At 44.3% G+C, this 45,654-nt stretch carries 45 protein-coding genes, 3 pseudogenes and 1 riboswitch; of the genes and pseudogenes, 38 read left to right on the forward strand and 10 right to left on the reverse strand.

Annotated elements, in window-relative coordinates; all coding sequences use genetic code 11:
- Nucleotides 1–188 (reverse strand): annotated as a pseudogene (locus ACTRXG_RS13850) (ectoine hydroxylase); the annotation flags it as partial.
- Between the two features lie 439 nt (nt 189–627).
- Between ACTRXG_RS13850 and ACTRXG_RS13855 the strand changes: the two are divergent.
- The 18 genes from ACTRXG_RS13855 to ACTRXG_RS13940 all read left to right on the forward strand — a co-directional run bounded on the left by ACTRXG_RS13855 (nt 628) and on the right by ACTRXG_RS13940 (nt 17,238).
- Complete coding sequence (locus ACTRXG_RS13855; RefSeq protein ID WP_474285515.1) at nt 628–987, forward strand: arsenate reductase family protein; 360 nt, start codon at nt 628–630, stop codon at nt 985–987.
- Nucleotides 988–1,017: 30 nt separating this feature from the next.
- Nucleotides 1,018–1,401, forward strand: coding sequence for a glycine cleavage system protein GcvH (gene gcvH / locus ACTRXG_RS13860; protein WP_079475537.1), 384 nt, complete (start codon nt 1,018–1,020; stop codon nt 1,399–1,401).
- A 156-nt stretch (nt 1,402–1,557) separates the two neighbouring features.
- A riboswitch (SAM riboswitch) is annotated at nt 1,558–1,663 on the forward strand.
- A 157-nt stretch (nt 1,664–1,820) separates the two neighbouring features.
- The gene (locus ACTRXG_RS13865; RefSeq protein ID WP_474285517.1) at nt 1,821–2,840 is read left to right on the forward strand and encodes a methionine ABC transporter ATP-binding protein; all 1,020 of its coding nucleotides are present in this window, start codon (nt 1,821–1,823) and stop codon (nt 2,838–2,840) included.
- 7 nt (nt 2,841–2,847) lie between these two features.
- Nucleotides 2,848–3,501, forward strand: a complete 654-nt coding sequence (locus tag ACTRXG_RS13870) for a methionine ABC transporter permease (protein WP_474285546.1) — start codon at nt 2,848–2,850, stop codon at nt 3,499–3,501.
- A 26-nt stretch (nt 3,502–3,527) separates the two neighbouring features.
- Nucleotides 3,528–4,364 carry a MetQ/NlpA family ABC transporter substrate-binding protein gene (locus tag ACTRXG_RS13875; protein ID WP_474285519.1) on the forward strand — a complete coding sequence of 279 codons (837 nt, stop codon included), beginning with the start codon at nt 3,528–3,530 and terminating at the stop codon, nt 4,362–4,364.
- A 401-nt stretch (nt 4,365–4,765) separates the two neighbouring features.
- Nucleotides 4,766–5,554 (forward strand): Fe-S cluster assembly ATPase SufC, encoded by a 789-nt coding sequence (sufC, locus tag ACTRXG_RS13880; RefSeq protein WP_091616359.1) that lies wholly within the window; start codon nt 4,766–4,768, stop codon nt 5,552–5,554.
- A 25-nt stretch (nt 5,555–5,579) separates the two neighbouring features.
- Complete coding sequence (gene sufD, locus ACTRXG_RS13885; protein WP_474285520.1) at nt 5,580–6,890, forward strand: Fe-S cluster assembly protein SufD; 1,311 nt, start codon at nt 5,580–5,582, stop codon at nt 6,888–6,890.
- Nucleotides 6,890–8,113, forward strand: a complete 1,224-nt coding sequence (locus tag ACTRXG_RS13890) for a cysteine desulfurase (RefSeq protein WP_474285522.1) — start codon at nt 6,890–6,892, stop codon at nt 8,111–8,113. The genes sufD and ACTRXG_RS13890 overlap by 1 nt, the downstream gene beginning before the upstream one ends.
- Complete coding sequence (gene sufU, locus ACTRXG_RS13895; RefSeq protein ID WP_091616365.1) at nt 8,100–8,546, forward strand: Fe-S cluster assembly sulfur transfer protein SufU; 447 nt, start codon at nt 8,100–8,102, stop codon at nt 8,544–8,546. Before ACTRXG_RS13890 ends, sufU begins: the two co-directional genes overlap by 14 nt.
- A 69-nt stretch (nt 8,547–8,615) precedes the next feature.
- Nucleotides 8,616–10,016 carry a Fe-S cluster assembly protein SufB gene (gene sufB / locus ACTRXG_RS13900; protein ID WP_022793934.1) on the forward strand — a complete coding sequence of 467 codons (1,401 nt, stop codon included), beginning with the start codon at nt 8,616–8,618 and terminating at the stop codon, nt 10,014–10,016.
- Between the two features lie 123 nt (nt 10,017–10,139).
- Nucleotides 10,140–11,009, forward strand: a complete 870-nt coding sequence (locus tag ACTRXG_RS13905) for a DUF72 domain-containing protein (RefSeq protein WP_474285547.1) — start codon at nt 10,140–10,142, stop codon at nt 11,007–11,009.
- 75 nt (nt 11,010–11,084) lie between these two features.
- On the forward strand, nt 11,085–12,488 hold the full coding sequence (locus tag ACTRXG_RS13910) for a bifunctional metallophosphatase/5'-nucleotidase (protein WP_474285523.1): 1,404 nt from the start codon (nt 11,085–11,087) through the stop codon (nt 12,486–12,488).
- Nucleotides 12,489–12,585: 97 nt separating this feature from the next.
- Nucleotides 12,586–13,380 (forward strand): thymidylate synthase, encoded by a 795-nt coding sequence (locus ACTRXG_RS13915; protein ID WP_474285525.1) that lies wholly within the window; start codon nt 12,586–12,588, stop codon nt 13,378–13,380.
- A complete protein-coding gene (locus tag ACTRXG_RS13920; protein WP_474285527.1) occupies nt 13,377–13,865 on the forward strand; it encodes a dihydrofolate reductase in 489 nt (162 codons plus the stop codon). Before ACTRXG_RS13915 ends, ACTRXG_RS13920 begins: the two co-directional genes overlap by 4 nt.
- Before the next feature lie 223 nt (nt 13,866–14,088).
- Complete coding sequence (locus ACTRXG_RS13925; protein ID WP_474263788.1) at nt 14,089–15,600, forward strand: sodium-dependent transporter; 1,512 nt, start codon at nt 14,089–14,091, stop codon at nt 15,598–15,600.
- A 1-nt stretch (nt 15,601) separates the two neighbouring features.
- Entirely contained in the window at nt 15,602–15,706 is a 105-nt protein-coding gene (locus ACTRXG_RS13930) for a methionine/alanine import family NSS transporter small subunit (protein WP_022793941.1), read from the forward strand.
- 195 nt (nt 15,707–15,901) lie between these two features.
- On the forward strand, nt 15,902–16,825 hold the full coding sequence (gene lipA / locus ACTRXG_RS13935) for a lipoyl synthase (RefSeq protein ID WP_298785395.1): 924 nt from the start codon (nt 15,902–15,904) through the stop codon (nt 16,823–16,825).
- Nucleotides 16,826–16,866: 41 nt separating this feature from the next.
- A complete protein-coding gene (locus ACTRXG_RS13940) occupies nt 16,867–17,238 on the forward strand; it encodes a YutD family protein (protein WP_474285528.1) in 372 nt (123 codons plus the stop codon).
- A gap of 28 nt (nt 17,239–17,266) precedes the next feature.
- On the opposite strand, the gene glpX is transcribed toward ACTRXG_RS13940, so the two are convergent.
- Nucleotides 17,267–18,238 carry a class II fructose-bisphosphatase gene (gene glpX / locus ACTRXG_RS13945; protein WP_474282781.1) on the reverse strand — a complete coding sequence of 324 codons (972 nt, stop codon included), beginning with the start codon at nt 18,236–18,238 and terminating at the stop codon, nt 17,267–17,269.
- A gap of 156 nt (nt 18,239–18,394) precedes the next feature.
- Here glpX and ACTRXG_RS13950 point away from each other — a divergent pair, with 156 nt between their 5' ends.
- The 5 genes from ACTRXG_RS13950 to thrB all read left to right on the forward strand — a co-directional run bounded on the left by ACTRXG_RS13950 (nt 18,395) and on the right by thrB (nt 23,073).
- Entirely contained in the window at nt 18,395–18,853 is a 459-nt protein-coding gene (locus ACTRXG_RS13950; protein WP_474285530.1) for a DUF86 domain-containing protein, read from the forward strand.
- Nucleotides 18,854–18,868: 15 nt separating this feature from the next.
- Nucleotides 18,869–19,639, forward strand: coding sequence for a TIGR01457 family HAD-type hydrolase (locus ACTRXG_RS13955; protein ID WP_474263778.1), 771 nt, complete (start codon nt 18,869–18,871; stop codon nt 19,637–19,639).
- Between the two features lie 142 nt (nt 19,640–19,781).
- The gene (locus ACTRXG_RS13960; RefSeq protein WP_474285531.1) at nt 19,782–21,083 is read left to right on the forward strand and encodes a homoserine dehydrogenase; all 1,302 of its coding nucleotides are present in this window, start codon (nt 19,782–19,784) and stop codon (nt 21,081–21,083) included.
- Entirely contained in the window at nt 21,084–22,151 is a 1,068-nt protein-coding gene (gene thrC / locus ACTRXG_RS13965; RefSeq protein ID WP_474263774.1) for a threonine synthase, read from the forward strand.
- Entirely contained in the window at nt 22,144–23,073 is a 930-nt protein-coding gene (thrB, locus tag ACTRXG_RS13970; protein WP_474282775.1) for a homoserine kinase, read from the forward strand. Before thrC ends, thrB begins: the two co-directional genes overlap by 8 nt.
- Nucleotides 23,074–23,142: 69 nt before the next feature.
- Here thrB and ACTRXG_RS13975 read toward each other — a convergent pair whose 3' ends face one another.
- Nucleotides 23,143–23,385 carry a NifU family protein gene (locus tag ACTRXG_RS13975; RefSeq protein ID WP_022793950.1) on the reverse strand — a complete coding sequence of 81 codons (243 nt, stop codon included), beginning with the start codon at nt 23,383–23,385 and terminating at the stop codon, nt 23,143–23,145.
- A 183-nt stretch (nt 23,386–23,568) separates the two neighbouring features.
- Here ACTRXG_RS13975 and ACTRXG_RS13980 point away from each other — a divergent pair, with 183 nt between their 5' ends.
- On the forward strand, nt 23,569–23,895 hold the full coding sequence (locus ACTRXG_RS13980) for a DUF1462 family protein (RefSeq protein ID WP_322526327.1): 327 nt from the start codon (nt 23,569–23,571) through the stop codon (nt 23,893–23,895).
- 63 nt (nt 23,896–23,958) lie between these two features.
- Here ACTRXG_RS13980 and ACTRXG_RS13985 read toward each other — a convergent pair whose 3' ends face one another.
- The 3 genes and pseudogenes from ACTRXG_RS13985 to ACTRXG_RS13995 form a co-directional block, all read right to left on the reverse strand.
- Entirely contained in the window at nt 23,959–25,428 is a 1,470-nt protein-coding gene (locus ACTRXG_RS13985; RefSeq protein WP_474285533.1) for an alkaline phosphatase, read from the reverse strand.
- Between the two features lie 246 nt (nt 25,429–25,674).
- A complete protein-coding gene (locus ACTRXG_RS13990; protein WP_474263812.1) occupies nt 25,675–26,754 on the reverse strand; it encodes an NAD(P)/FAD-dependent oxidoreductase in 1,080 nt (359 codons plus the stop codon).
- A gap of 402 nt (nt 26,755–27,156) precedes the next feature.
- Nucleotides 27,157–27,324 (reverse strand): annotated as a pseudogene (locus tag ACTRXG_RS13995) (TetR/AcrR family transcriptional regulator); the annotation flags it as partial.
- 251 nt (nt 27,325–27,575) lie between these two features.
- On the opposite strand from ACTRXG_RS13995, the gene ACTRXG_RS14000 reads away from it, so the two are divergent.
- The 3 genes from ACTRXG_RS14000 (at nt 27,576) to dapF (ending at nt 28,985) form a co-directional block, all read left to right on the forward strand.
- A complete protein-coding gene (locus ACTRXG_RS14000; protein ID WP_022794141.1) occupies nt 27,576–27,812 on the forward strand; it encodes a YuzB family protein in 237 nt (78 codons plus the stop codon).
- A 64-nt stretch (nt 27,813–27,876) separates the two neighbouring features.
- Entirely contained in the window at nt 27,877–28,131 is a 255-nt protein-coding gene (locus ACTRXG_RS14005; RefSeq protein ID WP_474285534.1) for a hypothetical protein, read from the forward strand.
- A complete protein-coding gene (gene dapF, locus ACTRXG_RS14010) occupies nt 28,128–28,985 on the forward strand; it encodes a diaminopimelate epimerase (protein ID WP_474263766.1) in 858 nt (285 codons plus the stop codon). The genes ACTRXG_RS14005 and dapF overlap by 4 nt, the downstream gene beginning before the upstream one ends.
- 36 nt (nt 28,986–29,021) lie before the next feature.
- On the opposite strand, the gene mqnE is transcribed toward dapF, so the two are convergent.
- Both mqnE and ACTRXG_RS14020 read right to left on the reverse strand, forming a co-directional pair.
- Entirely contained in the window at nt 29,022–30,119 is a 1,098-nt protein-coding gene (gene mqnE, locus ACTRXG_RS14015; protein WP_474263764.1) for an aminofutalosine synthase MqnE, read from the reverse strand.
- A gap of 217 nt (nt 30,120–30,336) precedes the next feature.
- Nucleotides 30,337–31,962 carry an aryl-sulfate sulfotransferase gene (locus ACTRXG_RS14020; protein ID WP_474285535.1) on the reverse strand — a complete coding sequence of 542 codons (1,626 nt, stop codon included), beginning with the start codon at nt 31,960–31,962 and terminating at the stop codon, nt 30,337–30,339.
- A gap of 182 nt (nt 31,963–32,144) precedes the next feature.
- Here ACTRXG_RS14020 and ACTRXG_RS14025 point away from each other — a divergent pair, with 182 nt between their 5' ends.
- The 4 genes from ACTRXG_RS14025 (at nt 32,145) to ACTRXG_RS14040 (ending at nt 37,048) form a co-directional block, all read left to right on the forward strand.
- Nucleotides 32,145–32,498: a HesB/IscA family protein gene (locus ACTRXG_RS14025; protein WP_022794136.1), complete on the forward strand. Its 354-nt coding sequence runs from the start codon at nt 32,145–32,147 to the stop codon at nt 32,496–32,498.
- 168 nt (nt 32,499–32,666) lie between these two features.
- The gene (locus tag ACTRXG_RS14030) at nt 32,667–33,695 is read left to right on the forward strand and encodes a tyrosine-type recombinase/integrase (protein ID WP_474285537.1); all 1,029 of its coding nucleotides are present in this window, start codon (nt 32,667–32,669) and stop codon (nt 33,693–33,695) included.
- 508 nt (nt 33,696–34,203) lie between these two features.
- Nucleotides 34,204–35,445 carry a DEAD/DEAH box helicase family protein gene (locus ACTRXG_RS14035; protein WP_474285538.1) on the forward strand — a complete coding sequence of 414 codons (1,242 nt, stop codon included), beginning with the start codon at nt 34,204–34,206 and terminating at the stop codon, nt 35,443–35,445.
- A gap of 565 nt (nt 35,446–36,010) precedes the next feature.
- On the forward strand, nt 36,011–37,048 hold the full coding sequence (locus ACTRXG_RS14040) for a hypothetical protein (protein ID WP_474285539.1): 1,038 nt from the start codon (nt 36,011–36,013) through the stop codon (nt 37,046–37,048).
- A 208-nt stretch (nt 37,049–37,256) separates the two neighbouring features.
- Here ACTRXG_RS14040 and ACTRXG_RS14045 read toward each other — a convergent pair whose 3' ends face one another.
- Entirely contained in the window at nt 37,257–37,724 is a 468-nt protein-coding gene (locus ACTRXG_RS14045) for an SHOCT domain-containing protein (protein WP_474285541.1), read from the reverse strand.
- 363 nt (nt 37,725–38,087) lie between these two features.
- On the opposite strand from ACTRXG_RS14045, the gene ACTRXG_RS14050 reads away from it, so the two are divergent.
- The 6 genes and pseudogenes from ACTRXG_RS14050 to ACTRXG_RS14075 all read left to right on the forward strand — a co-directional run bounded on the left by ACTRXG_RS14050 (nt 38,088) and on the right by ACTRXG_RS14075 (nt 42,912).
- On the forward strand, nt 38,088–38,666 hold the full coding sequence (locus tag ACTRXG_RS14050; protein WP_474285542.1) for a tyrosine-type recombinase/integrase: 579 nt from the start codon (nt 38,088–38,090) through the stop codon (nt 38,664–38,666).
- 163 nt (nt 38,667–38,829) lie between these two features.
- Nucleotides 38,830–40,287 (forward strand): DUF5677 domain-containing protein, encoded by a 1,458-nt coding sequence (locus ACTRXG_RS14055; protein ID WP_474285543.1) that lies wholly within the window; start codon nt 38,830–38,832, stop codon nt 40,285–40,287.
- A 42-nt stretch (nt 40,288–40,329) separates the two neighbouring features.
- Complete coding sequence (locus ACTRXG_RS14060) at nt 40,330–41,211, forward strand: hypothetical protein (protein WP_474285544.1); 882 nt, start codon at nt 40,330–40,332, stop codon at nt 41,209–41,211.
- A gap of 145 nt (nt 41,212–41,356) precedes the next feature.
- Entirely contained in the window at nt 41,357–42,049 is a 693-nt protein-coding gene (locus ACTRXG_RS14065; protein ID WP_474285545.1) for a hypothetical protein, read from the forward strand.
- A gap of 165 nt (nt 42,050–42,214) precedes the next feature.
- Nucleotides 42,215–42,334: pseudogene (locus tag ACTRXG_RS14070) on the forward strand (iron-sulfur cluster assembly accessory protein); the annotation flags it as partial.
- Between the two features lie 107 nt (nt 42,335–42,441).
- Nucleotides 42,442–42,912 carry a hypothetical protein gene (locus tag ACTRXG_RS14075; RefSeq protein WP_474263762.1) on the forward strand — a complete coding sequence of 157 codons (471 nt, stop codon included), beginning with the start codon at nt 42,442–42,444 and terminating at the stop codon, nt 42,910–42,912.
- 35 nt (nt 42,913–42,947) lie between these two features.
- Here ACTRXG_RS14075 and ACTRXG_RS14080 read toward each other — a convergent pair whose 3' ends face one another.
- Nucleotides 42,948–43,937, reverse strand: coding sequence for an NAD(P)/FAD-dependent oxidoreductase (locus ACTRXG_RS14080; RefSeq protein WP_474263760.1), 990 nt, complete (start codon nt 43,935–43,937; stop codon nt 42,948–42,950).
- Between the two features lie 387 nt (nt 43,938–44,324).
- Here ACTRXG_RS14080 and ACTRXG_RS14085 point away from each other — a divergent pair, with 387 nt between their 5' ends.
- Nucleotides 44,325–45,527 carry an NAD(P)/FAD-dependent oxidoreductase gene (locus ACTRXG_RS14085; protein ID WP_474263758.1) on the forward strand — a complete coding sequence of 401 codons (1,203 nt, stop codon included), beginning with the start codon at nt 44,325–44,327 and terminating at the stop codon, nt 45,525–45,527.
- Nucleotides 45,528–45,654: the final 127 nt, after the last annotated feature.

Here is a 45,654-nt window from a genome sequence, read left to right on the forward strand (position 1 = left end):
TTCATCATTTCAACTTCCTCATCGGTAAACAGCTTCTGGAGCATGAGGTAGCCGTTCTCGTCGTAAAAGTCCAGTTCCTTCTGCTGCAATGGGCCATCATAGCCGGCGCTTCCGTGAACTACCGGATCCTTCCGGTCCATGATTTCCTTATGATCGCCTTGTCTGGATGGATATTTATCGACTGCCATTGTTGCAAATACCTCCTTTATATTTTAACCAAGGATTTAAATCCTCAGTCAGTCAGACACATTCCCGGCTTAAAAAGGAATAAACATTAGAAACGGAAAATTTTAAATAATTAAATAAGCAGGAAAAGTTCTAACCCGGATATGATACGTATTGGAGGCATATTAAAAAAATTTACTTTTTTTAAGCGGTAACATAATCCTTGGGTCACTTAGTATATATTCGTATACTTCCTGATTTGCCGGGAGTTTCCGAATGGGGATTATCCTTCTGAACAGCATCGGTGAAAATATGAACAGCTTCCTTTGCTTTTAAATTCATCTCTTCATTTAATTAGGCGTTAAAGGCTTCTTCCGGCATTGAAAAGCAAAATGAAACTTTCCAACGAGGAGGGTTTCCGCTACAATAAGAGGGAAGAAAGCGTGTGGAGGAGGCCTGGCATTGGCACTTACTTTTTACGGGTATCCCCCGTGCAGTACATGCCGCAAAGCAAAAAAGTGGCTGGAAGCAGAGAATATTTCTTTTGACGAGTATCATATTGTGGAACATCCGCCCTCGAAAAAAGAATTAAAGGCATGGAAGGACCGGGAAAGACTTGAGTGGAAGCAGTTCTTTAACACAAGTGGGAAGAAGTACCGGGAAATGGACCTGAAAACCCGGCTGCCGGAAGCATCTGAAGAAGAGATTCTGGAATGGCTCGCTTCTGACGGAATGCTTTTAAAAAGGCCTATTGTGACAGACGGCGAGAGTGTTACCCTTGGGTTTAAGGAACCAGTTTTTGAGGAAAAGTGGAAAGCGTAATAGTATTCATTTGAAGGAGGATGATTGTGTATGAGTGTACCAGATGAACTTTTATATTCAGAAGAACATGAATGGGTGAAAAAAGAAGATGGCCGTCTTCGCGTCGGTGTGACAGATTTTGCCCAGTCCGAGCTTGGCGATATTGTATTCGTGGAACTTCCGGAAGTAGGAGATGAACTCGAGGCCGGAGAGCCATTTGGAAGTGTAGAATCTGTTAAAACGGTCTCAGAGCTTTACGCCCCGGTTACAGGAAAGGTCGTAGAAATTAATGAAGACCTGGATGATTCTCCTGAGTTTGTCAACGAATCTCCGTATGAAAAAGCCTGGATGATTGTGGTAGAACCCTCCAATGAAAGTGAATTGGATGACCTGATGTCACCAGCTCAGTATTCGGACATGGTAAGTGACGATTAATACTGATTTACATAGGAGCTGGCCTCTTGGGAGGCAGCTCCTTTTTATAAGCAGCTGTTTTCGAGCCTTGCAGGGACAGGAACTAAAAGGTTGACGCTTACAGGCAAAGGTGCTATTATCAGTAGCATCGTCAAATATGAACGGATAATCATCGTTCACTTATCAAGAGAGGTGGAGGGGCTGGCCCTGTGAAACCCGGCAACCAGTCTGCATAAGCAGACATGGTGCCAATTCCTGCAGGCAAACGTCTGCAAGATGAGTGGAAAGGATTCTTTAAAACCTTTCTGCTCGTGTGCAGAAGGGTTTTTTCTTTATGGTCCGGTATGGAAAAGAATCATTGCCGGAATCATGACGATTTAAAACATACTAATTACATCGTTTTAATAAAGATAAAGAAAAGCGATGAAGGAGAGAGCGGTATGATCGAATTAAAAGGTTTATCCAAAGCCTTTCAGACAAAAACACAAACCGTCACCGCCGTAGATAACGTCAGCCTTTCTATTGATGAAGGAGAAATTTTCGGCATTATCGGCTACAGCGGCGCAGGCAAAAGTACGCTTGTGAGGCTGTTAAATAAGCTCGAAACCGCCACCAACGGTGAAGTAACCATTGAAGGGGAAAGCATCACTTCCCTGAAGGGGCAGTCTCTGCGCAGCGCCCGCCAGGAAATTGGCATGGTGTTTCAGCATTTTAATCTGCTGTGGTCCCGGACGGTAGCAGAAAACATTGCGTTTCCGCTCGAAATTGCAAAACAGTCAAAACAGGAACGGGCGAGACGGGTGCAGGAGCTGGTGAACCTTGTCGGCCTCGAAGGCCGGGAGGACTCGTACCCTTCCCAGCTGAGCGGGGGGCAGAAGCAGCGGGTCGGAATTGCAAGAGCCCTTGCAAATAATCCGAAGGTGCTGCTGTGCGATGAAGCGACCTCGGCGCTGGATCCGAAAACAACAGATTCTATTCTTGCTCTGCTCACAGACATTAATAAAAAGCTGGGGCTTACCATTGTCCTGATCACGCACGAAATGCACGTGATCCGTAAAATTTGTCACCGGGTGGCAGTAATGGAAAACGGCAAAGTCGTGGAAGAAGGGCCTGTACTTCAGGTATTCCGGAACCCGAAGGAATATATGACTAAAGAATTTGTTCGTCAGATTACGGAGCCGGAGGAAGACGCGTCGGAAATCGTATTCAATGAAGAAGAAACCGGCACAGTTGTGCAGCTGAAATTTTTGGAAAACAAGGCAGAGCAGCCGTTCATTTCCAAAGTCATTCGCCAGTTTGATGTGGACGTAAATATTATTCAGGGGAAAATTTCCCAGACGCAGCGCGGCAGCTACGGTTCCCTGTTTATCCGCATCAAAGGCAGTAGTGAAGAAATAGACAAAGCGCTGAACTACCTCCGCGAGGAAGAAATAGAAGCAGAGGTGATGGAGCGTGCTTAACACATGGATGGAAGAAATTAATTGGGAAAACATGTGGGTTGCTACGTGGGAAACCATCTATATGAGTCTGATTGCGGTAGCAGCCACATTTTTACTTGGGACAATACTCGGAGTTCTGCTGTATTTAACAGATAAAGGGAACATGTGGGAAAACAAGCCGGTGCACACAGTGACAGCAGCGATCGTTAATATTTTCCGCTCTATTCCATTTATTATCCTGATCATTCTGCTTATTCCGTTTACAACCTTCCTGCTTGGTACGATGCTGGGCCCGAGTGCAGCACTGCCGGCACTGATTATCGGCGCAGCTCCGTTTTACGCACGCCTGGTGGAAATTGGACTTAGAGAAGTGGACAAGGGCGTTATTGAAGCCTCTCAGGCAATGGGAGCGAGCCAGTGGCAGATCATTCAAAAAGTGCTTCTGCCGGAAGCGCTGCCGTCCTTAATCTCCGGCATCACCGTAACTGGTATTACGCTGGTCAGCTATACTGCCATGGCCGGTGTTGTAGGCGGCGGAGGCCTCGGGAACCTTGCCTATCAGGAAGGGTTTCAGCGCAGCAATAATGAAGTGGTATTTGTTGCTACAGTGCTGATTCTTGTTATTGTCTTCATTCTGCAGTGGTTCGGCGATATTTGGACGAGACAGATAGATAAACGATAATTATTATATTAATGGGGGAATTTTTCATGAAAAAAACACTACTTGGCGTTTCACTACTTTCTACGGCAGTACTGGCAGCCTGCGGCTCAGATTCAGAGTCAGGCGGCGGTTCCGAAGAAGAAACACAGACACTTACGGTAGGTGCTACAAGCGTCCCGCACGCAGAAATTTTGGAGTTTGCCGAAGACCAGCTGTCGGAAGAAAATGTGGAGCTTGAAATCGAAACATTCAATGACTATATTGTTCCAAACGAAGCGCTTGCTTCGGAAGAAATTGATGCAAACTATTTTCAGCATATCCCTTATCTTGAAGATCAGATGGAAGAAAATGAAGAGTTTGACTTCGTCAATATGGGCGGCATTCATATCGAGCCAATCGGTGTTTATTCCCAGGAGTATGACAGCCTTGATGCCCTTCCGGACGGAGCAGAAATAATTATGAGTAACTCGGTTGCAGACCACGGCCGGATTCTGCAGATGCTTGAGCAGGAAGGCGTCCTCACGCTTGAAGAAGGCGCCGGCGTTGAAGCCACAGTGGATGATATTGCCGAAAATCCGAAAGACCTGCAGTTCCAGGCGGACATTGACGCGGCTACGCTTCCTCAGGTGTACAATAACGGCGAAGGGGATGCAGTATTCATCAATTCCAACTATGCAATTGATGCAGAGCTGACCCCTCAGGAGGATGCCATTGCGCTTGAAAGTCCGGAAGATAATCCGTATGTGAATGTGATAGCAGCCCGGGCAGAGGATGAAGACAATGAAACAATTCAGACGCTTGTAGAAGTGCTGCAGTCGGATGAAACCCAGGAATTTATTGAAGAAGAATATGACGGAGCCGTCATTCCGGCAGAGCAGGAATAGCGGTCAGGCCGGACTCGTTTAATGAGTCCGGTTTTTTGCATTGGGTGAAAAATAGAAGAGAATCTTCATTGAAAAAGTTTTTCCTTTTTTACTTCTCGGTGACGTTTGGTATACTGTAAGAGTGAATGAAGAAAAGCATTGAATAGGGAGGGTCGTTCCTGCAAATGGTTTGTATAGGTGCCCTCCTTTTTGTATGAACGCTTTTATTGAGAATGAAGAGGATGTATTCTCATTTATTTCCCGTTGGTTTTTTTGCCATATAGTAGCAAAAAAATGAAATATATCGGGAGAGAAAGCGAGTTTGCTTGAAGTCAGTTTACATTTGTTATAAAATAATAATTATAATAAATAGAGAAAAAACAGCGGTTTCCGCTTGATTCCAAAATATGGAGGTATGCAAAATGGCAACGCCGAACTTGAAAATTGAGAATTTGCACGTGGAAATTGAAGGTACTGAAATCATCAAAGGTTTCGATCTGGAAATGAACGGCGGAGAAATTCACGCAATCATGGGACCAAACGGAACGGGTAAATCCACCCTTGCTTCTGCAGTAATGGGTCACCCGAAGTATGAAATCACCAAAGGGACTATCACTCTTGACGGAGAAGACGTCCTCGACATGGAAGTTGACGAGCGTGCAAGAGCAGGCCTGTTCCTCGCCATGCAGTATCCTAGTGAAGTGAGCGGTGTAACAAACTCTGACTTCATGCGTTCGGCCATTAACGCTAAGCGCGGAGAAGGAAACGAAATCCAGCTGATGAAATTTATCCGCCAGATGGACGAAAAAATGAACATGCTTGAAATTGACGAATCGTTCTCCCAGCGTTACTTAAACGAAGGGTTCTCCGGCGGTGAGAAAAAGCGTAACGAAATTCTTCAGCTTCTCATGATGGAACCAAAAATCGCCATCCTGGACGAAATCGACTCCGGGCTTGATATCGATGCTCTCAAAGTCGTTTCCAAAGGCGTAAATGACATGAAAAGCCCGGATTTTGGCGCCTTAATCATCACTCACTATCAGCGTCTCTTGAACTACATTACTCCGGATAAAGTACACGTTATGATGCAGGGACGCATCGTAAAATCCGGCGGCGCCGAATTAGCTCAGCGTCTCGAAAGCGAAGGCTATGAGTGGATTAAGGAAGAACTCGGCATTGAAAACGAACGCGTTGGGGAACCACAGGAATAATTTTAACAGCAGGGGAGGCGAAATAATGTCTATAGATACTACTTGGAAATATGACGAGAAATACGTTGAAGATTTCTCGGCTAAACAGAATGAACCAAAATGGCTGAAGGACCAGCGGCTAAGCGCCAGCCGTTTAGCAGAAAAGCTGGAAATGCCTAAGCCGGAAAAAACGAACATTAAAACGTGGAACTTTACCGAGTTTGAACATGAAGGCACTCCGAAGGAAACTTTTTCTTCGTCTGACGAACTGCACGAACAGGTGCAGGGCCTTATCGATAAAACCGCTGCGCAGCAGAATCTGCTCGTGCAAAGAGACGGCCAGACCGTTCTTTATGAAGCAAGCAGCACGCTTGAAGAACAGGGCGTTATTTTCACGGATATTGCAACGGCGGCTATTGAGCACGGAGATCTGCTTGAGCGTTATTTCATGGGCAACGCCGTACAGGTGGATGAGCACCGCTTTACAGCGCTGAACGTAGCGCTTATGAACGGAGGTACATTCATCTACGTGCCGAAAAACGTAAAGGTGGAGGCCCCGCTTCAAACAATCTACTGGCTCGAACAGGCAGATATGGGACTGTTCAACCACGTGGTTATTGTAGCCGAAGCGAACAGTGAAGTGACGTACCTTGAAAACTACGTTTCCTATGATACAGAGACGCCTTCCGTTGTTAATGCAATTGCAGAGGTTTATGCAGAAGAAGGCGCGAACGTTTCCTTTGGCGGCGTGGACCACTTAGAGAAAGCGACTACGGTTTATACCAACCGCCGCGGCTACGCCCTCAAAGATGCAAGCATCGACTGGGCACTCGGCCAGATGAACGAAGGTAACACAGTATCGGACAATACGACTGCACTTGTAGGCGATGGTTCGACTTCTGACAAAAAATCTGTAGCTATCGGACGCGGAGAGCAGAGCCAGAACTTCTGGGCCCATATTATCCAGTTTGGTAAAAACACAGACGGCCAGATTTTGACGCACGGCGTTATGAAAGACAAAGCTTCTGCTATCTTCAACGGTGTTAACAAAATTGAACACGGAGCGACAAAAGCCAACGGAGAACAGACCGAGCGTGTGCTTATGCTCAGCGAACGTGCCCGTGGCGACGCGAACCCGATTCTCCTTATTGATGAGGACGACGTTACGGCCGGTCACGCAGCTTCTGTAGGCCGTGTTGATCCGGTTCAGCTTTACTATATGATGAGCCGCGGTATTCCGCAGACAGAAGCAGAGCGCCTGATTATTCACGGCTTCCTTGCTCCAGTAGTAGACGCATTGCCAATTCAAGCCGTGAAAGATCGCCTGACGGAGGTTATCGAAAGGAAAGTGTACTAATGGATGTAAAAGCCGTTCGTGAACAGTTTCCTATACTGCAGCAGGAAGTAAACGGAAGTCCGCTTGTCTATCTTGACTCGGCGGCTACTTCCCAAAAGCCGCTGCAGGTAATTGAAGCGGTCAGTGATTACTACCGCCATTATAATTCAAACGTTCACCGGGGCGTGCATACGCTTGGAAGCATGGCGACGGATGAGTACGAAGGGGCGCGGGAAAAAGTCCGCTCCTTCATCAATGCCCCTTCCTCGCAGCAGATCATTTTTAACCGCGGTACGACCGTCGGCATCAACACGGTAGCTTCGAGCTACGGAGATGCTCATCTGCATGAAGGCGATGAAATCGTCCTTACAGAAAAAGAACATCATTCCAATATTATTCCGTGGCAGCAGGCAGCAAAACGTAACGGAGCCCGTCTCCGGTACGTAGAGCTAGAAGCAGACGGAACGGTGACGGCAGAAAATGTACGCAGGGCCGTTTCCGAAAAAACAAAAATTGTGGCGGTCAGTCATGTGTCAAACGTACTTGGCACGGTGGACCCTATTAAAGATATCGCTGCTATCGCCCATGAACACGGAGCGGTCATCGTCGTGGACGGGGCGCAGAGCGTACCGCATATGGCAGTGGACGTGCAGGATCTGGATGTGGACTTTTACGCCTTTTCCGGCCACAAAATGGGCGGTCCAACCGGTATAGGGGTACTCTATGGCAGAAAATCTCTCCTGGAAAATATGGAGCCGGTGGAATTCGGCGGTGAAATGATTGACTTTGTAGGGCTGTATGATTCAACATGGAAGGAAACCCCGTGGAAGTTTGAAGGGGGCACACCGATCATTGCTGGTGCTATTGGTTTAGGAGCAGCAATTGATTTCCTGAAACAGATAGGCCTGGATAACATTGCTGCTCATGAGAAAGAGCTCGGCCAATACGCGCTGAAGCAGTTATCGGCGGTGGATGGACTGGATATATACGGACCGAAGGAACGGACTGGCATTGTGACATTCAATGTGCAGGATGTGCATCCGCATGATGTTGCCACCGTGCTCGATGCGGAAGGCATTGCGGTACGCGCCGGCCATCACTGTGCCCAGCCGTTAATGAAATGGCTTGATGTAGCTTCTACCGCCCGTGCCAGTTTTTATCTTTATAACTCCACAGAAGATATTGATGCTTTGGCAGAGGGGTTAATAAGAGTAAAGGAGTATTTCGGTGATGTCTTCGCATAATTTAGATACACTTTACCGCCAGGTCATCATGGATCACTATAAAAATCCAAGAAACAAAGGTGACCTGGAGGAAGAAACACTTCATGTCAACATGAACAATCCAACTTGCGGCGACCGCATTCAGCTTCAGCTGAAAGTGGAAGAGGAAAAAATCGCCGATGCAAGGTTTGTCGGGGAAGGCTGCTCGATCAGCTTGTCCTCCGCTTCGATGATGACAGAGGCTGTCAAAGGCCATACTGTCGAAGAAGCACTGGATATGGCGCAGATGTTTTCGCAGTTAATGCAGGGCGAAGAAATCGATGATACGAAATACGACCTTGGCGATATCGAAGCTCTGCAGGGCGTAACGAAGTTTCCTGCCCGTATTAAATGCGCAACACTTGCGTGGAAAGCCATGGAAAAAGGGTTAGTGGAAGAAGAAAACCGTTCATAATACAGCAACGCGCTTGAAACGAAGCGGGAATGACAATATTTATTCCCGACTCTAAGGAGGTATTTTCATATGGCAAAACAAATGCCGGAAATTGGTGAAGACTATCAGTATGGTTTTCATGACAAAGACGTTTCCATTTTCCGTTCTGGTAAAGGCCTCACAGACGAAATTGTAAAAGAAATTTCTAAAATTAAAGAAGAGCCGCAGTGGATGCTCGACTTCCGTCTGAAATCCCTTGAGATCTTCTATAAAAAACCAATGCCGCAATGGGGCGGCGATCTCTCCGGACTGGACTTTGACGCTATTACGTATTACGTAAAACCGTCTGAGCGTTCTGAAAAATCATGGGACGAAGTGCCGGAAGAAATCAAAAACACGTTCGACAAGCTTGGTATTCCGGAAGCGGAGCAAAAGTATCTGGCAGGGGTATCTGCACAGTACGAATCCGAAGTTGTATATCACAACATGGAAAAAGAGCTTGAAGACCAGGGTATCGTGTTTAAAGACACAGATACAGCAGTGAAAGAGAACGAAGAATTGTTCCGTGAGCACTTCGGAAAAGTCATTCCGCCGTCAGATAACAAATTCTCGGCGCTGAACTCCGCAGTATGGTCCGGCGGATCCTTCATCTATGTACCAAAAGGTGCAAAAGTAGAAACGCCGCTTCAGGCTTATTTCCGGATTAATTCGGAAAACATGGGACAGTTTGAGCGTACGCTGATCATTGCAGACGAAGGCAGCTCCGTGCATTATGTGGAAGGGTGTACTGCACCAGTTTACTCCACGGATTCCCTGCACAGTGCCGTTGTTGAAATCATCGTGAAAAAAGATGCGTACTGCCGTTATACAACAATTCAAAACTGGGCTCCAAATGTGTACAACCTCGTAACAAAACGGGCTGTTGCAGACGCAGGCGCTACAATGGAATGGGTTGACGGTAACATCGGTTCTAAACTAACGATGAAATATCCATCGATTATTATGCGCGGTGAAGGTGCGAAAGGTACTGTTCTTTCCATCGCTATCGCCGGCCGCGGCCAGCATCAGGACGCAGGCGCAAAAGTAATGCACCTGGCTCCAAACTGTTCCTCCACGATCGTTTCGAAATCCATTTCGAAGCAGGGCGGAAAAGTAACGTACCGCGGTATTGCGAACTTTGGACGCAAGTCTGACGGTTCTAAGTCGAAAATCGAATGTGATACGTTGATTATGGATAACGAATCCACTTCGGATACAATTCCGTACAACGAAATTTATAACAACAACATTGCTCTTGAGCACGAAGCAACGGTTTCGAAAGTATCAGAAGAGCAGCTCTTCTATCTGATGAGCCGTGGCGTTGGTGAGCAGGAAGCAACTGAAATGATCGTTATGGGCTTCATTGAGCCGTTCACAAAAGAACTGCCAATGGAATATGCCGTAGAAATGAACCGTTTGATCAGCTTTGAAATGGAAGGCTCGATCGGTTAATTTCAGCGATCAGCATGAAAAATGGGAAACTGTCCTTTGAAGAGCTGTTACTGCTCTAATAAGGGCAGTTTTTTTGTTTTATTTTAAAGAAGAACGTGAAAAGAAAAGGGAGGTGAATAAATGATGATATACGTTGGCTTAACCGGCTGGGGGGACCATGACTCCCTTTATCCAAAAGGATTAAAGCAGACTGACAAACTGAAGGAATACAGCAAATATTTTCCGACGGTAGAAGTGGATTCTTCCTTCTACGCTATTCAGCCGAAGAAAAATATTGATAAATGGCTACGTGAAACGCCGGATTCGTTTCAATTTATTATGAAGGCCTATCAGGAAATGACCGGGCACCAGCGGGGCCCGAGTAAATATGAATCAAAACAGGAAATGTTCGAGCAGTATGCCCTGTCGGTACGTCCGATGAAGGAAGCAGGCAAGCTGGCGATGGTGCTGTGCCAGTTTCCACCCTGGTTTGAATGCAACCGGGAAAATGTGGACTACCTCCGTTACTTGAGAGACCAGCTGCATGAATTCCCCTGCGCCCTTGAGTTCCGCCATGAATCCTGGTTCCATCCGACCTTCCGGGAAAAAACGCTCGAATTCATGAAAAATGAAGACTGGATCCATTCCGTGGTAGATGAGCCACAGATCGAAGGCGGATCGGTGCCGATTGTCGAGGAGGCCACCACGTCTTCCAAAACCTTAATTCGTCTGCACGGCCGTGACAAGAACGCGTGGCTGAAGCCGGCACGGGGACAGGAGTGGCGCAAGGTGCGCTACCGTTATAACTATTCCGAGGCAGAGCTTCAGGAATGGCGGGAACGGGCAGAAAGGCTGCAGAAAGAAAGCAGCGACGTTTATATGATTTTTAATAATAATTCCGAGCGCCATGCAGCCCCGAACGCGCGCCGGCTGCTCGAGCTTTCCGGTATAGAATACGAAGGGCTTACTCCAAAACAAACTTCGCTCTTTAATGACGAGCCCCGTGATTCGTAGTAAGATAAAAGAAGATGAAATGCACTCGTTCTGCACCTCAGCATGTGGAGACGAGCACAAAGGCGGTGAGACCTGTTGTCCTCCAGTTTTTCTGTTTACCTGTACCATACTAACGACATTCACAGCGATTTGGATCAATGGACACGCACAGCAGCATATTTAAAAGAACGGGAAAAATACCGGCAGGACCGGGGGGAGTCAGTCCTTCTTCTGGATCTCGGGGACCACACCGACCGGGTGCACGCCGTCACAGAAGCTACACGTGGAAAAGGAAACGTGGAGCTGATGAACGAAGCCGGCATTCAGTATGCAGCGGTTGGAAACAATGAAGGCATCACGTTTGCAAAAGAAGAGCTGAATCATATGTACGATGACGCCGGGTTTCAGGTGCTTCTGGCGAACTTGTTTGATACCGACGGCCGCCGTCCCAGCTGGGCGGAGCCATATAGTATCCATACGACAAAAGAAGGGGTACGGATTGGCCTGCTCGGGGTAACCGTTCCTTTTTATCCGTTTTATGAAGGGCTGGACTGGAAAATTACAGACCCGGAGCAGGTGATAGAAACATTTCTGCCCGAGCTCCGGGAACAGTCTGACGTAATGATTTTAATGTCGCACCTGGGCTATCCAAAGGATTTGGAGCTCGCTTCCTCCTATGATTTTAATGTTATTCTGGGAGCGCACACCCACCATCTGCTTGAAGAGCCGGAATGGGTGGACAATACATTAATTACACAGTGCGGCAAGTTTGGCACGCACGCAGGGGAGCTCGAGCTCCTTTTTGAAGGGGATACTCAGCGCCTCTCCGGCATCGTGGGCAAAACGGTGGATATGCGCAGGCTAAAGCCTTCCCCAATGACTGAAAGGCTTCTGGGAGCGCTCGAGGACGAAGCAGATAAAGACATGAATGAAATAGTGACAGAAATTGCAGAGCCATTATCTGTGTCATGGACTCAGGAGTCTCCATTTGCCTCGCTGCTTGCCGATGGGCTGCGGGAATGGTGTAAAACAGAGATATCTATGCTGAATTCAGGACTGCTGCTTCATTCGCTGCCGGCAGGACCGGTGACGAAAAAAGATATTCACCGCCTGTGTCCTCACCCGATTAACCCATGCGTAGTGGCAGTAAAAGGGCATGTGCTTGAAGAGGTAGTGAAAAAAGCTTTTACGGAGGAAATGATCCGTCTGCCGCTGAAAGGCTTTGGCTTCCGTGGGGAGATGCTTGGCCACATGGTATTCAGTGGCATGCAGATAGAAGCGGACTACGAATATGGAGAGTGGACGGTGCAGAGTATCCGTATCGGACACGAATTGCTTAATCACGAAGAAACGTATGAGCTGGCCACGCTTGACATGTTCACACTCGGGCCGTTGTACACCGGCTTGTCCAACGCAGAGTCGAAACAATACTATATGCCGGAAATGATGCGGGACATTCTGGCCGATGTGCTGGTAAAGCAGTATACGGCCGGATCCTGATGAACCGCCTGCAGATGGAAAGCCTTCAGCCTGCTGTTAAGCTTGAAGGTGCTTCTGTCATGCGGTAACTGAAGTAAAAACATAGGGAGGCACAAACGTGAAACAATACTTAGATCTCTGTCGGCATGTGCTTGAAAATGGCGGAAAGAAGGATGACAGAACCGGCACTGGCACAATCAGCACCTTTGGATGGCAGATGCGCTTTGACCTGCAGCAGGGTTTCCCGGTGATCACTACAAAAAAGCTACACCTGCGTTCCATTATTCATGAGCTGCTTTGGTTTTTACAGGGAGAAACGAACATTGCCTACCTGAAAGAAAATAAAGTGAAAATCTGGGATGCCTGGGCAGACGAAGAAGGCAATTTAGGACCGATTTACGGCAAGCAGTGGCGGTCATGGGAGGGAGCTGGAGGAAAAACAGTGGACCAGATTTCTGACGTGGTGGAAGCGATCAAAACAAATCCAGACTCAAGGAGACTGATCGTCAGCGCCTGGAACGCAGCAGAGATTGAAGATATGGCGCTTGCGCCTTGCCACTGCCTGTTCCAGTTCTACGTCCAGGACGGCAGGCTGTCATGCCAGCTCTACCAGCGGAGTGCAGATATTTTTCTCGGCGTGCCGTTTAACATTGCTTCGTATGCTCTTTTGACGCAAATGATCGCGCACGTATGTGACCTTGAGCCCGGAGAGTTTATTCATACATTTGGGGATGCTCATATTTATAACAACCACGTGGAACAAATCAAAACTCAGCTTGAGCGCGAGCCGCGAAGCCTTCCGGAAATGAAAATCACGCGGAAGGTGGATTCCATTTTCGATTTTACTATTGATGATTTTTCCCTAGAAGGGTACGACCCGCATCCCCATATTAAAGGAGAGGTGTCTGTATGATCGCATTTGTAGCTGCAGTCGCAAACAACCGGGTGATCGGATATAAAAATGACCTTCCCTGGCATCTTCCTGCTGACTTGAAGCATTTTCAGCAGGTAACAAAGCACGGAACTGTTATTATGGGCAGGAAAACGTTCGAATCGATGAACGGGCCGCTCCCGTCACGCACCAATATCGTTATTACAGGTAATACGGACTGGTCGCACGAAGGTGCTCAGGTGGTGAACGATATTGAAGAAATCCGCCGGCTTGCCGGAGAAGAAAAGCTTTACTATGTTATCGGAGGCAGCGGCATTTTTACGGAGCTGCTGCCGGATGCCTCCTACATGTATCTAACTCATATTGACGCCGATGTGCCGGGAGATACATATTTTCCGGAATGGAATGAATCCGAATGGGAGATTGTTGAACAGGAAGAAGGGCCCGTGGATGAGAAAAACAAGCATCCACACCGTTACGTAACCTATAAGCGAAAAAATAATTAATGTAGTATTTAAAAGTCCTGCTGCAACTTTCTGGTTGTAGCAGGATAATTTTATTTATCTAAATTAAAAACAAAAGCAGCAAATAAAAGAACGCTTCCAAAAAACTTTTCCGTTATGTACTTTGACAAGGCAAAGAAAGATAAATATAATGAATTATCAGACAAAAGTTGTGCATCGGCAGATGTCCACATAGTCATGTAACAGATAAAAAGGAGGAAGCTTCATGGCTGCAAGAGAACAATGGGGAACACGTGCGGGTTTTATTATGGCAGCAGTCGGATCTGCGATCGGGCTCGGAAACATCTGGCGCTTTCCGGCGACGGCATTTGAAAACGGCGGCGGCGCGTTTTTTGTCCCATATTTATTTGCACTGCTGACAGCAGGTATTCCACTTTTGATCATGGAATTTACCATGGGTCATAAATACCGGAGCGCAGCACCAAGAACGTATTCAAAAATGAACAAAAATGTGGAGTGGATCGGCTGGTGGGCCGTGGCGGTAGCATTTGTTATTTCTACATATTATCCTGTTATCATCGCCTGGTCGCTCTCCTATACGATTTTTTCTTTCAATTTAAGCTGGGGGGCAGACACCGAAGCATTTTTATTTAACGACTATCTGCAGCTGGCAGATCCCGGGCAGTTCGGCGGCATGACGATCGGAGTGCTTATTCCGTTAATCATCGTCTGGGCGATCGCGCTCGGCATATTATTTAAAGGGGTGCAGCGAGGTATTGAACTGGCGAACCGGATTTTTATTCCGACGCTGGTCGTTATCTTCCTTATCATTTGCATCCGCGCGGTTACTCTTCCGGGCGCAGCAGAGGGGCTTCAGGCTTTCTTTGAACCGGATTTCGGGGCACTCACCCAGGGAGGCGTCTGGGTAGCTGCATACGGGCAGATTTTCTTTAGTTTATCAATCGCTTTTGCGATTATGATTACCTATTCCAGTTATCTGCCGAAAAAATCGGACATTACAAACAATGCCTTTATTACTGGCTTTAGTAACTCTAGCTTTGAGCTGCTGGCTGGGATTGGCGTCTTTTCAGCTCTCGGGTTTATGGCCCAACAGCTGGACGTGGGAGTAGAAGAAGTAGTAGCTGGCGGTGTTGGACTTGCCTTTGTTGTCTTTCCGCAGATCATCAGTGAATTTCCGGCGCTCAGCGGCCTGTTTGGTGTTCTTTTCTTCCTGTCGCTCGCCCTGGCCGGGTTGTCATCACTGATTTCTATCGCTGAAACGTACATTAAAGGACTGCAGGAAAAATTCGGCTGGACGCGCGGGAAAGCAGTCGGTATCGGCGGCGGTGCAGCGGCACTGTGTTCTCTGATATTTGCTACCCGTGGCGGTCTGAACTTCCTTGATGCGGCCGATTACTTTATCAACCAATTCGGTGTGGCCCTCCTCGGGCTGGTGGAAGTAGTATTGATTGCCTGGGTTCTCCGCAAGCTGCCGGAATTTCAACAGCACGCCAACGCCATTTCTGATATCCGTCTTGGCGGCTGGTGGAAGGTATGTCTTGGTGTGATCACGCCAATTGTGCTTGGTTATATGATGATTGATTTATTCCTGCAAAACATTTTAAAGCAGTTTGATACCGAAAATGGAAATTACGCCGGGTATACAGACGGATTTATTTTCGCCAGCGGTTGGGCTGTGGCCCTGGCTGCTTTAGCGGCAGGTGTTATTATGTCCCTCATACGCTGGAAAGGCTTATCCAAAGAGGAGGCTGAGTAAATTGACAGCCGGAGCAATTATAACAATGGTCGTAGGAATGGTTATTATATGGGGCGGTCTTGTGGCAAGTCTTTTAAACGCAAAAAAAGCCTCGAAACAAAAATAAAATGAAGCAGCCCGGGAGCAAGCATCCGGGCTGCTTTTTTTTCGCCTGCTGACGGATTTGCGGGTGGTGAAGAAGGACGTCTATGAATTGTCTGAACCTGTGGAACGTGTTAAAGTATAAAGGAAAACAGTAAAAACTGGTCAGTCTAATCAAACATATACTACAGATAGAGTACAAACAGGCTTTTTATTATTCATAACTGGGAGTGAGAGCATCATGGCAAAAACGGAAGAATACGTTCGCAAGCCGGAATGGCTGAAAATAAAACTAAACACCAATGAGTCCTACAAAGGACTGAAAAAAATGATGCGGGAAAAAAATCTTCACACGGTATGTGAAGAAGCCAGATGCCCGAATATCCACGAATGCTGGGCAGTCAGAAAAACGGCTACATTCATGATTCTCGGTGATACCTGTACGCGCGGCTGCCGTTTCTGCGCCGTTAAAACCGGTCTTCCAAACGAACTGGACTGGGGCGAGCCTGAACGTGTTGCGGATTCCGTCGAACAAATGGGTCTGAAGCACGTCGTTATTACAGCGGTGGCAAGAGATGACCTTAAGGACGGAGGCTCGGAAGTATTTGCCGAAACCATCCGTGCGGTCCGCCGGAAAAACCCGGGCACGACAATCGAAGTGCTCCCATCAGACATGTCCGGTACTCCGGAAAACCTGGATATTTTAATGGAAGCAAGACCGAATATCCTGAACCACAATATTGAAACAGTGGAACGGTTAACGCCGAGGGTGCGCGCCCGTGCAAAATATCGTCGTTCCCTGGATTTCCTTCAGTATTCTAAAGAGCTTCATCCGGACATTCCAACCAAATCGAGCCTGATGGTCGGCCTCGGGGAAACAAAAGAGGAAATCATTCAGGCTATGGATGACCTGCGGGCACACGACGTGGATATTATGACAATCGGGCAGTATCTGCAGCCGACGAAGAAGCATTTAAAAGTACAAAGATATTATACGCCAGAGGAATTTGCAGAGCTGAAAGAAATTGCAATGACAAAAGGATTCAGCCACTGTGAATCCGGGCCGCTTGTCCGTTCTTCCTACCATGCTGATGAGCAGGTAAACGAAGCACAGGTACAGATGGAAGCAAGCAAGTATCAATAAATGAGAGACCGCCCCCTGGAAAAACCAGTTCCTCTTTTCGGATGCTGGTTTTTCTTTTGGAAGGGCCAGGCTCAGCAAAGGAGGGGAGCTCATTGATTCAGGTTCAGGGACAGCGTTATGAATTGCTCGAAAACTTTCGGGATAGCTGGAGTGAGGAAGCGTTTAAAGAGCGTTACAGTGAAGTACTGGACAAGTATGATTATGTCGTCGGGGACTGGGGGCATGAGCAGCTCCGCATGCGCGGCTTCTTTGAAAACGACCGTAAAAAAGTCCCCCACGATTTTAAAATCGGTACCCTTGAAGATTACTTGCTGGAGTACTGTAATTTTGGCTGTGCCTATTTTGTATTAAAAAAGGTTCGCCGGGAGCAAAAAGAAGAAACGCAGGAAGAAGCAAAAGAATCAGTAACGTAAAAACCCCCGCGACGGGGGTTTTTGTTTATTATTCTTCAGCGAGAAGGTGGGGTTTGTAGTCAAGGTGATGCTGGGCTTTAATGTAGCGGACAGTACGGGTTTTGGCACGCATGACAATGGAATCTGTTTCAGCAAGATCTCCTCCAAGAAAACGAACCCCGTCCAGCAGTTCACCGCTCGAAACACCGGTGGCCGCGAAGATAGCATCGTCTCCTTTAACGAGGTCAGACAGCTGAAGCACCTTGCTCGTATCCGTAATTCCCATAACTCTGCAGCGCTCTTTTTCTTCGGCGTCTGAGGGTACAAGGCGGGCCTGCATGTCTCCGCCGAGTGCTTTAATAGCGGCAGCTGAGATGACGCCTTCCGGAGCTCCGCCGGTGCCAAGGAATAAATCAATCCCGGTGCGTGGAAGCGCAGCTGCGATGGAAGCTCCTACATCCCCGTCACCAAAGAGTTTTACCCGGGCGCCTTTGGCCCGGACGCGGTCGATGAGCTGCTGATGACGATCACGGTCCTGAATAATAACCGTGACGTCCCGGACCCGTTTGTTGCTTGTTTTAGCAATTGTATCGATGGTAGTCTCGATCGGATCGTCCAGGCGGACATGCCCTGCGGCCTTCGGTCCGACCGCGATTTTTTCCATATACATGTCCGGTGCATGAAGAAGTGTGCCCCGGTCCCCGATGGCAATGACAGCGACAGCATTGGCCCGGCCACTCGCAACGATATTTGTTCCTTCGAGCGGGTCAACAGCAATATCAACCTCAGGGCCTTCTCCGTCTCCCACTTCTTCTCCAATATAGAGCATAGGTGCTTCGTCGAGCTCCCCTTCACCGATGACGACCGTTCCGCGGCAGTGCACAGAGTCAAACATGGACCTCATCGAAGTCGTAGCAGCATCATCCGCTTCTATTTTTCTCCCACGTCCAAGCCACTGAGCAGAAGAAACAGCGGCAGCCTCTGTAACACGTACAATTTCAAGCGCCAGTTCTCTATCCATAAATAGATTTCATCCTTTCCTTTAAGAAGATGCATATGTAAAACTTGCAAAATGCTTAACTATCTTACCATATTTATATGTCGTCTTCAGCGTTGGTTTTATCTGCAGAGGCGGCTAGATATGCTACCATAGAGAAGGAGAAAAGGAGGCAGAGTAATGTATTTTGTAGACCGAAAACAAATTGAGGACCGTCTACAGTATATGGAGCAGCTTGGACGTATATATAAGCAGATCCGGGAGGAAAGGACAGCAGGCACGCAGCTCGCGCTCGAAAGACTCGCGCACGGGTGGATCGAGGCGCTGATAGATGTCGGCAATCAGATGATTGATGGTTTTATTATGAGGGATCCGGGCAGCTATGAAGATATTCTCGATATCCTTGAAGACGAAAGGGTACTCGAATCTGAAGTGATTAGCCGGCTGAAACCGCTGGTAGCATTCCGGAAAAAACTTGTGCAGGAATTTACTGCTATTGACTCCGCCGAAATCAGGCAGGTGCTCGCGGAAGCGGAGCCTTCTGTAGAGAAGGTGAGCCCGTCGGTAAGGAATTATCTCGAGGAGGAGCTCGGACCGGTATCTGCCTTCCTGCCCGAGGAGAAGGACACAAAGGAATAAAGGAGGCGGACGGCCATGAAAAAGTATAAAGCATATTTAATTGATCTGGACGGGACGGTGTACCGGGGCAGCGAACCGATCCCGGAAGCTGTACGGTTTGTGAATCAGCTTCATGATAAAGGTATCCCGCATTTATATATGACCAATAACTCCACCTCAGCCCCCGAAACGGTTGCTGAACGACTGGCAGGCATGGGAGTGAAGTGCGTAGCAGACCAGGTGATGACAACATCACTTGCGACAGCCAGATACTTATATGAGCAGGCACCTTCTGCCAGGGTGTATGTAGTTGGAGAGCAGGGACTTCAGGAAGCGCTGGAGAATTACGGCTTTCATCTTACGGAAACCAACCCGGACGCCGTCGTAATGGGACTTGACCGCAGCATTACATACGATAAACTGAGCAGGGCAACGGTAGCGGTACGGAGCGGTGCTATGTTCATTTCGACAAATGAAGATGCCGCTGTTCCCACCGAGCAGGGCTTTCATCCTGGCAACGGGGCGCTCACTTCAGTCGTTACGACCGCTGCGCAGAAAGAACCGGTGTTTATCGGCAAGCCACAGCCTATTATGGTGGACATGGCGATGCAGGCGCTCGGACTGGCCAAAGAAGAAGTGGCGTTAATCGGGGACAATTATGATACCGATATTCTCGCCGGGATCCGGGCAGGAATAGATACAATTCATGTGAACACGGGAGTTACCAGCAGGGAGGCGGCAGCTGGCAAAGAAATTCCTCCTGCCTACCAGGTGGAAACACTGGCAGAGTGGGCTGATTATCTATAGCTTTTTTTGCTGTAATGGTTGCGAGTTGAAAATAATATCGTTATAATGTCCTTTATAGAAAGACATTTGTTTACCTAAAATAAACATTATATAAATAAAGAATGTAATAAAGGTTTTAGAGGGAGTTAGGAGTGTAGCAGGAATGGAAAAAATTGCCGTAGGTATGCTTGGATTTGGAACAGTTGGAGCCGGTGTGGCTCAGCTGCTTGAAGAGCATAAACAAGAGCTTCAGCACCAGGTGGGTGCTGATGTGTTTTTAAAAAAAGCCCTGGTACGTGATTTGGAAAAACCGAGGACTGGTCAGGTGAGTTTGCGGGAAGACCAGCTGACGCTGGAGGCAGATGACGTGCTCGGCGACCCTGAGATCCACACGGTTGTTGAAGTGATGGGGAGTGTGGACCAGGCAAGAAAGTATATTACCCAGGCATTGCAGCAGGGCAAAAGCGTTGTTACTGCGAATAAAGACTTGATGGCCCTCCACGGGGCAGAGCTGTTAAAAATCGCAGCAGATAATCACTGTGATTTGTTTTATGAAGCGAGCGTAGCCGGAGGAATTCCGGTACTGCGGGGCCTTACGGAAGGGCTTGCCTCCGACCGGATCACAAAAATGATGGGCATCGTGAACGGAACGACCAACTATGTGCTGACGAAAATGAGCCAGGACGACCGTCCTTACCAGGAAGTCCTGCTTGAAGCGCAGGAGCTCGGATTTGCAGAAAGCGATCCTACCGCAGATGTTGAAGGTCTTGATGCTGCCAGAAAAGTAGCTATTCTGGCGAATCTCGGCTTTTCCATGAACGTGGAGCTTGCAGACGTTACCGTTGAAGGCATTACGTCCATTACAACAGATGATCTCGCCTACTGCCGGCAGATGGGCTATACGTTAAAGCTGATCGGCCTGGCTGAACGGAAAAATGGGAAGGTGGAGCTTGCAGTGCAGCCAATGATGCTGCCAAATGACCACCCGCTTTCATCGGTGCAGAACGAATACAACGCTGTGTATATTTACGGTGAGGCAGTAGGAGAAACAATGTTTTACGGCCCGGGAGCCGGAGCGCTTCCAACTGCCACAGCTGTAGTTTCGGATCTTGTCACTTCTGTGCGCAATATGCGTCTCGGCGTCAGCGGCCATCATGTCGGTGAACCGTTGAATGAAAAGCATATTAAGCCGGATAATGAAGTATTTTCGAAATACTTTCTCCGCCTGCACGTGAAAGACGCCACCGGCACCTTCGCAGCTCTCACCTCGATTTTCGCTGAAGAGGATGTAAGCTTTGAACGTCTCGTTCAATGGCCGGTAGAAGGTATGGTGAACACCGCAGAAATTGTCATTATTACGCATACAACATCACTCGATGTATATAAACGGCTTCAAACGGCGTTAAACAGTCTTGATGTTGTAATAGATATTAAAAGCAGCTACCGTGTAGAGGGAGGAAGCTAAATGAGTGCTTGGCAGGGACTTTTAAAGCAGTATAAAGATTTTTTACCAGTAACGGAAAATACGCCGGCGCTTTCCCTGAATGAAGGTAATACCCCGTTAATACCACTTGAACGACTGTCGGAAGAGTGGGGCGTGAACATTCACGTGAAGACAGAAGGCACCAATCCGACGGGCTCGTTTAAAGACCGGGGAATGGTGATGGCGGTAGCGAAAGCGAAGGAAGAGGGAAGTAAAGCTATTATCTGTGCTTCTACAGGAAACACCTCTGCCGCGGCGGCTGCTTATGGTACGAGAGCAGGCCTACGCACGATCGTTGTCATTCCGGAAGGGAAAATTGCGCTCGGGAAGCTGGCCCAGGCCGTTATGTACGGAGCCGAAGTGTTTGAAATCCAGGGCAACTTCGATAACGCGCTCGAAATCGTCCGGAGTATCAGTGAAAAAGAGCCAATCACTCTCGTGAACTCTGTGAACCCTTATCGTATTGAAGGCCAGAAAACTGCTGCGTATGAAGTTTGTGAAGCGCTCGGAAAAGCACCGGATGCCCTCTGTATCCCGGTAGGCAATGCCGGAAACATCACGGCTTACTGGAAAGGGTTTAAAGAGTACCATGAGCAGCACCAGACCGGCCTGCCAAACATGCTTGGCTTTGAAGCAGAAGGGGCAGCTGCCATTGTACGCGGCGAAGTCGTCAAAGATCCGGAAACGATCGCTACGGCTATACGTATTGGTAATCCGGCAAGCTGGGATAAAGCTATCCGGGTGACAGAAGAATCAGACGGCCGCATTGATATGGTAACAGACGATGAGATTGTTGAAGCTTATCAGCTGCTTGCCAGAACAGAAGGCGTTTTTGCAGAGCCGGCTTCCTGTGCTTCTCTGGCGGGACTTAAAAAACAGATCGATAGCGGAAAAATCAAAAAAGGTTCTTCGGTTGTCTGCGTCCTTACCGGAAACGGACTAAAAGACCCGAGTACAGCGATTGATAAAGTGACGGTGAAACCAACGGTTATTCCAAATAATGAAGAAGCATTTATGGAGCATATCAAGGGAGGAGTCGTTCGTGGCTGATAAAAGATTGTCGATCACTGTGCCGGCCAGTTCAGCGAATTTAGGACCAGGGTTTGATTCTGTAGGGTTAGCAGTCAACCGCTATCTTACGCTTTACATCGACCGGGCGGAGGAGTGGGAATTTTTCTCGAAATCGTCCGAGCTCAGCAGCCTGCCAAACAAAGAAAATAATCTTGTTTATCAGGCGGCAACAGCTTACGCCGCTGAATACGATGTGGAACTGTCCCCCTGCCGCGTGGAAATGGTAAGTGATATCCCGCTCGCAAGAGGACTCGGAAGCAGTGCTTCGGCAATTATTGCCGGTATCGAACTGGCAGACGAAATGGCCGGACTGCACCGGTCGAAGGAAGAAAAAATGCAGTTTGCAAGCGGTTGGGAAGGACATCCTGACAACGTTGGGCCATCGCTGTATGGCGGCCTGATCGTCGGTGCCTACGGAGAGGAAAAAACACACGTGATGCACTGCGGTGTGCCGGATGTGGACCTTGTACTTGCCATCCCGGACAGTGAACTTCTGACTAAAAAAGCGAGAGGAGCGCTTCCTTCTGAACTTCCTTACGCCACAGCTATTCACGGAAGCGCAGTAAGTAACGTGCTGGTGGCAGCTATTTTAAAAGAAGATTGGAAAATGGCCGGTGAAATGATGGTCCGGGACGTCTTTCACCATCCGTACCGCGCAGATATGGTGCCTGGTCTGGAGGAAATGCTCAGCGGCATTCGCCAGTACGGGGCCTACGGGGCAGCATTAAGCGGCGCTGGCCCGACTATTCTCTGCTTCGTTCCGAGTGGCAGAGGGGAAGAAGTGAAGCAGGCGATCCAGGAAGACTATCCAGACTTTCGGGTCGAAACAGCCAAGCCGGCTCCCTTCGGTTCAAGCGTACACTATGTTAATCAGCCGGCCGGGGTATCAAGCTCGGTTTGAAATGGAAATGAAAGCATATAAAAAAGCTCAGGGCATTTAACGCCCTGAGCTTTTTGCGGTTACAGTCTATTAAAATACCTGCTCGAGTTCTTTAACTCCCGGCACTTCTTCTAAAAGAGCGCGTTCGATACCGGCTTTCAGTGTAATTGTAGAGGAAGGGCATGAGCCGCATGCTCCCATTAGGCGGACCATAACGATGCCGTCTTCAATATCTACAAGTTCTACGTCGCCTCCATCGCGAAGCAGGAAGGGGCGGAGCTTTTCAAGAACCTCCTGAACCTGTGCATGCATATCTTCTGTCGTTTGTGGCATGTTGATCTCTCCTTTCAATACTTTTATTATAAACCGTAGGGCTGTTATGTTCAAATGTCATCACGTATATATGCATTCTACTATGAACAGATGCTGTTTGACAATCATTATCAACCGGGCAGGAGAAATAGTGAAGAAAGCAAAGGTATAGTATGATATAGAAAAGGGGGCAGGTGTGTGATCATGATAAAAGTTTATGGAGCAGAAAAAAAGTGTCCGAGCTGCGTGAATCTTCCCTCAAGCCGGGAAACGGCAGAGTGGCTCGAAGCTGCAGTGCAGCGAAAGTATCCGGAAAATCCACCCAATGTAGAACATATTGATATTGAAGATCCGGGCTCGGCTTCTGATGCTGTGGCGGAAAAAGTCCGGCAGGAAGAATATTTTTATCCGCTCGTAACAGTGAACGGAACAGTAGTGGCAGAAGGAAACCCACGACTCAAAGCTGTCTACAGGGAAATTGATAAGACGAAAGCGCCGGCCCCGGGAACGACAGAAGAATCAAAGGAATAAAAAGACCGGACGAAAGTTAACGCTTCGTCCGGCTTTTTCAACTGCTGTCACATCCATCGCTGTTTAGCTGTCACCGTTTCCACGGCCGTTTTCCTTGCCATTACTGGTCTGTTCGGCAGAAGCCTCCTCGATAAGCCCTTTAATGTCGGTATTGTCCATATAGCCGGTGAAATGCTCACTGCCGGCGCCGGCAGCAAAGACGGGAACCATTTCCCCGGTGTGTCCGCCGGTGTCACTCTCCGCGCGTATTTCGGTATCAAGCGAGCCTACACTGTAGTGATCAGCAATAATGGAACCAATTTCCCAGCCCACCTGATATTCAGGGTAGACCTCTCCCTCATCGTCTTCAATATTCGCACGGAAGGCTTCTAATTCTTCATTAGTTATATCAATATCTGCGTATTCCGAAAATACCTGCTGAATGCTTTCATCGGTGTATTCATCAGAGTCTTCCCGGGTTTCCAGCTGCTGGGCCATATACTCAGGGGAAACTTCAATATCTTTCAGACCTTCCACATCCATAGTTTCTGTTGCAGACATGCCAAGTGTTTCATGGTCGGAAAGCACAACAACGAGCGTATCATCCCGGTCTTCTGCCCAGGTAACGACCTGTTCGACCGTCTGGTCAAATTCGATCATTTCCTGCCATACGCCGGTAGCGTCAGCCGCATGAGCCGCATGGTCGATGCGGGCGCCTTCAACCATCATAAAGAATCCGTCATCATCCTGTGAAAGCACGTCCAGCCCGGACTCAGTCATAGCCTGCAGGGAAGGCTCTTCGCTGTCGACGTCGTCTTTATCGGTTTTATAGTTCATGTACGAATCATTAAACAGCCCAAGGAGCTTGTCCGGAGTCCCGGCTTCCTCCAGTTCTTCTTCGGTAGTCGCATACTCATAGCCGCTTTCCTGGAAATCATCCACGAGCCTGTCTTCGCTTTCTTCCTCGTCAGCTCCGAAAAATTCACCACCGCCCCCAAGCAGAACATCATATTCTTCTGCGTACTGCTGTTCGGCAATGTCTTCTTCGCTGCCGCGGTCAGCTACGCTTGCGGTAAACGCTGCCGGAGTGGCATCTGTGACCGTATTATTGGAAATAACGCCGACTTTTTTACCGTCGTCCTGATACTGATCCAGAATGCTGTCTACTTCATTGCCGTCTTCATCGACTCCGATGCTCCCGTTATTTGTTTTCGTACCGGTAGCGATGGCGGTGCCGGCCGCGGCTGAATCAGTTACGTTGTTATCGGCGGAGTAGGTGCTGGTCATACCAGTATGTTCAAGAGACTCCATGAACAGTTCGCCTTCCTTGCCGTATTCAAGCATGGAAGCAATCTCCATCTGACCCATGCCCATGCCATCTCCCACCATTACGATGACATTTTCCGGGACGTCGTCCTTAGCATTTTTACTGCTGTTTTCAGCTCCGTTGTCATTGGCATTATCATTTGCTGAGCCATTTGCGTGAAGAAGGCTTCCTGAGCTGATAACCATTCCTGCGAGAACCCCGACAGTTAACTTTTTTGAAAAATACATGCTGACCCTCCCATGATAATTCATAACTTTTGATATTTTTTGAAATTTTAGTTAATAATAAATGGGTCCGAAGAAACCGTCAACAGCGTTATATCTATTTCAGCCAAATATACTTTTAATTTTCTAAATTTTTCATATTATATATGATAATTTAATTAGTAGAAATCAATGGCTGTCTGCGGATATAAAAAAGGATCTGCATCACGGGGCAGATCCTTTCTTGTGAAACATGAAATTATTTTTTTATTATACGCCGGAATGGTTTTTGTACATCCAGAGCACACCGCTTTTTAACAGACGGGCAACGCGGCCGGTAACTGCTGCTTTAGCAGTGCCGCCCATCACTCCGAAGCCGTGCTTTTTGCCTAACGATCCGAGAGTACCTTTAAGCTTGATCTCAGGCATCGTTTCCGGAAGCGGTTCGTTCTTCCATCGTTTTTTCATAATCGTGGCGATCTGTTCTGCCTGGCCCTCGGCAAGCTGGGCACTTGGGGCGTGAGGCAGGCTGGCACAGTCCCCGACGATAAAAATATTTTCATCGTTTGTCAGATGATGGTGGGGGGTTAAGATGATGCGCCCCTTCCGGTCTTTTTCCGTATTAAGCTCGCGAATGATTTTGTTGGGCTGGATGCCTGCAGTCCAAATAATCGCTTCGGACTGGATCCAGTCTTCATGGTTGTACAGGCCTTCCGCTGTCACAGTGGTGATATCGGAATTACTGATGACTTCGACGTCATGCTTTTCAAACCAGTTCTGCACATAGTTGCTGAGCCGCTTCGGAAACATTGGAAGAATGGTTTCTCCGCGGTCGAACAGGCGTATGTGAAGATCTGAGCGGCTCTCCCGCAGTTCACTGGCCAGTTCTACGCCGCTTAGGCCCGCGCCTACGATGCTGACTGCTGCTTTTGGCGGAAGGTTACTGATAGCTTCGTATGTGCGGCGTGTTGCTTCCATGCTTTGAATGCTGTAGGAGTGCTCTTCTGCTCCGGGAACCCCGTGAAAGTTGTCGACCGAGCCAAGCCCGGCAACGAGCTTGTCGTATGGAAGCGAGGAAGAATCGGACATGATCACCATCTGATTTTCCATATCGATATGGTCGATCGTGCCAAAATGAATTTTTAAACGGGAATGATCCGGAAACGGAACGCGCACCTCGTGGTCAGATTCTGTTCCGGCAGCGAGTGCGTAGTATTCCGTTTTCATACAATGGTACGGAAGTTTGTCCACTAATGTAATGTCAACATCCTGGGGGAGGTCGCTGCCGAGCACGCGCTGAAGAAAGCGCATCCCGCCGTAGCCTCCACCTAATACGATAATTTTTTCCATTGTTTCTTGTCCCCCTTTGAGTAGCATGCTGTCTATGCCCGCGTGGACCAGCTGCATAAAATGATGAAGTAGTTCTTCCCGATCGGTTTCAGCTCCGATGGATAGCTGATAGTAAAAATAGCTGTTAATAATATGTGCCCATCGATTCGAAGAAATGGAAGGGTCTATTTCCTGCTGGCGGACACCGCTCTCAAGGAGCTGTTCCCACGTGCGAAGCAAAGCACTGTCATGCTCGACCACATGCCGCCAGATGTGCCTGGTGAGGGAAGGATTCAGGTGAAAGTCCCCCAGGAAATACCCGGCATAGGCACGAATACGGGAAGGAAGTGTCATGCGCTGAATTTTATACGTCTGCATGTATTCCTGCACTCTGAGCAGCCGGTCCTCTGCGAGTGCACGCATGATCGACTCTTTTGTAGGGAAGTAATTGAAAAAAGTCCCTTTGGCGACTTCGGCTGAAGCCGTAATTTCCTGCACAGTCGTCTGTTCAAAGCCCTTTTCCTGAAATAAATGCACGGCAGCCTGCAGAATGCGGGAACGTGTCTGCTCTCGTTTTTCCGTTCGTTTCATAGAATCCCCCTCTGCGCAGCTGAAAGCATTTGCAAAAATAAAAAAGTTACAATAGAGAGAGAACGATTCGGTCGTGCAGCCATTAAAAATGACTGCGGTCAATTTTGATTATAGAGAGGTACAGCTGCTTTGGCAACCAATTTTAAAAATATCAAACAATTTTGTGAACGGGATATTCAAACGAATTGGTTGACGCAGCGGCCGCAGACGACTAATATAAACTCGTATAACCCGGGAAGAGGTGATGAAAGGTGAGGCCAATTATTGAGTTTTGCATGAGTAATTTGGCGAACGGCTCTCACGGGGCAATGGAAGAACTTGAAAAAGATCCGAATCTGGATGTTATTGAAGATATATGCTTAGGCTACTGCGGCCGTTGCTCTATGAATATGTACGCACTTGTGAACGGGGAGCCGGTAGAAGGGGAAGATGAAAAAGACCTTCTTGCCAATATTTATACTCATCTTGAAGAAAACCCAATGTTTTAATGCAAAAGCGTCTTTCTGCAGAAGGAAAGGCGTTTTTTTCTCAACGTTTAAAGAGGGGGAAAAAATGGATATTATTCCTTTTGAAAATACATGGCCATATGACAAAATAGGTGAAGATATTTATATTAATGAATGCCCGTACTGCGGAACCAGAAATATATTAACAGCGATGAAAGTAAAAGATTTAGAATGGGCAAAAGAGGAAATAAAAACATATATCAATATGCCGTGCTGCCATACACGCATGCATATTGTATTTGCAGATGAAGATTACTTATGGACGACAGAGCCGCTGAGACGAAGGGAGAGAAGGTCATGAGATTTACAAAAATGCACGGGCTTGGCAACAGCTACATTTATGTCGACGTATTTGAAGAAACGCTTGAAGAGCACGAGCTTCCAAGGCTTGCCCGGCAGGTAGCCGATAAAAATAAAGGGATAGGTTCAGATGGGCTGATTTTGATCGGGCCGTCGACGCATGAAGACGTGAAAATGCAGGTGTTCAATGCTGATGGATCGGAGGCGAAAAACTGCGGGAACGGGCTGCGCTGCACAGCTAAGTATGCTTACGAGCATGGTTACGTCAACAAAGAGCGTTTTACGATCGAAACGCTTGGAGGAACGATGAAAGCGACCGTTCATCCGGACAATACCGGTCAGACCGTCAGCCTGGTAACCGTCGATATGGGAGCTCCGGAATTTGACTGGGCCCAGGTTCCCGTCAAAGAGTCCGGAGAGGGAGAGCTGTCCCTTGAAGCTGCAGGCCGGTCGTGGCAGCTGATGCCTGTATCCATGGGCAACCCGCACGGAGTCATTTTTGTGGATGACACAGAGCAGGCACCCGTGGAAACTGCCGGGGCGGAGCTTGAAGCACACGAAGCCTTTCCGGAAGGGGCCAACATTGAGTTCGTGCATATGCGCCGCAGTGATGTGATGGATTTTAGAGTGTGGGAGCGAGGTTCCGGTATTACCCAGGCATGCGGAACAGGTGCCTGTGCAGCCGTGGCAGCTGCAGTGGCAGCTGGTAAGAGTGAAAAAGACAAAGAGGTTACTGTGCATCTTCCCGGAGGTGACCTCTATATTACGTGGCAGTCATCAGGAAATATACTGATGACGGGAAATGCTGAGGTTATCTGTACAGGTGACTATGAAACAAGAAGGGCATCAATATAAACAAAAAGAGAGCGGGCGCCCGCTCTCTTTTTACGTCTAATAGGATTTAACAATGTTATAGAAGGTATCCCGTTCCACAGGGGTTTTTCCGGCTGTTTTAATTAGGTGGATCAATTCCTTCCGGGTGATCCCTTGGGAAGTCAGCGCGCCGACAGAATGAGAAATTCGTTCCTCGATCAGTGTGCCGTGAATATCGTCGGAGCCAAATGTGAGTGCCATCTGGGTCAGCTGGGCGCCGATATTAATCCAGTACGCTTTGATGTGATCAAAGTTATCAAGCATCAGCCGTGAAATTGCTATGGTTCGCAGGTCATCAAATGCGGAGGTGCGCTGGTGCAGGCCGGCATCGAGCTTGCGGGGCTGCATGGCGAGCGGGATAAAGACCATGAAGCCATTGGTTTTGTCCTGCAGGGCACGGACGCGGTCCATATGAATGAGCCGTTCCTCCTTCGATTCAATCGACCCGTACAGCATTGTGGCGTGCGTACGCATGCCAAGGTCGTGAGCGAGCTCGTGAGCTTCTAGCCATTCAAACGTCGTCGCCTTGTCCGGACTCATTTTCGCACGGTAATTCTCTGTAAGAATTTCAGCGCCGCCGCCTGGAAGCGTATCGAGTCCTGCCTTTTGCAGCTCTATGAGGACTTCGCGCATGCTGATCCCTGCGTGACGGGCAAAGAATTCGATTTCGGCTCCTGTGTAGGCTTTAACCTTCGCCTGTGGGTAATGCTTTTTCAGCACGCGGACGGTGTTTAAATAATACTCAAACGGCACGTCCGTGTTGTGACCGCCAACGATGTGAAATTCCCGGATGTTGTCATTCCAGCGTTTTTCCACGTATTCAAGCAGTTCTTCTTCATGCATTGTATACGCGTTTTCTTCGCCGGGTTTGCGCTTAAATCCGCAAAACGAGCAGCTCGCTTCGCATACGTTGGTCGGGTTGATGTACATATTTTCGATAAAATAAACGTTATCCCCGTTTTTTCTTTCGTTCACCTCATTTGCCAACTGGGCCACGGTTAACAGATCTGCTGTTTCATAGAGATAGAGGCCGTCTTCAATGGATAACCGTTCTCCTTCTCGGACTTTGTCGGCAATGCGCTGCATGTCGGCGTCGCGATTCAAGGTGATCGCCATATTAATCCTTCCTTTCCGATGTACAAGAAATACTGTAAAGTTCAGCGGTTCTGCAGGCAGCTTCCGTACCGCCGTGCAAAACCTTATCTGCTGTATAGGTATATAAAAGGTATGCTGCCAGGGAAAGACATCAAGCTAACAAGAATTTCCGGGGCTCAGTTTCTTATTATACATCGTGGTATTCCGGAAGGAAAGTAACAACGCCCAAAGCAGTTCTTCATTCGGAAGAAGTGTCCGCAGGGGAGGCCAAAGAGTAATTCCATGTCTCCGGGTAGAGAGGCAGCCTCTCGGCACGGTAAACAACCCGGCCGTCTCCTTCCTCGATACCGGAAAGCTCGAGTTCGTAGACTACTTCATCTGTGGTGCCGGCAGTTTCAACCACAGTGGCCTGATAGCCTTCCTCCACCTTCTGATAGCCGGAGGTGAGCAGGCGGTTTTCGGTTTCGTACAAATAATCAGCATCGCCGACCACGTTGGAGAAAAAATCTTTTCCGCGTTCCTCACCGTAGCTCCAAACGGTCTCCACGGTGCCTTCAGCTTCATTGATACGGTACTGAATGCCCTGGCTGAAATCCTGACTGATGGATTCATCGCCGCGGGTGACTACCCTGTTGTTATCAAACAGGAGGACATCCTTAGTGTCCGGGTTGTCATCCTGGTCTGGAAGAATCATTGGAGCGTGCTGGGCGCCGGGATATTTAATATTGCCGTTTTCTGGATCGAGTACTTTTTCGGACATATCTGCAGCCCAGCCCTCCGGGGCAGCCAGAATCCAGTTAATCTCCATATCCGGGTAAGTCAGGCTCATGACGGCGTCCTGATGGCGTCCGGATACGAGAATGCTTTTGTTATATTTGTCGTACCAGATAGCGTTTTGATGCATCCAGTCACCATCGCTTTCGTTCGGGCCGGAATATTCTTCGTACGCTTCAGAAGGAAAAATGTCTTTCAAATCAAGCGTTTCCATCGTTTCGCCGGTAGATCGGTCGATTTCCACCATAGTATCTTCTTCGTAAGAATTGCTGTTGTCGTGCACGGTAACTAAAAGGTTGTTATTTGGCAATTCGATGGCGTCATGGTGAATGACGTTAGTGTCCTCGTAGCTGGGCAGATTAATTTTGTACTGATGCTGAATCTTTCCAAGCATATCCGTTTCAAAAAGATACTCATTGCGGTTATCCTCAGACTGCGAGGCCCCGAGCAGCATATTTCCATTGGAGAGCCGTTTAAACACAAAACCCCCGGTCCGGGAAGAATACCAGCGGATATCTCCCTGCTCATCCACTCCATAAGCTTTGGATTTACCAGGAGTTAAAAAAGTAAGACCGGGTTCCATCTCCGCTGGAGAGCTTTCTATTACCTCTCTGTCATGAGCGAAAGCAGGAGTATCATTAGTTTCTATGGAAACGGTCTGCTCCTGAATGTTTCCCTGACGGTCTTCGGCTTCTATAGTAACTTCGTTGTCCGTACCAGGGTAAAGTCCGAGAACAGGCACGTCATGCTCCTGGTTAAAGGCAGGGTATGTATGTGTAATGTCCTGGGCCCCGCCACGGCTGGCAACCGTTACGGTGATACGGCTGGGACTTTCTGTACGGAATTTCGTCAAAGCAGTAAGTGGAGCCTCTCCGTAAGGGTCCTGGATAATCATTGGATTGTTAAACGTATGGTTTCCGTCGATATATTCCTGCTGCCACTCCTTTTCCATTTCCTCCTGTTCTTCGATTAAACTGGCCTCGCTGCTCGTGGTGGAGGCACTTTGGAAAATTGAAAAAGAAATGGTCTGGTTAGTATTTTCTGCAATAATGATCCATCCGACGGCAAGGGCGAGGATCAGAAAAGTCATTATTTTCAAAAAAACTCCTCCATACTTTAAATTTTTTAGAACTTTCTCACAAATATAAGCAAAATGAAAGTATTTGCCCATAAAAACGTCCGCCAGAAAAAACAAAAGAGGAATATTTGAAGAACGGAGGATAAGGGTCTATAATATAAATGAGCCTCAGATACACAAAGGAGGAAACACTAATGTTAGTATTATCGGATGCAGCAGCACAGCGTGTGCTCGACATGATTGAAGAAGAAGGCGACAGTTCACTATATATGCGTGTAGGTGTAAAAGGCGGCGGATGCACCGGCCTATCCTACGGCATGGGTTTTGATTCTATAGTAGAAGAAACTGACCAGGTGCTTGAAATCAAAGGTGTTCCAATCGTTGTAGACAGTGAGAGTGCTCCTGTCCTGGACGGCGTAAACATCGATTTCAAGGAAAACATGATGGGCGGCGGCTTCACGATCGACAATCCGAACGCCATCGCTTCCTGCGGCTGCGGCGCATCGTTCAAGACCGCAACCAAAGAAGGTACACCGGAGAAATGCTAGAAAAATAGCTTTAGAAAAAGCGGTCTAAGGGTTAAGGATTGATGGAATTATCTGTGTGTACTTAACCCCTCAATAGGGCGTAAACAACCCTAGAATCGCACACAGGACGTTAATACATGCCTTCTCGATAGTTAATGTTCACTCATTACTATTAGAGGAGGTTTTTTTATGGCTTTAAACAAAAGAAATCGGCGTAAGCCTGTCAGGAAAATGTCTGAGAACAAAGAGTATTTAGAATTAACATTAGCACAGGCTATTGATTTAGTAGTGGCGGGAAAGACTGCGGAAGGGTTAAGGGAGCGGACGCTGCGAGATTATAGAAAAGACTGGGGTTATTTTGTTTCTTGGGTGCAGAAAACTCACGAAATAGTGTATATTCATGAGCTTTCTCCGCATATTTTCCGGGAGTATATTAATTATTTGAAAAACGATGCAAAGAAATACGAGGGGCATAAGTATATTACGAATCCGCAAGGCACAGGATTAAGTGATACAACTATTAATATCCGCTTAAGAGTGTACAGGGCAATATTTAATTACTTGGAGCGGGAAGAGTTTATTCAGCAAAATCCTATAGCTAATATTAAACTCATACGACAAGATGTAGACCTCACCAATTGCTTTACGGAAGAAGAAGTGAAGCAATTGCTTATGCAACCCAATCAGAGGGATTATGTAGGTTTTAGGGATTACGTTGCTATGATGATCCTATTGGATTGCGGTTTGAGAGCAAAGGAATTGTTAAGTTTATCAATGAAAGATATAGATTTTCAAACTAGATTCATTACCCTAAATGCAGAAAAGAACAAAAATCGCAAAACCCGTTTAGTGCCTGTTTCCCTTCACGTTATCAAACTTTTATTATATTTGATTGAAGAAAATAAAAAGAACTTTGATTCGGAGGATATATTTTTATCTTCATACGGCGAACCTTTAGGGCAGAATCATTTCAATAAAAGATTAAAATATTACGCTGAAAAAGCAGGTGTTTGTGATAAAAAAGTAACTGCTCATGTCTACAGACATACATGGGCAAAAACCATGGTATTAAATGGATGTGATCCATTTTCACTGCAAAAGTTAGGGGGATGGAATGACATGAGAACTGTAAGAAGGTATGTTCAATTGGACTCCCAAGAATTGCGTTTAAGTCATGATCGTTTTTCGCCTGTGATGAATTTATATCGAAAACGTTAAATCATTAATCATTTAAATTCTCATTCCAGAAAATTTCTTATTAGTTTTGAACACCCTGAAAACCATACTTTTTAAAATTCGAATGTTCTAGAATCATGGAGTTAAGAGAGTTCAGATACAATAATTTGGGCTGCAAGCTTGTCTTGCAGTCCCGAATTATTGGCCTTAGTGCGAAAGAGGTGCGTGTCCGTTAGGACAAACGTACCTCTTTTGTAATAAGGTAAAATGCAGCGAGCAAAGCTCGTCTGCTTAGTGTAACATATAAACTTGACAAATATCTAAATATAACATATAATAAGATTAAGCGCAATGAAAAAAAGCGCTTTTATTATTCTTCACTTAAGGGGAGGAGGCTGGAAGTGTTGTTAATACAAGGTTTTTTTAGAAAAACTGCACTTTAATATTTTTGAAAGTTTAAACGTAGTAACTAAAGAGAAGGAGGAACTAATACGAATTAATATTAGCTAGGTAATAGATCAAAAAATACATAGAATGGAAGAAAAGAACAGTGAAAAATGAAAATATAACAATTGTAGACTCAATAATGGGTAGTGGGAAAACAAGTTGGGCTAAGCAGTATATGAACGAAAACAAAAAACAAAAAAGGTTTATATACGTTTCGCCGTACCTAGAAGAAATTAGAAACAATATTACAATAGATTGTCCGTTTTTGATAGAACCAGATCCACAAAAGGGTAAAGGAAGCAAGCTAACTCACTTTAAGGAACTAGTAGCCCAGGGAGAAAGTATTGTAACCACTCATGCTTTATTTGGACTCTTCGATAATGAAGTGTTGGACTTACTGAAAGATGCAGGTTACATATTGATTTTAGATGAGGTAGCAAACGTAATTGAGCGCATAGAGAAAATTTCCAAATTTGACATAGATATAATGCTACAAGCTAATCTAATAGAGTTAGAAGATAATAAAGTTAGGTGGAATAGTAGTTATTATAGCGGAGTATTTCACAGTAAATATGTAAGTTTGAAGTCTTTGGCTGAGCAGAACAATATATACATATTTAACAATCAAATGTTATTTTGGACGTTTCCGATTCAAATATTCAAGACGTTTTCAGAAACATACATACTAACTTATTTATTTAAAGGACAAGTACAAAGATACTATTATGATATGTTTAAATTAAATTATGGGTATAGGTCTGTAGAAAAATTAGGACATAATTATGTTTTAACTACATACGATCCATCAGCAGAAGGAAGGGAAGCGTATGCGAACTTGATTAATATATACGAGGGGAAAATGAACGAAAATTATTTAAGTGTGCCCAAAGCTAAGGGTAATGAGTTATCTTCAACATGGTTAAAGTATGCTAAAGAAGAACAAATTTTGAGGTTGCAGAAAAACTTGTATACTTACTTTAGAAAATACGGAAAATCTAACGATAACTTATGGACAACAAAAAAAGACAAAAAATCAAAACTGAAAGGGAAAGGGTATACAAAAGGTTTTACTGCGTGGACGACGAGGGCTACAAATGATTATCAAGAATATCACAATTTGGCTTTTGTTTATAATTTGTATATGAATCCTTTTGAAAGCTCATTTTTTGAAAAACAGGGCGTCCGAGTAGATCAAGATTTATTAGCTTTAAGTCATTTATTACAATGGGTGTGGAGGAGCGCAATAAGAAAAGAAGTCCCCGAAGAAATAAACATCTATATTCCTAGTTTAAGGATGAGGACTTTGTTCAAACAATGGTTGGAGGGTGAAGAAATAGGTTTTTAACTATGGGGAAGTGAAAGAATAAACACGAGTGTGATGAAAACTTTGGTTAACTTAAATCATTTAACATAAACACTAAAGAATAGTGTAAGTTAACCAAAATTTTTAAAACATAACCAGTAAATATTAGATAACGTAGTCAACAGTAGAGGAGTACAATATTTAGTTTATTAGTTCTTGTTCCAGAGAGGCTTTCAATTCTGCTTTTTTCGCTTGGCTAAATTGCTTTCTTCTAGTGATTTCCTAAATACTATTATGAAAAAATAGAGAATGAAGAATAGGTGGATTTAAGAGAGAACACTTTAGTTTAATTCTTTTATAGTGAATGAAATATAATTGTCTAACATCTGCTTTTAGCAGGTGTTTTTTTGAAAACAATATCTACTGTACAACAATAGTCGCATGATTAAATTTACAAATAAAATGAAAATATTTCCTTAAAACAAGTAGATATTATCTACGTAAGTGCTATATTATAGTTAAGTAAAAAACTAAGAAACTTGGCTTTTTAGTAAGAAAATGTATTTGAGAGAAGCTTGCGGAGCATTTCAAAAAGAGGGGGATAAAAATGGGAAGTTTTTTTAGTGCTTTAATTGCTCTGATCGGTTTGGTAGTAATCATTGTTTCTGTTATTTGGTTGCTAATAAATGTTTTTAGAAAAAAAGAGAAGAAAAAACCGTCTAGTTATATTGGTGTAGGCTTTGTCTTATTTATTATTGCCCTGTTCATTCCTATGACTGAAGAAGAAAAAAATATTCGAATCGATGAACAGAAAATGACTTATAGTGATTTATTGAATGCAGTGGAGGATAAAGAAACCGAACTTGCAAAATTAGATGAAGCTTTCAAAATAGAAGAAGAAAAATTAGAAGCTAAACAAGGTGAAGTAAAAGATAAAGAGACAGAAGTAGAAGAAATAGATAGCTTGATAAGTGAAAAAGAAAATATAAAATCTGAAATTGCGGAATTAGAAAATCAACATGAAGATCAAAGTAATTCTTTATCAGATAAGTTAAAGCAAGAAGAAGAAAAATATGAGCAGGAATTACAAGAAATAAAAAACGAACATGAAACAGAACTTGAAGAACAAACAGAAAATTTTCAATCAAAGGAAGAAGAAATTAACAATGAAATTCAAAAGCTAGAAACTAAGGTTACTAATAAAGAAAAGACAACAGAAGAAGATATTGTGGCTTTGGATCAGAAGGTTGAAGATGAGGAAAAAATAGTAGAAGAAGAAGTTTTAGGTGTAAATGAAAAAGTCGAGGCTAGAGAAAAAGAACTGGAGGACTTAAAAGAAGAAATAGAGCAAAGAAACGAGGAATTAAATAATATAGGCGAGGCCATCAAAGAGAAAAATGAAGAACCTGTTTCACTTAGTGCTGGAATGTTTACAGCAGGAAAAGATTTTTCCCCAGGTCGATACAAAGCGGTTTCAGATAAAAATGCAGAAAATTTCTTTGTATACAATGCTTATGGCGACACGGTAGTTAACACTATCCTTGGCAACGATGAGGACTTTAGTGAAAAAGAATATGTGTTCGAGATTGAAGATGGAGGCAGTATAGAATCGAGTGGAGCAGTAACGCTCATACCTGTACAATAAATATAATAATGTTTAAGCGGTGCATTACCGTAATATAAATCTCAGACAACCTATGTATGTATGTTTGGGTGATTGTAAATAAAATAATAGTTTTATTAATTAAAGCTTAAAAGAGTTAAACATTTATCAGTAAAGAAGGTACTAATAAGTAAATAGGGAAAATAAAAATAACTCGCATGAATTACATGGCGAGTTATTTTTTGTAATATTACGTTTCAAGCAATTGTTTCTTCTTCGTTTGAAACTCTTCTTCTGAAATTATGCCATCGTCTAGTAACTCTTTATACTTTCTGATCTCTTCTGATGCACTTGCAGGTGGTGCTGTAGAAGTAGAATTGTATTTACTGTTCATGATGTCCTCAGCATATTCTTTTATTTCATGAGCTTTCGGAGAGTCTTTTTTAATGAATGCTATAGTGTTTTCATCTTTTACAGCTTCGAACACGCCGCCTTTTCCTTCACTACTACCGCTAAAGGCAAATTGCAAATAACCCGTAGTAATTCTAGGTTCTTTAAGCTGAACACTCGTAACATTTCTTAAATCAATAGACTTTTCTCCGTCAAGCCCATGGTTAACAGCGTTGGTTAAACCTTTTCTTTTAATACGTAAAAAGCTTCCTTCAAGGATTACTGTAGTTTTAGATGATTTAAAATAATATTCTTTTTTATCACTCATACTAATGCTCCTTCCGCTTATATTAATATTAAACAAAACTTTAGTACTATGATTTTAACAAAAAATAAAAAAATATACATTAACTTTCTGAAATATAACAGTACTATCTTTAAAAACACGTAAAAAATATATACGTATGAATTTCTATGGAATGTTGTCATTGAAGGTTAATTTACGTATGTATTAAATTGGTACATATAATTTTGTATTAGTAAGTATGTATGTAACAAAATACCTATTAAGTTACATTCAAAAGTGCTAAAACACTGGATTATACTCAATTGTATGGTATGATTCTAGTTAATAAGAAATATGTTACATTCAAAACCTTGATTTTATTGACTTTAGAAAAGAGGAACTCGAATGACAATAAAAAATACTGATAAACGAAAAGAAGTAAAAAATGTACAACCCTTAAGGTTATTAAATCAAATTGAGGATATGAAATGGAGCTTAAAAAAATATTGTTCCCAAAGGGATTATATTTTGTTTTTAATGGGCATTAATACTGGTCTGCGTGTTAGTGACTTATTGCAGTTGCAGGTAAAAGATGTTTTTGGTAAGAGAAGCTTAATAATCAAAGAAGGAAAAACACAAAAACCACGGAAAATTTATTTGAATAACATTTATGATGAATTAGAAAGCTATTTAAGCGGCCTCAAAGGATCGAAATGGGTTTTCCCAAGTCGTAAAGGTGATAAGCCTATCACTCGTATTCAAGCTTATAGGCAACTTAATAAGAGTGCTAATATGGTAGATATCAATGAGGGAATTGGCACGCATACGATGAGAAAAACTTTTGGATATTGGTACTATAAAAAAACAAATGATATTGCTTCATTGCAAATGATATTGAATCATTCGCATCCAGAAATAAGTTTAAAATATATCGGTATTACTGAAGAAGAAATTGAAAATAGTTTGAGTAGTTTTATGTTATAGGTTTTTATTGTAGACGGGGGCTATTTATTACCATTGCCAGATAGAGTGGCAGTGAAAAAGTATAGGCACTTCTACGCCCGCATACGGTATTCATTTACACTTAGAGCGATTTCTTTAAAAGAATTTACTGGAATTACTATTTTAAATATAAGGAGCTTTTTGCATGGGAAGAGCAAGTAACAGAAAAAAAGAAAAAAGGAAAAATAATCGAACTCCAATTTCTTCACATGAGAGGCAAAATAAAAACTTAATTCCACCAATAAACAAGATTGACAAGTTGAGTTTAGCTTCATGGTCTGATGAAAGAATGCCTGAAAATATGTGGGTTGCATTAATAATTTGTTTAAATGAAAGGGAAGAAGCTATATATAAATTAAAATTGATTACGAAATATTTTTATGATCTCGAAGAAGAAAAAAGACCAAAAAGCTTATCAATAACTAATTTATCGAAACTCGATGATGAAGTATTTGAAGGATTTTTAGATTTGGCATGTAATCATCTAGAATTAAGAGAATCATTAACTCCTTTAGATTTATTTGAAAACCTTCCTAATAAAAATAAGTGGGGGAAATACTTAAGTATTTATAGCAATGAAGAAGAGTGGGGGAAATTATACTTAACTGTAGCTAATTGTATTGATCAACAATCGTTAGAATCTACAGATTGTAGATGGTTCATTGTGCATTATATAGCGGTTATAGGTCGCCTTAATTTGCAAAACCCAGAACAGGGTGAAATGATTCTTAATTACCCTTATGTAGAAGAAGAAGAAAAAGTAAAAGGATTTATAAGAAGTAGTGAAGGAGCTATTTCCCAGATGTTTTCAGAAGAAGATGATGGAAAATGGGTATATGATTTTTGGGAGCAGGGGATGAAAGATACTCCTTGCTGGAAATTAGGATTTGAACCTAGTTTGGATCAGACTCTTGATATAGAGAGGGAAAGTCTAACAATTGTGAAAAGCCAATTAAAAAAATATTTTACTATGACTAATACCACTACAAAAGTCGATGCCAAACATGACACCATCTTTGGTTTAGCTATGTACTGCTTGGAAATACTAGATGAATTGAGTAGCTATAATAATAATACGACTATTATAAGTAGGTTGGGTTTAAGAACTATCACAGAATGTTATATTAGTTTAGCTTATCTATGCCATAAAAATAATGAAGAATTATGGATAGCATACAGGAATTACGGTTCTGGACAAGCTAAGTTGACCTCGTTGAAATTCGAAGAAATGGAAGGGACACCAAAATATGCGAATAAAGAAACACTAGAAGCATTAGCCAATGAGGATAAATGGGAGGAGTTTTTAAATATTAATTTGGGTCATTGGGAGAAATCTAATTTAAGATCGATGAGTAATAGTTCAGGAGTCAAAAAAACGTATGATACTTATTACGATTGGACATCTAACTTTTCTCATGGACAATGGGCTGCTGTTCGAAATTCTACTTTTGATACATGTGGGAACCCTATGCATAGGCTTCATAGAATCCCTAAAGAAAAACCCGAATTAAATGATGTCACACAGGATGCTAAGATATTAACTAATAAAATATTGGATTTAGTAAATAAAAATTACCCTGAAGTCGATTTGAAGTTATCTTAATGATTATTCAATTGAAAAATAAAATATGTTAGGAGGCAGACAATGACAAGGTCTAGTATGGTGGGGGCTACTGATTATAGCGGACAATCATTGCAAGAAATGATCGTTGATTTGAAGGATTGGAAAAATAACATCAAAGAGGTGCAGAATATTTTTGCAGAAACAATTAAAGACCTTCAAGAAAATGGTTATTGGGCTTCGGTAGATTATGATTTTGAAGTCAGTTGTTATTCATTAGAAAGAGACTTTAAGAATAGCCTAACGGACATAGATGAAGTTTTGTGGGGTATCAATAATGAAATACAAGACTACCATGTTAGATTATTAAAAAACCGTGGACAAAAAGCAAAGGAAGATCATGCTCATCATAGGAAAACCTGGAAAGCGTCTATAAGGGCTTATGATAACAGTATCGAGTTCAATAAGTTAGAAACTTTATATAAAGAAGGTTCTGACATGACTGGGGATATGATTGACTTACTAAATCTATCGAGTAGACTTCAAGATTTTGTAGGAAGAAAAAGAAATCATAGTCCCCATAGTACTTCGAATACATCATATATTAATAATTTTCATGCTTCTGTGCAAGGATATATGCAAAATATCAATAGTCAAGGAGTAGAACAGTTTAATGATAATTCTTCATCTAACAATGAGGAGATAGAGAAACTGAAGGAAACTATCTACGAGTTAAAAGAATCAATTCTACCTGAAATAAAAGAAAAACGTGAATTTGAAGAAATCCGAGAGAATATTTTGGATTTAGAAAAAGAAATTAATGCAGATCATCCAAAGAAAAATCGTGTTAAAAGTTTTGGTAAATCTTTAATCGAAGATATGCAAAAGTTCAATACAATTAATGCATTTTCGGTAAATGTAAATCCGTATATTGCTCAATTGACAAGTCTTATTAATAATTTATAGTTGTTGCTTGTAGTTTAATTTAAACACTAGTTAAAAGAATCAGACATAAATATACAATTATTAACTTTATGCTTACTTTAAAAGTTTTTAATGCAAAAATTATGAATCTGTGGTTTTTAAGCTGCATACGAGTAGGTGTATGGAATTGAATTTTATTAAAGTTCTAAAAAGTAAACATTCATTTGTTTGGGATATAATTTCTGATCGAACTTTTCAATTCATAATTAATACAAGTATAAGCATCATCGGTTTTGTATTAATTCCGCTATATATTCTTTATCATAAGGAAGTAAATACTTTTGTAATGAATTTATGGCATAAGGATATTATTAAAAAAACAGCAAGCGAAAATGAATCTAATCAAAAAAATAGAAAAAGTAAAGAAGTGTTTGAAGATGATAGAATTAATAGTGAAAATTTGAAAAGTGAAGCATATGGAAGTGAAAGAAAACAAAAACATGAAGATTTTTTTTACACCAATGTATTGCTTGAACTTCAAAAAAAAGTAGTTAAAATTCAAAGAGAGTTAGTGGTTTATCGTTATGAAGTATTATATGAAACTAGAAGGGCTTATTTGAGTGATTTGATAACATTTATAGAGGAAAATGAAACTCAATTTACGAGTGAATTGGAAAAAAATATTAAAAATAAGGCTATTGAATTTCGAAAAAAAATAGGGGATTTTGATGAGCACGATGAAAGGACTAGAAAATTATTGGGGCCTCAAGCAGAATGGCATGCTAGTATAGTTGAAAGAAAAAAAGAAATAGCTGAAGAGAAATTTAGTGAACTAACAGCATTAATCGAAGAGTATAAAAGAAAATATTTAGATTCATAGTAATATATTAAGGAAGTAAAAAAAAATTTTGGCATTAGGATTGATTGCTAATGAAAAACAATATACTATATAAAGTAATTAACAATCATTTAGGCATGTAATTAACAACCGTTCCTACAATTTTTAACCCTTCAAACAGCTAACAAACGCTGTTATATCAGCACTTTCAAGGAAAACATGATGGGCGGCGGCTTCACGATCGACAATCCGAACGCCATCGCTTCCTGCGGCTGCGGCGCATCGTTCAAGACCGCAACCAAAGAAGGTACACCGGAGAAGTGCTAGAAAAATAGCTTTAGAAAAAGCGGCTGTCAGTGCACAGCTGCTTTTTTTGTGTTTTACTGGTCACATACAGGCATAATTTGTAAAATGTGAAAATAGGGGAGTCAGTTATGAAAAAACGAACAATCTTTACAGGAACGCTTGGAATACTTATGCTGACAGGCTGTGGAAGCAGCTTATCAGACGAAGAACAGCAGTACATAGACAAAGTGGACGAAAGTGCCACAGAAATTCACGAGCTGGACACGCAGCTTACAGAAGCCGTGAACGCTGTAGAAAATGAAGAAGAAGGGGCAGCCGAAGAATTGCAAAGCATGCAGGAAGATATTTTTGTAACAGCCTATGATAACGTCGAAGCAATCAGCGTGCCGGAGGGCGAAGACATGCAGGCAGTGTATGACGCGCACGTTTCTTATGCAAACCAATATGTGTTTATTGCTGAAGAGTTAATGAGCACCGAGGATTTGCAGCAGTCGATTGGAGAAAACATCAACCCGGTGCTTGAGCGGATGGAAGAGGAGGAGAGCAGCTTTGCCGACACGGTGGAGGAAGAAACCGGCGAAGAGATCAGCTTTGAATAGCAAAAAAACGATCCGTATTCGGGATCGTTTTTTTATTAAAACATATGGGAGCTGTGTCCTGGCTGGACTTTTGCCTTTGGATTAATATAATTCATCGCATTGTTGACGGCTGTAGGAGCTTCTCCGAAGCCGGTAGCAATTAATTTTACTTTGCCGTCGTAGGAAGTAACGTCTCCTGCTGCGTATACGCCCGGAATATTCGTTTCCATTTTCGTGTTTACAATGATGGAATTTTTATGAATATCAAGTCCCCATTCTTTAATAGGGCCCAGTGAAGAAACGAAGCCGTAGTTGACGATCAGGGAATCAACGTCGACGATCTGCTCATCGGAGCCTTTCACTTCTTCGAAAACGACCTGCTGAATACGTTCGCCATCTCCGATAACATCTTTAACCTGAAACGGTGTGAGAATATCCACATTCGACTGGTTAAGCTGTTCGACACTGTGCTCGTGGGCACGGAATTTATCCCGGCGGTGGGCAAGAGTGACATCTGCAATCGGATCAAGCATGTTTGCCCAGTCAACAGCCGAGTCGCCGCCGCCTAGAATTGTTACTTTTTCACCGGCAAACGCCTGAAGATCGTTAACAAAATAATGAAGATTCGAATCTTCGTATGGTTCCATTCCGTCGATTTGAAGCTTCCTTGGCTGAAAGGCGCCTACACCGGCGGTGATAATAATAGTGCGGGTGTAATGGACTCCTTTATCCGTGTGGAGCTCGATAAGATCATCTTCGTTGCGGATAACATTTTCTACGCTTTGTTCAAGCACTACTTCCGGATTGAACGGGTTCATCTGTTCAATTAAATTATCCACAAGCTCCTGGGCACGGACCTTCGGAAACCCTGCCACATCATATATAAACTTTTCGGGGTAGAGGGCAGCAAGCTGTCCCCCGAGTTGTGGCATACTTTCAATAATTTTAACTTTAGCCTGGCGCATTCCTCCGTAAAATGCGGTAAACAAACCGGTAGGGCCGCCGCCAATAATGGTCACATCATATATATCTGACTCTAATACCACTAAGGTACACCTCCAAGAATCTTTTCAAATTTCAATCCATTATAATACTGATTGAGAAAAATAGAAACCAATTGAGAAATTGTTTCAAGAGTTACATTGTAACATAAGCAAAATCAGTGCCAAGGGTATTTCCCTGCTGCGTTTAGGAAGAAGGGATGAAAAAAGGTGAAAATCGGGAAAAAGGTTGAAATATTATAGCAAAACCCATAATATTAAATACGGGGTTTGTGTCTATTTTTTTACAAAAAGCAACGCGTTAAAAGCAGAAAACGAAGCGAACTTTTCTTTTTTATTAAAGAAAAGTCGGTTTGATATAGTTATGTACGTGAAATAAATCACATACATGGGCTGCTTTTAACAAAAATCTAAAAGATGGAAGTGATTGACATGGCAGGAAAAACAAATATTGTTATTTTAGGCGCTGGCTATGCTGGTCTCGTTTCCGCTTCAAAGCTTGCAAAAGAAGTAGGAACAGACAATGCAAACATTACGCTGGTCAGCAGGCACGATTATCACTATCAGACAACCTGGCTGCACGAGCCGGCTGCAGGAACGCTTCACCATGACCGCACCCGTATTAAAGTCAGTAAAATTCTTGATTTAAATAAAATTAACTTTGTACAGGACGAAGCTACAAAAGTTGTTACAGAAGAAAAGAAAGTAACGCTTGCTTCCGGCGGCGAACTGCAGTACGACTACATTATCGTAGGCGTTGGGGCTATTTCTGAAACATTCGGCATCGAAGGCGTTTATGAAAACTCCTATCACCGCTGGACGGTGGACGGCGCCCGCCAGATGAAGGACCGCATTGAGTATATGTTTGCCCGTTATCACAGCGACGAAGCAAAAGAAGAAGACCTGACGTTTGTTGTAGCAGGCGCTGGTTTTACCGGTATGGAATTCATGGGCGAGCTGAGTGAACGTGTACCTAAGCTTTGTAAAGAGTACGATGTACCGCGCAATAAAGTGAAAATGTACGTTATCGAAGCGATGCCAACAGCACTTCCAGGCTTCGATCCGGAGCTTGTGGAATATGCCATGAATCTACTCGAAAACCGCGGAGTGGAATTCAAACTGGATTCACCGATCAAAGCAGTAACGGAAAACAGTGTAGAGTTGAATACTGGTGAATCCGTGAAAACATCGACAGTAATCTGGGCAACTGGTGTCCGCGGCAATCCGCTTATCGAGGAATCTGGTTTTGAAAACAACCGTGCCCGTGTGAAAGTTGATGACGATCTGCGTGCTCCCGGTCATGAACGCGAATTCATTATCGGTGACTGTTCTCTGATCATCAATACAGAAATCGACCGTCCGTTCCCGCCGACAGCTCAAATCGCTCTCCAGCAGGGCGAAACAGCTGCCGACAATATCAAAGCATTGATGGAAGGACGTCCGACAGAAGCATTTGTAGCTGATATCAAAGGTACAGTGGCTTCTCTCGGTGGAAAAGAGGCGATTGGCGTCGTAGGTTCGAAAAAGCTTTACGGCCGTCCTGCTTACTTTATGAAAAAAGTGATCGAAAACCGTGCACTATGGGTTCTCGGTGGCTTTGGCTTCCTGCTCCGCAAAGGACAGAGCCCGTTCTAAAAGGAATACAGGAAAATAAGAATCCCCCGGCAAACTATGCCGGGGGCTTCTCAGGCTGTCGAGAAAGTCTCCTTTCTCGACAGTTTTTTTGTAGGCAAGCGCCCCGAAGGGTCGTATACTAAAAAGA

It is taken from the genome of Marinococcus sp. LNSP9103-4, from assembly GCF_056034345.1.

Coding starts and splice junctions, on each gene's coding strand:
- gcvH (WP_079475537.1), top strand. CDS start 1,018: ATGAGTGTACCAGATGAACTTTTATATTCAGAAGAACATGAATGGGTG.
- ACTRXG_RS13865 (WP_474285517.1), top strand. CDS start 1,821: ATGATCGAATTAAAAGGTTTATCCAAAGCCTTTCAGACAAAAACACAA.
- ACTRXG_RS13870 (WP_474285546.1), top strand. CDS start 2,848: ATGGAAGAAATTAATTGGGAAAACATGTGGGTTGCTACGTGGGAAACC.
- ACTRXG_RS13875 (WP_474285519.1), top strand. CDS start 3,528: ATGAAAAAAACACTACTTGGCGTTTCACTACTTTCTACGGCAGTACTG.
- sufC (WP_091616359.1), top strand. CDS start 4,766: ATGGCAACGCCGAACTTGAAAATTGAGAATTTGCACGTGGAAATTGAA.
- sufD (WP_474285520.1), top strand. CDS start 5,580: ATGTCTATAGATACTACTTGGAAATATGACGAGAAATACGTTGAAGAT.
- ACTRXG_RS13890 (WP_474285522.1), top strand. CDS start 6,890: ATGGATGTAAAAGCCGTTCGTGAACAGTTTCCTATACTGCAGCAGGAA.
- sufU (WP_091616365.1), top strand. CDS start 8,100: ATGTCTTCGCATAATTTAGATACACTTTACCGCCAGGTCATCATGGAT.
- sufB (WP_022793934.1), top strand. CDS start 8,616: ATGGCAAAACAAATGCCGGAAATTGGTGAAGACTATCAGTATGGTTTT.
- ACTRXG_RS13905 (WP_474285547.1), top strand. CDS start 10,140: ATGATATACGTTGGCTTAACCGGCTGGGGGGACCATGACTCCCTTTAT.
- ACTRXG_RS13920 (WP_474285527.1), top strand. CDS start 13,377: ATGATCGCATTTGTAGCTGCAGTCGCAAACAACCGGGTGATCGGATAT.
- ACTRXG_RS13925 (WP_474263788.1), top strand. CDS start 14,089: ATGGCTGCAAGAGAACAATGGGGAACACGTGCGGGTTTTATTATGGCA.
- ACTRXG_RS13940 (WP_474285528.1), top strand. CDS start 16,867: ATGCTGGTTTTTCTTTTGGAAGGGCCAGGCTCAGCAAAGGAGGGGAGC.
- glpX (WP_474282781.1), bottom strand. CDS start 18,238: ATGGATAGAGAACTGGCGCTTGAAATTGTACGTGTTACAGAGGCTGCC.
- ACTRXG_RS13950 (WP_474285530.1), top strand. CDS start 18,395: ATGTATTTTGTAGACCGAAAACAAATTGAGGACCGTCTACAGTATATG.
- ACTRXG_RS13955 (WP_474263778.1), top strand. CDS start 18,869: ATGAAAAAGTATAAAGCATATTTAATTGATCTGGACGGGACGGTGTAC.
- ACTRXG_RS13960 (WP_474285531.1), top strand. CDS start 19,782: ATGGAAAAAATTGCCGTAGGTATGCTTGGATTTGGAACAGTTGGAGCC.
- thrC (WP_474263774.1), top strand. CDS start 21,084: ATGAGTGCTTGGCAGGGACTTTTAAAGCAGTATAAAGATTTTTTACCA.
- ACTRXG_RS13975 (WP_022793950.1), bottom strand. CDS start 23,385: ATGCCACAAACGACAGAAGATATGCATGCACAGGTTCAGGAGGTTCTT.
- ACTRXG_RS13980 (WP_322526327.1), top strand. CDS start 23,569: ATGATAAAAGTTTATGGAGCAGAAAAAAAGTGTCCGAGCTGCGTGAAT.
- ACTRXG_RS13985 (WP_474285533.1), bottom strand. CDS start 25,428: ATGTATTTTTCAAAAAAGTTAACTGTCGGGGTTCTCGCAGGAATGGTT.
- ACTRXG_RS13990 (WP_474263812.1), bottom strand. CDS start 26,754: ATGGAAAAAATTATCGTATTAGGTGGAGGCTACGGCGGGATGCGCTTT.
- ACTRXG_RS14005 (WP_474285534.1), top strand. CDS start 27,877: ATGGATATTATTCCTTTTGAAAATACATGGCCATATGACAAAATAGGT.
- dapF (WP_474263766.1), top strand. CDS start 28,128: ATGAGATTTACAAAAATGCACGGGCTTGGCAACAGCTACATTTATGTC.
- mqnE (WP_474263764.1), bottom strand. CDS start 30,119: ATGGCGATCACCTTGAATCGCGACGCCGACATGCAGCGCATTGCCGAC.
- ACTRXG_RS14020 (WP_474285535.1), bottom strand. CDS start 31,962: ATGACTTTTCTGATCCTCGCCCTTGCCGTCGGATGGATCATTATTGCA.
- ACTRXG_RS14025 (WP_022794136.1), top strand. CDS start 32,145: ATGTTAGTATTATCGGATGCAGCAGCACAGCGTGTGCTCGACATGATT.
- ACTRXG_RS14030 (WP_474285537.1), top strand. CDS start 32,667: ATGGCTTTAAACAAAAGAAATCGGCGTAAGCCTGTCAGGAAAATGTCT.
- ACTRXG_RS14040 (WP_474285539.1), top strand. CDS start 36,011: ATGGGAAGTTTTTTTAGTGCTTTAATTGCTCTGATCGGTTTGGTAGTA.
- ACTRXG_RS14045 (WP_474285541.1), bottom strand. CDS start 37,724: ATGAGTGATAAAAAAGAATATTATTTTAAATCATCTAAAACTACAGTA.
- ACTRXG_RS14050 (WP_474285542.1), top strand. CDS start 38,088: ATGACAATAAAAAATACTGATAAACGAAAAGAAGTAAAAAATGTACAA.
- ACTRXG_RS14055 (WP_474285543.1), top strand. CDS start 38,830: ATGGGAAGAGCAAGTAACAGAAAAAAAGAAAAAAGGAAAAATAATCGA.
- ACTRXG_RS14060 (WP_474285544.1), top strand. CDS start 40,330: ATGACAAGGTCTAGTATGGTGGGGGCTACTGATTATAGCGGACAATCA.
- ACTRXG_RS14075 (WP_474263762.1), top strand. CDS start 42,442: ATGAAAAAACGAACAATCTTTACAGGAACGCTTGGAATACTTATGCTG.
- ACTRXG_RS14085 (WP_474263758.1), top strand. CDS start 44,325: ATGGCAGGAAAAACAAATATTGTTATTTTAGGCGCTGGCTATGCTGGT.